The organism is Bifidobacterium santillanense (assembly GCF_018555385.1).
GTDB classification, from domain to species: Bacteria; Actinomycetota; Actinomycetes; order Actinomycetales; family Bifidobacteriaceae; genus Bifidobacterium; species Bifidobacterium santillanense.
In genome coordinates, this window is the sequence record NZ_JAFEJS010000008.1 from 1 (window position 1) to 57671 (window position 57671).

At 66.1% G+C, this 57671-nt stretch carries 45 protein-coding genes, 1 tRNA gene and 1 pseudogene (1 of these 47 running past the window's edge); 20 read left to right on the forward strand and 27 right to left on the reverse strand.

Annotation, left to right across the window (positions count from 1 at the left end):
- Positions 1-54: 54 nt before the first annotated feature.
- Both JS528_RS07775 and valS read left to right on the forward strand, forming a co-directional pair.
- Positions 55-1638 (forward strand): ABC transporter substrate-binding protein, encoded by a 1584-nt coding sequence (locus JS528_RS07775; RefSeq protein ID WP_214358520.1) that lies wholly within the window; start codon positions 55-57, stop codon positions 1636-1638.
- Between the two features lie 87 nt (positions 1639-1725).
- On the forward strand, positions 1726-4506 hold the full coding sequence (gene valS, locus JS528_RS07780; protein WP_214358521.1) for a valine--tRNA ligase: 2781 nt from the start codon (positions 1726-1728) through the stop codon (positions 4504-4506).
- Between the two features lie 395 nt (positions 4507-4901).
- Here valS and JS528_RS07785 read toward each other — a convergent pair whose 3' ends face one another.
- The 5 genes and pseudogenes from JS528_RS07785 to JS528_RS07805 all read right to left on the reverse strand — a co-directional run bounded on the left by JS528_RS07785 (position 4902) and on the right by JS528_RS07805 (position 12433).
- Positions 4902-6341 (reverse strand): sugar porter family MFS transporter, encoded by a 1440-nt coding sequence (locus JS528_RS07785; protein ID WP_214358600.1) that lies wholly within the window; start codon positions 6339-6341, stop codon positions 4902-4904.
- 2069 nt (positions 6342-8410) lie between these two features.
- Positions 8411-8881, reverse strand: a pseudogene (locus JS528_RS11920) (hypothetical protein); the annotation flags it as partial.
- A gap of 1068 nt (positions 8882-9949) precedes the next feature.
- Positions 9950-10399, reverse strand: coding sequence for a chorismate mutase (locus tag JS528_RS07795; RefSeq protein WP_214358523.1), 450 nt, complete (start codon positions 10397-10399; stop codon positions 9950-9952).
- A gap of 142 nt (positions 10400-10541) precedes the next feature.
- The gene (locus tag JS528_RS07800) at positions 10542-11744 is read right to left on the reverse strand and encodes a hypothetical protein (RefSeq protein WP_214358524.1); all 1203 of its coding nucleotides are present in this window, start codon (positions 11742-11744) and stop codon (positions 10542-10544) included.
- 35 nt (positions 11745-11779) lie between these two features.
- Positions 11780-12433, reverse strand: coding sequence for a LuxR C-terminal-related transcriptional regulator (locus JS528_RS07805; RefSeq protein WP_214358525.1), 654 nt, complete (start codon positions 12431-12433; stop codon positions 11780-11782).
- 127 nt (positions 12434-12560) lie between these two features.
- Here JS528_RS07805 and JS528_RS07810 point away from each other — a divergent pair, with 127 nt between their 5' ends.
- A complete protein-coding gene (locus JS528_RS07810) occupies positions 12561-13409 on the forward strand; it encodes a hypothetical protein (RefSeq protein ID WP_214358526.1) in 849 nt (282 codons plus the stop codon).
- 40 nt (positions 13410-13449) lie between these two features.
- On the opposite strand, the gene JS528_RS07815 is transcribed toward JS528_RS07810, so the two are convergent.
- The 9 genes from JS528_RS07815 to JS528_RS07855 all read right to left on the reverse strand — a co-directional run bounded on the left by JS528_RS07815 (position 13450) and on the right by JS528_RS07855 (position 25323).
- Positions 13450-14388 carry an aminodeoxychorismate lyase gene (locus JS528_RS07815; protein WP_214358527.1) on the reverse strand — a complete coding sequence of 313 codons (939 nt, stop codon included), beginning with the start codon at positions 14386-14388 and terminating at the stop codon, positions 13450-13452.
- A 472-nt stretch (positions 14389-14860) separates the two neighbouring features.
- Positions 14861-17068, reverse strand: a complete 2208-nt coding sequence (gene rho, locus JS528_RS07820; protein WP_214358528.1) for a transcription termination factor Rho — start codon at positions 17066-17068, stop codon at positions 14861-14863.
- A 509-nt stretch (positions 17069-17577) separates the two neighbouring features.
- Positions 17578-19182, reverse strand: coding sequence for an NAD(P)/FAD-dependent oxidoreductase (locus tag JS528_RS07825; protein WP_214358529.1), 1605 nt, complete (start codon positions 19180-19182; stop codon positions 17578-17580).
- Between the two features lie 87 nt (positions 19183-19269).
- Complete coding sequence (locus JS528_RS07830) at positions 19270-19584, reverse strand: DUF2469 domain-containing protein (RefSeq protein WP_043167202.1); 315 nt, start codon at positions 19582-19584, stop codon at positions 19270-19272.
- Positions 19585-19692: 108 nt separating this feature from the next.
- Complete coding sequence (locus JS528_RS07835) at positions 19693-20751, reverse strand: GNAT family N-acetyltransferase (RefSeq protein WP_214358530.1); 1059 nt, start codon at positions 20749-20751, stop codon at positions 19693-19695.
- Between the two features lie 289 nt (positions 20752-21040).
- Positions 21041-22540, reverse strand: coding sequence for an Asp-tRNA(Asn)/Glu-tRNA(Gln) amidotransferase subunit GatB (gene gatB / locus JS528_RS07840; protein WP_214358531.1), 1500 nt, complete (start codon positions 22538-22540; stop codon positions 21041-21043).
- Between the two features lie 36 nt (positions 22541-22576).
- On the reverse strand, positions 22577-24118 hold the full coding sequence (gatA, locus tag JS528_RS07845) for an Asp-tRNA(Asn)/Glu-tRNA(Gln) amidotransferase subunit GatA (RefSeq protein WP_214358532.1): 1542 nt from the start codon (positions 24116-24118) through the stop codon (positions 22577-22579).
- 7 nt (positions 24119-24125) lie between these two features.
- Positions 24126-24425, reverse strand: coding sequence for an Asp-tRNA(Asn)/Glu-tRNA(Gln) amidotransferase subunit GatC (gene gatC, locus JS528_RS07850; protein ID WP_214314532.1), 300 nt, complete (start codon positions 24423-24425; stop codon positions 24126-24128).
- A gap of 88 nt (positions 24426-24513) precedes the next feature.
- The gene (locus tag JS528_RS07855; protein ID WP_214358533.1) at positions 24514-25323 is read right to left on the reverse strand and encodes a hypothetical protein; all 810 of its coding nucleotides are present in this window, start codon (positions 25321-25323) and stop codon (positions 24514-24516) included.
- 582 nt (positions 25324-25905) lie between these two features.
- Here JS528_RS07855 and JS528_RS07860 point away from each other — a divergent pair.
- Positions 25906-26865 carry a hypothetical protein gene (locus JS528_RS07860; protein ID WP_214358534.1) on the forward strand — a complete coding sequence of 320 codons (960 nt, stop codon included), beginning with the start codon at positions 25906-25908 and terminating at the stop codon, positions 26863-26865.
- A gap of 444 nt (positions 26866-27309) precedes the next feature.
- On the opposite strand, the gene JS528_RS07865 is transcribed toward JS528_RS07860, so the two are convergent.
- From JS528_RS07865 to JS528_RS07880, 4 genes are all read right to left on the reverse strand, one after another.
- Positions 27310-28287, reverse strand: a complete 978-nt coding sequence (locus tag JS528_RS07865; RefSeq protein WP_214358535.1) for a TrmH family RNA methyltransferase — start codon at positions 28285-28287, stop codon at positions 27310-27312.
- Between the two features lie 144 nt (positions 28288-28431).
- Complete coding sequence (locus tag JS528_RS07870) at positions 28432-29085, reverse strand: type I phosphoribosyltransferase (protein WP_214358536.1); 654 nt, start codon at positions 29083-29085, stop codon at positions 28432-28434.
- Between the two features lie 26 nt (positions 29086-29111).
- The gene (locus tag JS528_RS07875; RefSeq protein WP_214358537.1) at positions 29112-30542 is read right to left on the reverse strand and encodes a DNA recombination protein RmuC; all 1431 of its coding nucleotides are present in this window, start codon (positions 30540-30542) and stop codon (positions 29112-29114) included.
- A 16-nt stretch (positions 30543-30558) separates the two neighbouring features.
- A complete protein-coding gene (locus JS528_RS07880) occupies positions 30559-30840 on the reverse strand; it encodes a metal-sensitive transcriptional regulator (protein WP_214358538.1) in 282 nt (93 codons plus the stop codon).
- A gap of 155 nt (positions 30841-30995) precedes the next feature.
- Here JS528_RS07880 and JS528_RS07885 point away from each other — a divergent pair, with 155 nt between their 5' ends.
- Complete coding sequence (locus JS528_RS07885) at positions 30996-33710, forward strand: HAD-IC family P-type ATPase (protein ID WP_214358539.1); 2715 nt, start codon at positions 30996-30998, stop codon at positions 33708-33710.
- A 252-nt stretch (positions 33711-33962) separates the two neighbouring features.
- Here JS528_RS07885 and JS528_RS07890 read toward each other — a convergent pair whose 3' ends face one another.
- From JS528_RS07890 to rpsF, 6 genes are all read right to left on the reverse strand, one after another.
- Positions 33963-34694, reverse strand: a complete 732-nt coding sequence (locus tag JS528_RS07890) for an MIP/aquaporin family protein (protein WP_214358540.1) — start codon at positions 34692-34694, stop codon at positions 33963-33965.
- Between the two features lie 203 nt (positions 34695-34897).
- Positions 34898-34971 (reverse strand) — tRNA-Lys (locus JS528_RS07895).
- 841 nt (positions 34972-35812) lie between these two features.
- Positions 35813-36259, reverse strand: a complete 447-nt coding sequence (gene rplI, locus JS528_RS07900; RefSeq protein ID WP_214358541.1) for a 50S ribosomal protein L9 — start codon at positions 36257-36259, stop codon at positions 35813-35815.
- 17 nt (positions 36260-36276) lie between these two features.
- A complete protein-coding gene (gene rpsR / locus JS528_RS07905; protein WP_093961239.1) occupies positions 36277-36525 on the reverse strand; it encodes a 30S ribosomal protein S18 in 249 nt (82 codons plus the stop codon).
- A 76-nt stretch (positions 36526-36601) separates the two neighbouring features.
- Positions 36602-37246 carry a single-stranded DNA-binding protein gene (locus JS528_RS07910; RefSeq protein WP_214358542.1) on the reverse strand — a complete coding sequence of 215 codons (645 nt, stop codon included), beginning with the start codon at positions 37244-37246 and terminating at the stop codon, positions 36602-36604.
- A gap of 57 nt (positions 37247-37303) precedes the next feature.
- The gene (gene rpsF, locus JS528_RS07915; RefSeq protein ID WP_214358543.1) at positions 37304-37600 is read right to left on the reverse strand and encodes a 30S ribosomal protein S6; all 297 of its coding nucleotides are present in this window, start codon (positions 37598-37600) and stop codon (positions 37304-37306) included.
- Between the two features lie 278 nt (positions 37601-37878).
- Here rpsF and JS528_RS07920 point away from each other — a divergent pair, with 278 nt between their 5' ends.
- Positions 37879-38892: a ribose-phosphate diphosphokinase gene (locus JS528_RS07920; protein ID WP_214358544.1), complete on the forward strand. Its 1014-nt coding sequence runs from the start codon at positions 37879-37881 to the stop codon at positions 38890-38892.
- 125 nt (positions 38893-39017) lie between these two features.
- On the forward strand, positions 39018-40229 hold the full coding sequence (locus JS528_RS07925; protein WP_214358545.1) for a MalY/PatB family protein: 1212 nt from the start codon (positions 39018-39020) through the stop codon (positions 40227-40229).
- 308 nt (positions 40230-40537) lie between these two features.
- Here JS528_RS07925 and JS528_RS07930 read toward each other — a convergent pair whose 3' ends face one another.
- On the reverse strand, positions 40538-40837 hold the full coding sequence (locus JS528_RS07930) for a hypothetical protein (RefSeq protein WP_214358546.1): 300 nt from the start codon (positions 40835-40837) through the stop codon (positions 40538-40540).
- 509 nt (positions 40838-41346) lie between these two features.
- Here JS528_RS07930 and JS528_RS07935 point away from each other — a divergent pair.
- From JS528_RS07935 to JS528_RS07960, 6 genes are all read left to right on the forward strand, one after another.
- Positions 41347-41970, forward strand: coding sequence for a hypothetical protein (locus tag JS528_RS07935; RefSeq protein WP_214358547.1), 624 nt, complete (start codon positions 41347-41349; stop codon positions 41968-41970).
- Positions 41971-42214: 244 nt separating this feature from the next.
- A complete protein-coding gene (locus JS528_RS07940) occupies positions 42215-42667 on the forward strand; it encodes a helix-turn-helix domain-containing protein (protein ID WP_140463235.1) in 453 nt (150 codons plus the stop codon).
- Positions 42668-43008: 341 nt separating this feature from the next.
- Entirely contained in the window at positions 43009-44361 is a 1353-nt protein-coding gene (locus tag JS528_RS07945; RefSeq protein ID WP_190972453.1) for a helix-turn-helix domain-containing protein, read from the forward strand.
- Positions 44358-44942 (forward strand): WhiB family transcriptional regulator, encoded by a 585-nt coding sequence (locus JS528_RS07950; protein ID WP_190972452.1) that lies wholly within the window; start codon positions 44358-44360, stop codon positions 44940-44942. The genes JS528_RS07945 and JS528_RS07950 overlap by 4 nt, the downstream gene beginning before the upstream one ends.
- Positions 44943-44986: 44 nt before the next feature.
- Positions 44987-45568: a ParA family protein gene (locus tag JS528_RS07955; RefSeq protein WP_140463231.1), complete on the forward strand. Its 582-nt coding sequence runs from the start codon at positions 44987-44989 to the stop codon at positions 45566-45568.
- Positions 45565-45783 carry a hypothetical protein gene (locus JS528_RS07960; protein WP_033494383.1) on the forward strand — a complete coding sequence of 73 codons (219 nt, stop codon included), beginning with the start codon at positions 45565-45567 and terminating at the stop codon, positions 45781-45783. The genes JS528_RS07955 and JS528_RS07960 overlap by 4 nt, the downstream gene beginning before the upstream one ends.
- Before the next feature lie 83 nt (positions 45784-45866).
- On the opposite strand, the gene JS528_RS07965 is transcribed toward JS528_RS07960, so the two are convergent.
- Positions 45867-46430: a DUF4411 family protein gene (locus JS528_RS07965; protein ID WP_214358548.1), complete on the reverse strand. Its 564-nt coding sequence runs from the start codon at positions 46428-46430 to the stop codon at positions 45867-45869.
- On the reverse strand, positions 46427-47596 hold the full coding sequence (locus JS528_RS07970) for an ImmA/IrrE family metallo-endopeptidase (protein ID WP_190972451.1): 1170 nt from the start codon (positions 47594-47596) through the stop codon (positions 46427-46429). The genes JS528_RS07965 and JS528_RS07970 overlap by 4 nt, the downstream gene beginning before the upstream one ends.
- Before the next feature lie 407 nt (positions 47597-48003).
- Between JS528_RS07970 and JS528_RS07975 the strand changes: the two genes are divergently transcribed.
- The 7 genes from JS528_RS07975 to JS528_RS08005 form a co-directional block, all read left to right on the forward strand.
- A complete protein-coding gene (locus JS528_RS07975) occupies positions 48004-49716 on the forward strand; it encodes a SpaH/EbpB family LPXTG-anchored major pilin (protein ID WP_214358549.1) in 1713 nt (570 codons plus the stop codon).
- A gap of 288 nt (positions 49717-50004) precedes the next feature.
- Complete coding sequence (locus JS528_RS07980; RefSeq protein WP_190972450.1) at positions 50005-52905, forward strand: LPXTG cell wall anchor domain-containing protein; 2901 nt, start codon at positions 50005-50007, stop codon at positions 52903-52905.
- Between the two features lie 163 nt (positions 52906-53068).
- Positions 53069-53272: a hypothetical protein gene (locus tag JS528_RS07985; protein ID WP_033494380.1), complete on the forward strand. Its 204-nt coding sequence runs from the start codon at positions 53069-53071 to the stop codon at positions 53270-53272.
- A gap of 64 nt (positions 53273-53336) precedes the next feature.
- Complete coding sequence (locus JS528_RS07990) at positions 53337-54188, forward strand: VirB6/TrbL-like conjugal transfer protein, CD1112 family (protein WP_190972449.1); 852 nt, start codon at positions 53337-53339, stop codon at positions 54186-54188.
- A gap of 26 nt (positions 54189-54214) precedes the next feature.
- On the forward strand, positions 54215-54580 hold the full coding sequence (locus JS528_RS07995; RefSeq protein WP_140463215.1) for a PrgI family protein: 366 nt from the start codon (positions 54215-54217) through the stop codon (positions 54578-54580).
- Positions 54581-54582: 2 nt separating this feature from the next.
- Positions 54583-56943 carry a VirB4-like conjugal transfer ATPase, CD1110 family gene (locus tag JS528_RS08000; RefSeq protein ID WP_214358550.1) on the forward strand — a complete coding sequence of 787 codons (2361 nt, stop codon included), beginning with the start codon at positions 54583-54585 and terminating at the stop codon, positions 56941-56943.
- A protein-coding gene (locus JS528_RS08005; RefSeq protein ID WP_150379088.1) for a CHAP domain-containing protein crosses the window boundary here: on the forward strand, positions 56943-57671 show its 5' portion. Its footprint extends 591 nt past the window's final position; only the first 729 of its 1320 coding nucleotides appear in the window; the start codon lies at positions 56943-56945; the stop codon falls past the right edge of the window. Before JS528_RS08000 ends, JS528_RS08005 begins: the two co-directional genes overlap by 1 nt.

A 57671-nucleotide genomic window follows, 5' to 3' on the forward strand; every position in this document is an offset into this window, starting at 1 on the left:
GCCCCCGCCGGCCCGCACCCCTCGCCGCCACACCCGACAGGTAGACTTGGCCCCATGACAGGGAGAAGAAGGGATCGCAGACGCACGCAAGGCCTGACCCAGTGGGGCATCTTCCTCGGGGTCGCCACCGCGCTGTTCCTGCTGATATGGGCCGGCTGGTCGATCGTGAACCAGCGCCATCCGTCGGCCGACGGCGGCGTCGTGCGTTCCGATTCGTCCGCGACCGTCGGCCTGACCGCCGCGAGCGACTCCCCCGCCCCCTCGACCCTCGACATCCGCACCGCCGACTCCGCCGAACTCGACCGCGCGCTCATCGGCAACGTATATCAGACGCTCATCGACCGCACCGAGAAGAACACGCTCAAGGCCGGCATCGCCTCGTCATGGAAGACGTCGGCCGACGGCAGGACGCTCACCCTCACGCTGCGCAAGGGACTCACCTTCTCCAACGGCGACGCGCTCGACTCGTCGGACGTCGTCAGCTCGCTGCAGCACGCCGTCGAAGGCAAGTGGCCGGGCGCGAGCGAACGATTCGCGGCGCTCACCTCGGTCACCAACCCCGACTCCTCGACCGTGACGATCGCGCTGAGCCGTCCCGACGCGACGCTGCCGTACACGCTCTCCGGCCGTCTCGGCATCGTCTACGACGCCGAGGCCGACGTCGACTACGCGACGCACGCGATCGGATCCGGACCGTTCACCGTCTCGAAGTTCGTCAGGGGCAGGTCGATCACGCTGTCGGCGCGCACGGACGGCACGTACGCACCGTCCGACTCGACGGCCGCCGCGAAGACCGGCACGGTGACGCTGCGCTACTACGCGGACGACGCGGCGCTCGGACAGGCCGCGAAGACCGGCGCGCTGGACATGACCGTGCCGTCCGACCCGGCGAGCGCGACGACGATCGGCGCGGCCGCTCCGTCGTTCACCACGGCCGCGGGCGACGGCACGCGCAAGGTCACGCTGCTGTACAACAACGACACCGATTCGATCCTGTCGGTCGTGCGCGTGCGGCAGGCGATCACCATGATCATCGACCGGCAGACGCTCACGAGCGGTCGCGCGGACGTGGCGCAGGTGCTCGGCGGGCCGATCGGACCGCTGGAGCCGGGCTACGAGGACCTGACCTCGATCCTCCCGCACGATACGGCGCAGGCGAGGTCGATGCTCTCCTACTTCTCGTCGAACTATCTCGGCACGCTCACGCTCGCGACGCCGGAACGCTACCGCACGCTCGCGGACGGCATCGCCGCGCAGCTGACGGCCGCGGGGCTCAGGGTCGACGTGCAGACGCTGGACGCGACGCAGCTGGCGCAGCGCGTCCAGGACCGTCAGTTCACGCTGATGATCGCGGAACTGGACGGCGAGGACGGCACCGCGGCGTTCGCCGACGCCTCATCGGCGGCGCACTACACGAACGCGACCGCGCAGGAGCAGTACCGTGCGGCGGTCGGCGCGACCGACACGAAGTCGTACGAGGCGGGCCTGAAGACATACGCGCGCACGGTCAGCGAGGACGCGGCCAGCGACTGGCTGTACACGAGGCGCACGGCGATCGCCGTCTCGACGAAGCTCACCGGATACCCGACGCGGATGACCGACGAACGACTGCCGCTGGCCGGGCTCGCGCGCAGGTGACGCGGGGCCGGGCGGCCCCGGGCGCGAGGCCGTCCGCCGCCCGGATTGCCACCGGTATTGTCACCGATTCTGCATAGACTCGCCTGTATGACTGAAGCCAAATCCATCACCGCGAATCTGACCCCGCTGCCCGACCGTGTGGGCGTCGACGGTCTCGAGGACAAGTGGCGTGCCGTCTGGGACGAGCAGGGCACGTACAAGTTCAACAACACCCGCGACCGCAAGGCCGTGTACTCCATCGACACCCCGCCGCCCACCGTCTCCGGCCACCTGCACGTCGGCCACGTGTTCTCCTACACGCACACCGACGTCATCGCGCGATTCAAGCGCATGCAGGGCTTCGACGTCTTCTACCCGATGGGCTGGGACGACAACGGCCTGCCGACCGAGCGCCGCGTGCAGAACTACTACGGCGTGCGCGTCGACACCTCCCTGAAGTACGACCCCGACTTCAAGCCGCCGTTCGAAGGCACCGACGGCAAGAAGATCGACGCCAAGGACCAGGTCCCCTGCTCCCGCCAGAACTTCATCGAGCTGTGCGAGAAGCTCACCGGCGAGGACGAGAAGCTCTTCGAGGCGCTGTGGCGCAAGCTGGGCCTGTCCATCGACTGGTCCCAGACCTACCACACCATCGGCGAGCACCCGCGCCGCGTGGCCCAGAAGGCGTTCCTGCGCAACCTCGCGCGCGGCGAGGCGTACCAGAAGGACGCCCCGGGCCTGTGGGACGTGACCTTCCAGACCGCCGTGGCCCAGGCCGAGCTCGAGTCCCGCGAGTACCCGGGCTTCTACCACAAGGTCGCCTTCCGCTTCGAGGACGGCACCCCGATCTACATCGAGACCACCCGCCCCGAGCTGCTGGCCGCCTGCGGCGCGCTGATCGCGCACCCGGACGACGAGCGCTACAAGCAGTACTTCGGCCAGTACGTCTACTCCCCGCTGTTCAAGGTCAAGGTGCCGATCCTGGCCCACCCGGCGGCCGAGATGGACAAGGGCGCCGGCATCGCGATGTGCTGCACCTTCGGCGACGTGACCGACGTCGAGTGGTGGCGCGACCTCAATCTGCCGACCCGCCCGATCATCCAGCGCAACGGCCGCATCATCATGGGCGTGCCGGACTGGATCACCGACGAGGGCGGCAAGGCCATCTTCGAGGAGACCGAGGGCAAGACCACGTTCTCCGCCCGCAAGATCATCGTCGACCACCTGCGCGAGTCCGGCGACCTGGACGGCGAGCCGACCCCGACCAAGCGTATGACGAACTTCTACGAGAAGGGCGACAAGCCGCTCGAGATCGTCACCTCCCGCCAGTGGTACCTCAAGAACGGCGGCACGGACCAGAAGCTCAACGCCGAACTCATCGAGCGCGGCAAGGAGCTCAAGTTCCACCCCGACTTCATGCGCGTGCGCTACGAGAACTGGGTCCACGGCCTCAACGGCGACTGGCTGATCTCCCGCCAGCGCTTCTTCGGCGTCCCGTTCCCGCTGTGGTACCCGGTGCTCGAGGACGGCTCGGTGGACTACGACCACCCGATCACCCCGTCCGAGGACATCCTGCCGATCGACCCGACCACCGATGTGCCGGCCGGCTACACCGAGGACCAGCGCGACGTGCCCGGCGGCTTCACGGCCGAGAAGGACATCATGGACACGTGGGCGACCTCCTCGCTCACCCCGCAGATCGTGACCCGCTGGGAGGAGCCCGGCGAGGAGAACCAGGCCCTGTTCAAGGCCACGTTCCCGATGGATCTGCGCCCGCAGGGCCAGGACATCATCCGCACCTGGCTGTTCAGCTCCGTGGACCGCGCGCACCTCGAGAACAAGTGCCTGCCGTGGGAGCACACCACGCTCTCCGGCTGGATCCTCGACCCGGACCACAAGAAGATGTCGAAGTCCAAGGGCAACGTCGTCGTGCCGAACAAGCCGATCGAGCAGTTCGGCGCCGACGCCGTGCGCTACTGGGCCGCCGCCGCGCGCCTCGGCCTCGACGCCACGTACGACGAGGGCCAGATGAAGATCGGCCGTCGCCTGGCGATCAAGCTGCTCAACGCGACGAAGTTCGCGCTGGCGATCGGCCGCGAGGACGAGAACCACCACGTGAGCGACTCCGCCGAGGTGACCTGGAACCCGGCCGACGTGACCGAGCCGCTCGACCGCGCCGCGATGGCGAAGATGGCGCTCGTCGTGCGCGAGGCCACCGCCGCCCTGGACAGCTACGAGCACTCCAAGGCGCTCGAGGCCATCGAGAACTACTTCTGGCAGTTCTGCGACGACTACATCGAGCTGGTCAAGAACCGCGCCTACGGCACCGCCGACGCGACCGGCCACGTGCCGAGCGAGGCCGCGGTCAAGTCCGCGCGCACCGCGCTGGGCCTCGGCCTCGACGCGTTCACCCGCCTGCTCGCGCCGTACCTGCCGTACGCCACCGAGGAGGTCTGGAGCTGGATGCACGCGGGCGCCGGTTCCGTGCACCGCGCCGCCTGGCCGACCCCGGACGTGTACGAGGCCGCCGCGTTCAAGGTGAACCCGGAGCTGCTGGCCCACGCCGGCGAGGCGCTGGCCGCGCTGCGTGGCATCAAGTCCAAGGCCAAGGTCTCGATGAAGACCCCGATCCTGTCCGTCACGCTGGGCGTGGCCGATGACGTGCGCGAGTCGCTGGCCGGCGCGCTGGACGACATCGCCGAGGCCGGCCGCGTGGTGGGCAAGATCCACTTCGCCGCCGCGGCCGCCGCGCTCAAGGCCGTCAAGGAGACCGCCGAGGCCGCGAAGAACGCCGCGGAGGCCGCCAAGGCCGAGACCGAGGCCGCCGCCGAGATCATCGTCCAGGAGAGCGAGCTGGGCGAACCGCCTGTCAAGAAGCCGCGCAAGTAGGCTTCGGCCTTCTTCGCAGGCGGCCTTCGCGGTAAGCCGATCACTTCGCCTACGGACGGTCCACCGGACCGTCCGCTTGACGGCTCGGCCTGTGAAGAAGTCGAAGAATCGACCTTCGACCGATGAGCCGATGAGGCGACAAGAAAGGCTCCGGATTCCAAATGCATCGGAATCCGGAGCCTTTCATCGTATATACAGTTCGCAGCGGTACTTTCTCTCGGAATCATCCCCATACCCGAGAATATGTACCGCTGAGAGCATCGGAGCGGCACATATTCTCGGGGTCATCCCGATGCTCGAGAATAGGTGCCGCTAAGTGCGTCGGAGCGGCACATATTCTCGGGGACTGGGGAAATCCCGAGAAAAGGTACCGCTCCGTCACTTCCACATCCCGCTCAGCGGCGGGTCATCTCCTCCTCGATCTCCTCGAGGGACTTGCCCTTGGTCTCGGGCACGAAGCGCAGCACGAACGGGATCGACAGCAGCGCGAAGACGCCGAAGATCGCGAACGGGCCGCCGACGTTGTTGCCGAACGCGTCGAGCAGCATCAGGAAGAACTGGGAGACGATGAAGTTGCCCAGCCAGTTCGCGGCCGAGCCGAACGAGGAGCCGATGCCGCGCACGGACAGCGGGAAGATCTCGCCGATGAGGACCCACGCGATCGGGCCCCACGAGACGGCGAAGCCGAGGATGTAGAACGCGATGAGAATCATCGTCGGCACGGCGAGCACGGAGACGTCGCCCACGAAGTTCATCACGGCGAGGATGGCCAGGGAGACGGTCATCACGACGGAACCGAAGATCAGCAGCTTCTTGCGCGGGAACTTGTCCATGATGAGCGTGGCGACGATCGTCGAGACGAAGTTGACCACGCCGATGCCGACGGACACCCAGATCGCGTCGCCCTCGGGGAAGCCGAAGCCCTTGATGAACACCTGCGGCAGGAAGTAGATCACGGAGTTGATGCCGACGAGCTGCTGGAAGAGCATGATGCCGACGGCCGCGAGCAGCGCCGGACGCGCGATGCGGAACAGCTCGCGCACACCACCCTTGGTGTCCTGCGCGGCAACCTCCTTGATCTCGTCGAGCTCAAGCTGGACCTGCGCCTGGTCGACGTCCTTGCGGATGAGGGTCAGAACCTTGAACGCGTTGCGGATGTCGCCCTTGTTGACGAGATAGCGCGGCGACTCCGGCAGCATGATGCCGCCGATCAGGAGCAGCGCGGCCGGCACGAGCGCCGAGCCGAGCATCCAGCGCCAATCGCGCACGCCCAGCAGGTTGTGGTTCAGGAAGCCGAGGTTGGAGGCGTAGGCGAGCAGGATGCCGAACGTGATCATCAGCTGGAAGAGCGTGGAGAGCGATCCGCGGCGCTCCTTCGGCGCGAGCTCGGCGAGGTAGGCCGGGGTGAGCGCGGACGCGGCGCCGACGGCGAGACCGAGGATGATGCGCGCGGCGACCATCATCAGGAAGCCGGTCGCGGTGGCGCACAGGCCGGAGCCGAGCAGGAAGAGGATCGCGGAGACGATGAGCAGCTTCTTGCGGCCGAAGCGGTCGGACAGCGCGCCGATCGACAGTGCGCCGACGCACGAGCCGATGAGCACGGACGAGGTGATGAAGCCGGTCTGCGAGACGCTCAGGCCGAAGTCGGACTCGATCAGCGGCGAGGCGCCGGAGATGATGCCGGTGTCGAAGCCGAAGAGCATGCCGCCGAGCGCGCCGAACGTGAAGATGAAGGCGCTGTTGAGTGGCCATCGCGTGGAGAATCCTCGCGAGGTCTCCTGCTCGACCGTCTCCTTGATGGTGTCGATGGTGTCCGTGACCGAGGTCTTATCCATGGTCGCGTCGGCCGTGCCGCTCGTGATGTCCGATGTCGTCATCGCCGTTTCCTTTCCTTGTTCCGTTCATCACCGTTGATGGGATTGCCGCCGCATACGAAAAAGACCCGGAGCAGGGCATGGCCGACCCCGATGCTACCTTTCCGGGATCGTGTGGTTCCATACCGCCCCAGGTCTTGCCTCGTATGAGTAACAACCCTGATTCACCCGTGCGTCCGTCCTCACTGTCCGCGGCCGCACGTTGTCGGTGCAGTCAAGAATACGACGCGATGGACGCGCGACACACCGTGAAACGCGATTTTCAGAAAACGATTACTCGTTTATTTTCAACGGTTTTACCGAACCGTTTCGATGTGAACGCTCCCATTCGCCGCGATGGGGAGACACGAGGGACGAACGCCGCCGGCACCACGCCGGGCGAGCATATCAAGCCACGTGGCCCGAGGGATTCGAACATCGTCGATGTGCGTTTCGGATCTTCCATTCGCCTGCGATCCCCTCCCGGATCATCGGACGTTGCGACGGCCGCCACATCCGGTCGGCCCCGTCCCTCGAGCTTCACGTTGGAGACGGTCTGGGGAGAACGCGGCGATCACAGTACTCGATTACAGCCCGGGTTCGACGATGAGGAAACGTGTGACGGACGAGGCGCCGGACGACGGACCGCCATCGGACGAGGCGCCGGACGATGAGTCATCGGACGACTTCGACGACGAGGCGGCACCGGACGCCGGCAGGAGCTTGTCGGCGCCCTGGTCCAGCGCGGCGGCGATGAGCTCGCCGGCATCGGAGAGGGTCGTGGTGTCGTTGATGAGCCCGTCGGTATCGACGGACAGCATCGGACCGGGATCCATGCCGATCATGCCGAAGTACGGCGAAAGCCGGTTGGCGAGCGCCTCGGCGGTCGCGGACGAGCCGGCGGACCTGCCGGTACCGGAGGACCCGGAGGGCCCGTTGCCGGCCCTGGACCCATCGGACGACGCGCCATCACCGGAACCGGATGACGAAGCACTTCCCGACGACGCCTCGGCCTGTGCGCCACCCATACCGGTTCCTGTCTTCGCGGCGGCGGAAGCTGCATCCCCATCCTGCGTACCCGCCCCCGATGCCCCGCCGGACACGGACTTGCCGGACGAACCGGAGGACGGGGTGGCGCCGGTTGTGCCGGACGAACCGGAATCCGACGAGCCGGCCGCACCGGACGATGACGCCCCACCGGATGCGGACTTGCCAGCGCCCGGTACGGCGCCGGCGAACTTCATCACGTCGGCGGAATCGGTCTTCGCGGCGCTTTCGTCGATGACCGTCGTCGTCACATCGCCGGACGACGCCTTGGCGGCCTTGCGTTCGGCCGCGGCCTGACGGCGCAGTCGCGCGATCTCGGCAAGAGTCGACAGAGATCCATAAGCGGAACGCTCCGACAGTCCGCCCGCCTCATTCGTCACGACCCGTGCGGAACGCGCCGCAACGGACGAATCGCGATCCGCATCGGACTCGCCGTGCCCCATACCGGATGAGACTCGCTCCATCTCAACGGCGAGCGCATTCAGCCCTCTACCGGCCACCATCAGCGAACGCAACACGTCCGATCCTACAGAATCGGACGTTTTTGCGGCCGAACCGGATCCGTTGACGTCCGATCCTATAGGATGTGACGTTTCCGAGGCCGAATCGGACCCATTAGCGTCCGATCCTGCAGTATCGGACGAATTCGGGGCTGTACCAGACCTAGAAACGTCCGATTCTGTAGTATCGGACGAGCTCGGGGACGTTGCAAGCCCGGAAACGTCCGATTCCGCAGTATCGGACGTGAGGGAGGCTGCGCCGGACAGGTCGTCGGCGAACCGCAGGACGATCTGGCGATAGGCGGAGGCGGTGCCGGTGCGTTCGCGGGCCGAGGCGAGCGCTGACAGCGCGGCGTCCACTTTTGCGGTGTCGCCGGCGTGGGAGCCGCCGGATGCGAACTCCTTGTCGGTCGCGGCGATCGCCTGGTCGCGGTACGCGGATGCGCCGGCAGACGTGCCGCCGGTGAGCGCGCTCAGATGCTTCGTGTACGCGTCGGTGTAGGCCATCGAATACGGGATCATCGCCTGCGAGAGCTGGGATTGGCCGGCCGAGTACTCCTTCGCACCCTCGGTCTGCTCCTCGCCCGCGCGACGCCGCAGCGTGTCGGAGAGTCCGGTGACGCCCTGCGCGCGGACCATGCGGATCACCTGTTCGATGGCGTCGGCGGCGCCCGTGTGCTGGTGCGCGGAGGCGAGCGCGTTGGTGGCGTTCGCCTCGCCGAGCACGGCGGCCGCGAGCGGGGTGTCGCCGCTCAGCTCGCCGGCGGTGCCCATCAGTGCGGTCAGCTGCGTGGACGAGCCGATCGAACCGGACAGATGGTTCGTGTAGGAGCCGACGTACGCGGCCATGTACGCGTGGAACGCCTTGTCGTAGTCGGCCTGTTTCTCGGCGATCTCGCTCTGCGCGAGGGAGCGTTCGAGGTCACGCAGCGCAGTGAGTTTCTCGATGAGTCGCTGGTATCGGCCGGAGGACGACACGGATGACGCGGATGACGCGGCAGCGGCCCCGCCGGTCGTCGCGGAGCCGGCAGCCGAGGAACCCGCAGCGCCGGAACCGTTGGAACCATTGAAGCCCGAGGAATCTGCGGAACCGGAACCGGCCGATTTCCCGTCCGTACCGTTCTTGCCCGCACCGTCCGTTCCCGGCTGAGTGAACGTGGCGGAACCGTCGCCCATCGCACGGGCTTCGCCGGCGAGCGCGGACGCGCCGGACGCGGAGACGACGGCGACCGGTCCCATCGTGAACTTCGTCGCGTTCATGTAGCAGTCGATCCGCTCCCCCACGCGCGCGACGGCCGCGATGAGCGTGTTCGAGCCCTGCGTGCCGACGATCGAGTCATCGACGGAGACGGTCACGTCGTCGGCGACGCGCGTCGGCACGGTGAAGACAACGAGGAAGCGTTGCGACGACAGCGGTGCGTCGGCGGAACCGTCGGACGACGAACCGGATACGTTCCCGGCGACGCCGTGGGACAGACCATCAAGCAGCTTCTTCCCCACGCGCACATGCACGCCGACGACGCCGGTCGCGCCGGCGATTTTCGTGCGGCCCACGTTCGGCCCGTCAAGGGAATACGCGACGTCGACGTCGAGCGGAATGTCGCGTTTGCCGGATTCGACCTGCGTGACGGCGAGGGGCTGTTCCACGGCCGTGTCGGCACCGGACGCGTCGGATGATGACGAACCGGATGCGCCGGATACGTCGGTAAGGAACAGGTCGCCCGGCTCGCCCTCGTCGTCGGTCACGGTGAAGACGTCACGCCCCTCGATCGACGGGATCGCGGCGCGGGCGGCGGCGACATCCGCGCCGATCGCACCACCCAATGCCAGCGACGACGCGACGACGAGCGCGCACGCCCCCGCGCACACCCGCGTCAGACCGGACGTCGTTCGTTTCATACCTCACCAATCCACCCGCGGATGCACCCGCATGGGCCGAATCATTCGTTAGTCAACCAACCCACGACGGACGACGTGTGGGACGGATTGTTCCTCCATACGGGCATCGCGGAAACGGATGGGACGAATCCCCGCGTACGCCGTTCAGGCGAAGACGTCGAGCACGCCCGGGTCACCGCCGGCGTCGGCGATGCGCTGATGGCGCTTCTTCGCCTCGGTGACGACGAACTCGCGGTACATCTCGGCGATGTCCGGGTCGAGTCCGGCGGCCACGGCGATGCGGTGCAGGCGTTCGATCTGGTAGTCCTCGCGCTTGTAGTCGGCGGGCGCGAAACCGGCGCGCGCCTTGAGCACGCCCACCTGTGACGTGTACTTGAACCGTTCGGCGAGCAGGGAGACGATGGCCGTGTCCACGTTGTCGATGGACTGGCGCAGGGCCTTGATCTTCTTGACGGTCAGGGCGGTCTCGGGATCGTCCGAGGTCTGCTCGGAATCGATGACAGTGGCGTGTTCGCCGGGATTGCGGGTGATGCTGGCGCTCAGCCAGTCGCCGTTGTCGGCGCTTGCACCCGTGGTTTCGCTCGTTTCGCTCATACATCTTACCTTACCCCACGCGCGCGGTTTCACCGAGGATCCCCGATCGGAGGAACCCCAACGATTGCGATCGGCCCCATCCACTGACGGGAGCGACATGCCGAATGTCCTCGTTTCTCCTCGCCCCGCATGCACGAATCGGCTACCGGCGCCGACGCGGCAGCGAGCCGATAGCTCCGGGGTCATCAGTCAGCGGCAGGTCGGCCTGCAGCGTCCAGCAGTCGGCGTCGCCGTGGACGCGGATGCCGCCGCCGAGTTCCGCGAACGCGGACCGGTAGTACGCCAGGCCGCGCCCGCCGATTGTCTCCTGTGCATGCCCACTCGCCCGCGATGGTTCGGCGAGCGGCGTATCGCTGCACGACAGGTGCAGCACCGACGCCCTGACGCCCACGGCGAACGTGTATCCACGATTCGGATCAGCATGCCTGCCGATGTTGCCGAACAGCTCGCGGATGAATCCGCAGAGGATCTCCGCCCGTTCGGGCGTGGTCTCGACGACGAGCCGGTCCTCCATGAGAATTATCCCGTCGATGCCGCCGCTCTCCAGTCGTTTCCGCCGCTCCTCGACGAGCGCCGACATATCGATCGATTCGACGGATCCGACACGACCGAATAGGACGAATCCGGCGAGACCTGGCGAGTGCGGACGCGAGGCGCCGCCAGACGACGCCGTGGCCGCGTCGTCGTGCAGCGTGCCGATTGCCCCGCGCGTATACAGCAGCGCCTCCTCGACTGCTTCGCGAATGTCCGCGAGTCCATCGACGTTGTCGCCGGCGGCGTCACCGGCATCGGCACCGACACCACCGCCGTCCCGGCGCATGTCGATCAGCCGCAGCGCATGACTCAGGTCGTTGCACACCGTGTCATGCAGTTCGGAGGCGACGCGCTCCCGGCGCCGCCGCTCCTCGAGTCCGCGCCGCAGGGACGCCTGCTCCACCTGAGACCGCGCCAGACCGCCACCGACCGCGAGCAGCAGCATCCACGCAGCCATCATCGGCAGCCCGTGCCACCGCAGGAGCACGCCCATCAATGCCGGCCCGCACACCGCGAACGCCACGGCCGCGGGAACATTGACGTATCCGAGCAGCGCCAGCATGATCGACCCGATGATGATGGTCGACGATGGCGCCTCGATGGCGGTGATGAAATACACCGCCATCCACAGCAGGACGACGAGCGACGAACCGACGAACGCGTTCCAGACCACCATGCCGAGCCCGGCATACATCGCGAGGACATACACCATGTCGGGAATCGAAGTTGGCACGGCATAGCCGGACAGCATCTCGACGCCGTACAGCACCGCACCGAGACACGCGACGGCGATGCGCACGCCGTACGGCACACGGACACGGACCGCGGCCCCAGCCGCGAACCGGCCTACAGCAGATCGTATGCTCGGCATAGCCCTATGGCCTCGTATCGATCGGCGACCCCCAGCTTGCCCACGATCCGATGCACGTACGTGAACACGGAGTTCGGGGAGATGCCCAGTTCGGACGAAATCGTCTGCGTGGATTTACCCGCCGCGTACATGCGCAGCACCTGCAGTTCGCGCTCGCTGAGGTTCGCCGGGACCGTGCCGGAGTCCCGATTGGACAACACGCGATGCGCCTGAGCCACCGTCATGAACCGTTGCGGGTCGGCCGACCGTCCCTGTGCGACAAGCGGAATGAGATCGGCGAGTTCCGCAGTGATGCGCTCCTTGGCCAGTACCGCCTGGGCGCCGGCCTTCGCCATGTCATCCACGTACCTGTCCGGGTCGTACGCGGTGATGCCGATGACGCCGATCGCGTCGGTACGCATACGGATCCGCGCGCAGACGGACGCCCCCGAGGCCTCATTCAGCGCAAGGTCGAGCAGCAGCACCTGCGGCACGACTTGCACGAACAGGCAGCGGTGCAGCGCCTCGGCCGCGGAAGTGCAACACCACATCACATGAAATGCCGGGGATCGCCCGTTCACCCACCGCGCGATCGACCGCGCACTCCAAGGATCATTGTCCAGGACAGCGATGTCGATGTTCTCACCCACATGCCCAGTGTACGACGGCGCGGCTTCGGATGCACAGATCCCTGACGTCAAGGAATCCTTGACACGCGGTCGCGGCCGGCGGTCCGGACGCTTCACAATGGAAGTATCCCAAAGAAGGGGTGACATCATGGACAGGGCAATGATCGCCTGCAACAAGCCGATCGGCGTCACCGACCGCACGGCCGTCACGATTCTCCTCGCCGTCGTCACCGCAATCGCGACGATGCTCATCGCCTTGGCTCAGGTCCCGGGTGCCGCGGCTGATGCGAGGGACACGACGACGGCCGCGACCGATGCGTTGGCGATACCGGGCGACGTCGCTGAGTTCTTCCGCACGCGGATTCCCGAATTCGTCATCGACAACGAGCGGAATTCTCAAGACAAGGACGCGCTGCACGCGATCCGCGAGGACCCCTCCCCCGAAATCGGCGATGCGCGGATGACGTATCTCGTCGGGCCGGACGACGACGGCACTCTGACGGTGACGGAATCCGAAGGATGGTCGGCCGTCGTGCGTCATGCGGGCAAGCCGACCGGAGTCGCCACGGTGTCCCGCAACGCGAGCAGCGGCGAGTTGGAGCCCGGATGGACCAATGACACGGCGCTCGCCCGGTATCTCATCCAAACCGAGCGCGACGGCGGGGATCTCGTCAACGTGTCGTGGCTCCATGCCTACTTCCTCCGGAAGGACGGCACGATGACCGCGTTGAACGACGCGGCCAAGTCGTACGCGCCGCAGCCCATCCCCCAGCAGACTCTGCTCGACAAACTCCAGCCCGGATTCGAGGACAGCAAGGCCGCCAACGAGCAGGCGTTGCGTGAGGGACGAGCGCTCGTGGGAGACGCGACGCGACAGGAGAACACGGCATCCGGGCCGCCGTGGCGGATCACTCTGCTCGTCGCGATCGGCACGCTGATCGTCGCCGGCGCGACGGCGGGATTCATCATCACCAGACGCAACGCCGGTTCGTCATGAGCGTCATGAGTACCGACAGCCGGCAAAGGCAGATGGCCGCTCAGCGCGGGCCGATGGTGAGGGCGTCGTCGTGGGTGCGGCCGGTGTGGATCGCGTCGTTGACGGCGTCGATCTCGGCCGGGTCGTACTCGAGCGCTCGCCCGTCGAGCTCGTTGACCGGGATGACCCAGCCGCCGTGCGTCATGTACAGGCGGTCGGCCTCGCGCAGCTCGGCGATCGGCAGCTTGCGGTACTCGACCGTGCGGCCCTCCTGCATCGCCCACGCGAACAGCTCGCGCTGCGAGGTGCCGTTGAGGATGCCGATCGACGGGTCCGGGGTCACGAACGTGTCGCCGTAGCGGGCCACGATCGACGAGTTCGGGCATTCGAGCGTGAAGCCGTCCTCGGTGAACAGGACCGCGTCGCCGACGCCGCGGCGGTCGCACTCGCGGTGCACGGCGCAATTGAACGCGTAGCTCAGGGTCTTCGCACCGTTGAGCAGCCACGGCGCACGGGTGGTGATGTCCGACGGGTAGCCGCGCGTCATCGACACCATCGTGATCGGGTCGGCCTCGTGCAGCGCGCCCTTGGCGTCGAGGAAGATGAAGACCGTGGGCACGCGATCGGCGGCGCGGCCCACGCCGGTCTCGGGATCAAGTCCGCGCGAGACGATGATGCGCAGCAGCGGACCGGGCTCGGGGTCGTCGTACGCGGCGATGACGAGGTCCACGGCGCGCGTGAACGCCGCGATGTTCGGCGCGGGCATGTCCATCAAGGCGGCGGAGTGCGCGAGGCGGCGCAGATGGTTCTCGAGCGAGACCGGATAGCCCTTCCACACGGTGGTCGCCTCGAAGATGCCGTCGCCGCGCAGTACGCTCAGATCGAAGGCGCTGATGTTGAGCCCCTCCGGGTCGACCAGCCTGATGAGTTCCTTGTCCGGAACCTGTTCGTCGCCGAACAGCGCCCTGCCGTTGCCCATGCCCAGCACGATCGATGCCATGTGGCCGATCCCCTTTCCTCTCGTCGTCAATGTGTCGTTATGACCATCCACTGTAGTCGCGTCGGGTTTCATACGGGGAGCGGGCCGGTCGTATTCCAGGCAATCCGACCGGCCCGTGCCGGACCGACCACCTCATGCTTGGACCACCTCATGCTTGGATATCGACGATCAAGTCCGGGAATTCCACGGTTCACCCCGCACCTGTCAACGCATCACTCCGGACATCGCACGTTACACTCCGGGCATCGCACACGTCACTCCGGGAGTTGTATCACTTTCCCGTAACAAAACCCGGACTTGACCGTGAGAATCGCGGAGCGAACCGTGACGACCGCGGGGCGAACCGTGAGCATGCCGGAGCGGACCCGGGGCGCCGGGAGCGGGTGAAATGTCGCGCTCCGAAAGGCATAACGACGAATCCCCGCCGACGGACAGTCGACGGGGATCTGCTCAGGGAACCACGAAGTGCGGATCAGTTGCCGTTGACGGCGTTGCCGTTGGCCTGCTGGACGATCGCGGAGAGGAAGTCGCGGTTGGTGGCGGTCTTCTTCAGGCGCGGGACCAGCGTCTGGTAGGCCTGCTCCGGCTCCATGCCGCCGAGCAGTCGACGCAGACGGTAGACGATCGGCAGCTCCTGCGGGTTGGTGATGAGCTCCTCGCGGCGGGTGCCGGAGGCGTTCACGTCGATGGCCGGGAACATGCGCTTGTCGGCGAGCTCGCGGCTCAGACGCAGCTCCATGTTGCCGGTGCCCTTGAACTCCTCGAAGATCACCTCGTCCATCTTCGAGCCGGTCTCCACCAGCGCGGACGAGATGATGGTCAGGGAGCCGCCGTTCTCGATGTTGCGGGCCGCGCCGAAGAACTTCTTCGGCGGGTACAGGGCCTGCGCGTCCACGCCGCCGGACAGGATGCGGCCGGAGGCCGGCGCGGCGATGTTGTAGGCGCGGGCGAGTCGGGTCATCGAGTCGAGCAGCACGACCACGTCCTGGCCGAGTTCCACGAGTCGCTTCGCGCGCTCGATGGCGAGCTCGGCGACGGTGGTGTGGTCGGAGGCCGGGCGGTCGAAGGTCGAGGAGATGACCTCGCCCTGGACCGTGCGCTCCATGTCGGTGACCTCCTCGGGGCGCTCGTCCACGAGCACGACCATCAGGTGGACCTCGGGGTTGTTCGTGGTGATCGAGTTGGCGATGTTCTGCAGCGTGATCGTCTTGCCGGCCTTCGGCGGGGAGACGATGAGGCCGCGCTGGCCCTTGCCGATCGGGGACACGATGTCCATGATGCGGCCGGTGAGCTTGTTCGGCGTGGTCTCCTGCTTGAGACGCTCCTGCGGGTAGAGCGGGGTGAGCTTGCTGAACTGCGGACGGTTGGCCGCCTCCTCGACGCTCATGCCGTTGATCGAGTCGATGGACTGCAGCGGCACGAACTTCTGACGCTGGTTGCGGCGGTCGCCGTCGCGCGGCGCGCGGATGGCGCCATGCACGGCATCGCCCTTCCTCAGGCCGTACTTCTTGACCTGACCCATCGAGACGTACACGTCGTTCGGGCCCGGCAGGTAGCCGGAGGTGCGCACGAACGCGTAGGAGTCAAGCACGTCGACGATGCCGGCGACCGGCACGAGGTCGTTCTGCTCCTCGTTGCCGCGGCGGTCATTGTTGGTGTTGCGGTCCGCGCGATCCGCGTTGCGATCGGCACGCGCGTTGCGATCGGCACGATCCTCGGACCAGTCACGACGGTCGTCGCGCTCCTCGAAGTCGCGACCGCGGTCACGCCCGCGCAGACGGCGTCCGCGGCGGTCGCCGTGATCGTCGCGGTCCGCGTTGCGATCGGCGCGCTCGGTGTGGTTGTTGCGGTTGTTGGCGCGGTCGTTGCGGCCGCGGCGGGACTCGCCCTCCTCGTCGCGCGGCGCGTTGTTCTGCGTCGGCAGGGTGGCGAGGATGTCGTCGAGGTCGCGCACGACCTCCTCGTTCGCCGTCTCGTGTTCCTCGGCCGGACGACGGCGACGACGCACGTTCGCGACGATGATCTCGTCGCCGTTCTCGTCGATGGTGTGACGGCGGCCGCGCTCCTTGCGCTCGGCGCCGGAGGGGGTCGGCTCGCTCAGATCGAGGGAGTCGAGCAGGCTGGCGGCATCCACCGCCTCCTGATCATCGGTGCGACGGTCGCGCTTGGCGAAGCGGGGCGCGCGCTCGGCACGGTCCTCGGACCTGCGGGCGCGGGCGCGCGGCGCACGCTCGGCACGCGGGGATTCGTCGGCGGCATCCTGCTGCTGCGCCGGCTCGGCGACCGGGGATTCGACGGGCGCGCCGGCCGTGACGGACTGGGATTCGGCCTCGGCGGCCGGAACGGATTCGAAGCCGGACAGCACGCCGTCGGCGGCGGGCGCGTCCTGCGGCTCGGCGGCCGGGGCGGCGTCCTGCTGCGGTTCGGCCGGAGCGGCGGCCGCGGCGACGGCGGCCTTGAGGTCGGAGGCCTTGCCGGCGGTCTTCGCCTTGGCGGCCTTGGCGCTCTTCGGGGCGCGCACAGTGACGCCCTCGGGCGCCTGGCCGCCGGAACGGGCGGCCTGCAACGTCGCAAGCAGCTCCGGCTTGCGCATGGTGGACGTGCCGCGCAGTCCCATCTGCTTGGCGAGCTCCTTGAGCTCCGGCAGCTTCATATCCTCGAGATTCTGGCTATTGGCCACGGTGTTCTTACCTTTCCACAGCATCCGCCAACGCGCATGACGCATCGGCACCTGCCTGAAATGTGATTGCGGCTCCAGCCGCTACGAATGCTCGCCGCAATGCTATGCCCGCGAACTGCACTCACTCTACAACGCCAATCGGACCAACGCAAACCGCCCGTGCGCCCGGCGAACCCCTACGAAAAAGGGCTCCTTCCCCACTGGGGAAGGAGCCCGATTCGATCCGTCATCTTATTTCCGCGTAGCAAAAGTCAATGACGTGTGAGGATATGGCCGTCCGAAGGTGAAGACGTACAAAGGGAAAGGCCGTATACGCTCCGTCATTTACTTTTACTTCAGAAATGAAGCAACGCGTGCGAACTCAAGGCGCACCGAGGGAAGACGCCGAACCGTATAAAGGGCAGTCCAGTGGACTGCCCTTAGGTGAGGGGAGCGGTTTACCGCGACGGTTGAGCGCAGCTCAACAAGGTACGTCGACCGAGGAGCAACGCCGAGGGCGCTCCGTTGCTTTATTTCTGCTCGTGGTAGGACTTGTCGGTGTTGACGGACCACACGTTCTTCTTGGAGGTCTTGCCGGACTTGATGTTGCCGACGGCCTCGATGGCGGTGGCCATGGAGTGGTCCATGTTGTTGTAGCGGTGCTGGCCGTTGCGGCCGACGCAGTAGAGGTTGCCGAAGCCGTCGAGGTACTCGACGAGCTCGTCCATGTGGTCGTAGGTGTCGAAGTAGGCCGGGTAGGCCTTCTTGACGCGCTCGCGGTGGGAGTCGAGCACGTCGGCCGGGCCGTTGATGACGCGCATGCGGGTGAGCTCGGAGATCGCGAACTTGGTGGCCTCCTCGTCGGACATGTTCCAGAAGGAGTCACCCTCCTCGCAGAAGTACTCGAGGCCGATCCACACGGTGTCGTCGACGTCCTTGACCAGGTACGGGCTCCAGTTGTTGAAGATCTGGAGGCGGCCGACCTTGTAGCCCGGGTCCTGCACGTAGATCCAGCAGTCCGGCACGATCGGCGGGTTGCCGAGGGTGGGGATGTCGGTCGTGTTCTTGAGGCGCAGGTGCTTGACCAGCAGACCGACGGTCACGAAGTCGCGGTACGGCAGGCCGTTGGCGACCTCGACCATGTCGGCCGGGGCGTGCGTGCCGTCCTGCTCGGCGGAGCCGGCGTCGATCGCGTTGACGAGGTCCTTGACCGGCATCGAGGAGATGAACTGATCGGCGTAGAGCTCCTTGCGGTTGCCCTCGGAGTCCTCGGTCACGACGGAGGTGACGCGGCCGCCGGCCTGACGAACCTCAATGACCTTCGCGTCGGTGACGACCTTGACGCCGGCCTCCTCGCAGTTGTGCTCGACGGTCTCCCACAGCTGGCCCGGACCGTACTTCGGGTACCAGAACTCCTCGATCAGCGAGGTCTCGACCTCGGCGTTGGAGCGCTTCTTCGGCAGAAGCTTCTGGAACGCGTTCTTGAGCACGCCCATGATGGACAGGCCCTTGACGCGCTGGGAACCCCAGTCGGCGGAGATCTGCGAGGGGTGACGGCCCCACAGCTTCTCGGTGTAGCCCTCGAAGAACATCGAGTACAGCTTGCGGCCGAAGCGGTTGATGTAGAAGTTCTCGAGGTTGTCCTCGGGCAGCTTGTGGACCATCGACTTCAGGTAGGAGAAACCGGCGACCATCGTGAGCTTGAAGCCCATCGCCTTGAGGGTGTTGGCGCTCAGCGAGATCGGGTAGTCGAAGAAGTGGCGGTTCCAGTAGATGCGGGACACGCGGTGACGCTTGAGCATCACCTTGTCCTCGACCTCCGGATCCGGACCGCCCGGCTCCATGTCGTGCTCGCGGCCGAGCTTCTTGTCGTCGTAGGACGGGGCGCCCTGCAGCGGCAGGACCTCCTTCCACCAGTCCATGATGCGGTCGTCCTTCGAGAAGAAGCGATGGCCGCCGATGTCCATGCGGTTGCCGTTGTGCTTGACGGTACGTGAGATACCGCCGAATTCGCGGGTCTCCTCGAGCACGGTCACGTCGTACTTGTCGGCGCCGCCGTCCTTGATGAGCTCCCATGCCGCGGTCAGACCCGCAGGGCCTCCACCGATGATCACCACGGATTGTTTGTCGGTCACGTTCATCTCCTTAGAACCAAAATCACGCATATCCTACCGGAGCCACCGGAACCGCACGCCGATTCTGTGCGTTTCCTTACAGAATCATCAGTGGATGTCGTCGGGGATGTCGATGTCGGTCTTCTGGACCTCCTCGACGTTGACGTCCTTGAACGTGACGATGCGCACGTTCTTGACGAATCGGCTCGGACGGTAGACGTCCCACACCCACGCGTCGGTCAGCTGGACGTCGAAGTAGACGTCCTGACCGGCGGAACGCACGTTGAAGTCGACCTTGTTCGCCAGATAGAACCGGCGTTCGGTCTCAACCACGTAGGTGAACAGCTTGATGACGTCGCGATATTCCTTGTACAGCGACAGCTCGGCGTCGGTTTCGTAGTTGTCGAGATCCTCGGCGCTCATACCTTCCTTGTTCCTCATTCCTTCGCTCGCCCCGCGACGGCATGCCGCGGGGCAGATTCACGATTCGATTGCGCAGACGGCACGGCCGCCGTCCGCCTCATGCGGCCCCTACTTGTCGCTTTCGCGCTTGCGGCCACGACCAAGAGTACGCCACCAGGCGTCCTTCGACGTCTTGCGCTCGCTCTGCCCGTACGGCCAGTTGCTCTCCTCGTCCGAATCATGCGACGAGTGCGATTCGCCCGTCTCCGCCACCGCGGCGGGCTTCGGCGGCAGACCGAGGCGTTCGCGCGCCTCCTCGGGCGTCATGTGGTGGGCGCTCTCGCGGGTGTGGGTCCTCTCCGACGACTCGTCGCCGCCGGATGTCTTCTGCCGGATGGCGATGGAGTGTTCGCGCGCGCTCAGCGCCTCCTGCACGCCCGGGTTGTCCTCGATCAGATGCATGCCGAACGCCTCGAGCGAACGGATCGGATCGTACTCGTCGAACAACGTGTCCATGACGATGAGGTCCTGGTACTTGCGCATGACCGGATCCCACAGCGCGTCGCGCGAGGTGCCGGACGGCACGAAGCCGAGCGACTGGTAGACCGAGACGGAGCGCGTGTTCTGCTCCGGCACGCTCACCCAGATGCGGTGCATGCCCAGGCCCGCCGGCTCCGGTGCGAAGCCGTAGGTCATGACGCGCGGCATCGCGTCGCGCGAGTAGCCGCGGCCGCGGTAGTCGCGACCGAGAATGATCTGGATGCGGGCGGAACGGGACCAGCCGTCGATGTCGATCAGGAAGATCATGCCGATGACGTTGCCGGTGGCGGACGCGTCGGTCTTGTGGTCCATGTCGTGGTCCGCATCGGTCAGGATCGCCCACGCGATCGTGCGGCGGGCCTCCGGATCGCCCACGCCGGACTCGGTCGGCGCCTGACCGTTCGACCACGCGACGGAGCGGGCCACCCACGCGTGCACGACGGCGCGCTCGGCGTACTCGTCCTTGCCGGTGATCTTGGTGGCGCCGTAGTAGGCGTCGAGCTGATCGAGCTTGGACAGATCCTCCATGGTAGCCGGGCGCAGATGCACCATCTCGCCGCGAATGGGCGGGATCACGATGCGTGCGGGCAGTTCGCGACGCTGCTCGTCCATCGACGCGGCCGTGTTCGCTTCCGTGTACTCAGTCATTTCCCTGTCCCTGTCGTCCCTTGCACAACCGATCGCACCGGACCTCCTTGATCCGGTTGCCGATCGCCGACCAATCATTGCCGAAGTTATCTTACTCGGCTGTATGAACGCTGGGAGGAAGCACAGGTTACCTGTAACCGAACTTCCACACGGGAGTATGAAAAAGCTCCCCTCAGTGAGGGGAGCTGGATGGGACGGACTTGCCTGAGGGCAGGATCCGTCATCACCTCGCCGCTGCCGCGGCTCGGCTGAGCCTACGGGAAGCCCACCGGGCTTCCCGCTTCACGGCTCAGCCCTTGATCTTGCCCATGACGATCTTGGTGACGGCCTTGGCGTCGGCCTGACCGCGGGTCGCCTTCATCACGGCACCGATGATCACGCCCATCGGCTTCATGTTGCCGCTCTTGAGCTTCTCGACGACGTCCGGGTTAGCCTCGAACGCCGCGTCGACCGCCGCCTCGATGGCGCCGGAGTCCTCGACGATCTTGTAGCCGTGCTTCTTGACGACCTCATCCGGGGTGCCCTCACCGGCGAGCACGCCGGCGACGGTCTGCTTGGCGAGCTTGTCGTTGAGCTTGCCGTCGGCGATGAGCTTCTCGACCTCGGCCACGTCGGCCGGGGTGACGGGCAGCTCCTCGAGGGAGACGCCCTTGGCGTTCGCCTCGCGGGACAGCTCGCCCAGCCACCACTTGCGGGCGCCGGCCGCGGAGGCGCCGGCCTTCACGGTCTCCTCGATCAGGTCGAGGGCGTCGGCGTTGAGGATGTCGCGCAGCTGCAGGTCGGTCAGGCCCCACTCGGCCTTGAGACGGTTGCGGCGCTCGCGCGGCATCTCCGGCATCTGGGCCTCGATCTCGGCGATGTGCTCCTTGGTGATGTGGAGCATGACCAGATCCGGGTCCGGGAAGTAGCGGTAGTCGTCGGCGTCGGACTTCAGGCGGCCGCCGGCGGTGGTCTGCGAGGCCTCGTCCCAGTGACGGGTCTCCTGCAGGATCTCCTTGCCCTCGTCGAGGCGCGCGGCCTGACGACGGATCTCGTACTGGATCGTCTTCTCGATGCCGCGGAACGAGTTCACGTTCTTGGTCTCGGAACGGGTGCCGTACGGGGCGTCCGCGGACGGGCGCAGCGAGACGTTGACGTCGGCGCGCATGTTGCCCTGCTCCATGCGGGCGTGGGAGATGCCCAGCGCGCGCACGATGTCGCGGATGGCGCGCATGTAGGCGCCCGCGATCTCCGGAGCGCGGTCGCCCGCGCCCTCGATCGGCTTGGTGACGATCTCGATCAGCGGCACGCCGGCGCGGTTGTAGTCGACCAGCGAGTGGTCGGCGCCCTCGATGCGGCCGTCGGCGCCACCCACGTGGGTGTTCTTGCCGGCGTCGTCCTCGATGTGCGCGCGCTCGATCGGCACGCGGAAGACGGTGCCGTCCTCGAGCTCGACGTCCAGGTAGCCGTTGCCGTTGGTCGGCTTGTCGTACTGGGAGATCTGGTAGTCGCGCGGCATGTCCGGGTAGAAGTAGTTCTTACGGGCGAACTGGCTCCACTCGGCGATCTCGCAGTGCAGGGCCAGACCCAGCTTGATCGCGTAGTCGACGGCCGTCTTGTTGACCACCGGCAGCGAGCCCGGCAGGCCGAGGCTCACCGGGGTCAGCTGCGTGTTCGGATCGCCGCCGAAGCTGACCTCGGCCGGGCAGAACAGCTTGGTCTTCGTGCACAGCTCGACGTGCGTCTCCAGACCGAACACCACGTCGTACTTCTTGGTGGCATCGGCGTACTTCATCAGTTTTTCAGCCATGATGTGTTCCTTGAAAATCCTTCCGATGTCACTTCGTCACTTGGCGAGCGAATCCAGCCACGGGGCCTTGAGGTCCTTCCAGACCGGGCCGTTCCAGTCCTCCTCGAGGGCGGCCTCGAGGGCGGCGGCGGGCTTGTACATGACCTCGTCGCGCTGCTGCGGGGCGATGAACTGGAAGCCGACCGGCAGGCCGTCGTCGCTCAGGCCGGCCGGGATGGACATGGCCGGGACGCCGGCGAGGTTCGCCGGGATCGTCGCGATGTCGTTCATGTACATGGCCAGCGGGTCGTCCATCTTCTCGCCGAACTTGAACGCGGTGGTCGGGCTGGTCGGGGAGACCAGAACGTCGGCCTGCTCGAACGCCTTCTTGAAGTCCTCGATGATGAGCGTGCGGACCTTCTGCGCGGAGCCGTACCAGGCGTCGTAGTAGCCGGCGGACAGGGCGTAGGTGCCGAGGATGATGCGGCGCTTGACCTCGTCGCCGAAGCCGGCCTCACGGGTGTAGGCCATCATGTTGGCGGCGGTCTGCGGCACGTCGGCCGGCGGCATGACGCGCAGACCGTAGCGCATGCCATCGTAGCGGGCCAGGTTGGAGCTGACCTCGGACGGCATGATGATGTAGTACGCGCCCAGGGCGTACTCGAAGTGCGGGCAGGAGACCTCGACGACCTCGGCGCCCATCTCCTCGAGCTTCCTGACGGCCTCGTTGAAGCGGGCCTCGACGCCGGGCTGGAAGCCGTCGCCGCCGAGCTCCTTGACCAGGCCGACCTTCAGGCCCTTCAGATCGCGCTTGGCGCCTTCGCGCGCGGCGGCGACCATCGGACGCGGGCCCTCCGGGATGGAGGTGGAGTCGCGACGGTCGTGGCCGCCGATGACCTCCTGCAGCAGGGCGGAGTCGAGCACGGTGCGGGAGACCGGGCCGATCTGGTCGAGCGAGGACGCCATGGCGATCGCGCCGAAGCGGGAGACGCCGCCGTAGGTCGGCTTGACGCCGACGGTGCCGGTCAGGGCGCCCGGCTGACGGATGGAGCCGCCGGTGTCGGTGCCGAGGGCCAGCGGGGCCTCGAACGCGGCGACCGCGGAGGCCGAACCGCCGCCGGAACCGCCGGGGACGCGCTCGGTGTCCCACGGGTTGTGGGTGGTCTGGTAGGCGGAGTGCTCGGTGGAGGAGCCCTGCGCGAACTCGTCGAGGTTGGTCTTGCCGAGGATCGGCATGCCGGCGGCCTTGAGCTTCTCGATGACGGTGGCGTCGTACGGCGGCACCCAGCCCTCGAGGATCTTGGACGCGGCGGTGGTCTCGATGCCCTTGGTGACGATCATGTCCTTGATCGCGATCGGGACGCCGGCCAGCTCCGGGAGCGCGGCCTTCTCCTCCGCGGTCTTCGCGTCGAAGGCGTCGGCCTGCTCGCGGGCGACGTCGCCGGAGACCTTGAGGAAGGCCTTGATGCTCGGCTCGGCGGCCTCGATCACCTCGAGGTGGGCGTCGACCAGCTCGCGGCTGGAGACCTCGCCGGACCTGACCTTCGCGGCCATCTCGGCCGCGGACAGCTTGACCAGTTCGTTGGTTGCTTGCGTCATCTTCGGTTCACTCCTCGCTTCCCAGGATTCGCGGCGCGACGAACATGCCGGCCTCGGTCTTCGGACCACCGGCGAGCGCCTCCGCCTGCGTGAGCGGGGTCTCCGGCACGTCGGGGCGCAGGTACGCCTCGAGCGGGACCGGGTTGGCGGTCGGCGGGACGTCGTCGGAGGCGACTTCCTGGACCTTGTTGATGGAATCCGCGATGACGTTCAGCTCGCCCTGCAGGCGGGTGATTTCCTCATCGGTGAGCGCGATTCGGGCGAGATCTCCCAAATGCACGATTTCTTCGCGTGTGAATGTAGGCATGCGCCTAACTATACGAGCGGTTTGTGACACGGGTGCGACGGTTCCTGAGGTCCGGGCGGCGCGGACGCGACCGCCCCCGCAGCGCCGGTCACTCCTCCTGTGCGGCGGGGTCGTACCAGGTGATGCGCAGACGGAACGTGCCGTCGGGCGCCTTCCAGCCTCTGAAGCCCAGATCGTTCCACGTCATCGGCATCGCGCCTTCGCCGGAATCAAAGGCCTCGGATTGCGCGACGAGGTCGCGTTGCGTCTTCCGCGGCATGCCGAGCGTCTTCGCCATGCATCGGAACGGCTGAGAGTCCAGCGGTTCAGCGGAGGCCGTGGCGGGGATGGTCAATGTGACGGTCGTCGGCGGATAGGTGTTGTCGTCCGCGGCCCCGGTTCCCACGGGCCCGACCGTTCCCGATGGGGTCGAGGCCTGCCGCATGTCCGACGCGCGGACGCGCTTCATCCCGGTTGTTTCCGACGAGGTCGAGGTCTCGTCGTCATTCGCGCCGGACGTTCCTGCGTCCTCCACCGCGAACGGGGCCGCATCCGTCGTCGAGGCATCGGTTCCGACGGTTCCGTTGGCGCCGGCGGCCCGTTCGTTGCAGTCGTCGACCATGGCGATGATGTCGTCGCGCGCATACCGCCGTCCGCTTTGCGCCGGCAGTTCGTACGCGCCCAGCTCGTCCGTGTAGCCGGCCCTCCCGGACCACAACCACACGCCGATTCCCACGCCCAGCGCAATCAGCACCGCCACCGCGACCGCCGGAATCACCCCAAACCGGATACGCCACCCCATCCGGCGACCGGATGACTTCCCTCCCCCGGAGCCATCCGGCCCGGGACGTCCATCAGGACCACCATGCGCATTCATCGCACCGCCCGATCCAGCCAATCCAGCGCCATCGCCATCCATAACCGCTCACCCGCCTCATCATTCATGCTCATCGCACGACCGATTCAACGCCGTCACCGGCCGTGCCGCTCACCCGCCTCATCGCCGGCATTGCCTCCAGTCTATCCGTTTCGCTCCGCCCGCAGGCACCCCTTACACACCCTTGCATGAGCCACCCCGCACCATCCACGCCCACCGCGGGAGATTCCCGACACCAACTGGCAGCAATCTCTCGCTACCATGCCTCCCGACGAGAGATATCCGCCACAACGTGGAACGAACCTCTCGCCCAGCGCTCCCGGAGAGAGCGATCTGCCACTTGGTGGCACGAATCTCTCGCCACCGCACCTCTCAGCGAGAGATATCCGCCGGTGAATGGCTGTGATATCCTGCTGGCACCTTCTCGAGAGAGTTTTCCACCAGCGGCCGGCTGCGACGTCTCTCCATCCACACCGTCAGCGAGATATCCCCACCACCGAGCGGCACGGGTATCTCGCCGCGAACCTCCGCAGGACAACGCCTGCGACGGAGGTCGGCGGGGGCTTCGTCCACAGGCCTCCGCCGCCGTTGCCCGGCGCCTCCGCCGGCGCCTACGGTCGGAGCATGAAGCAACACCGTGAGATCAACGAGCTCATCCGAACGGCGCAATCCGAACGACGATGCGCGTTCGGAGCCACGCATGCGCAACGGCAGGCCCTGTCGCGTCGTGCGCATGCGCTGGAGCTGCAACAGCCGATGCCCAATCTGTACGCCGATGCGACGTATTGGCGATCGATCACCCCGCCCGAACGTACGTTGCACATCGCCCGGACCCTGACGTTGAAGCATCCCGATTGGACGTTCGGCGGACTCACCGCCGCGGCCGCGCACGGATTCGAGCATCGGTGGGGGCTCCATGACGGGACGGTCACCGTGCTCACCGCGACGCGCGGTTCCGCCACCGGCACCGGCCGGCACGTCACACGACTACACGCCGCACCGGGGCAGACCGCCGTCGTCGTCCAGGGCATCCCGGTCACGACCCCGGCCCGCACCGTAGTGGATTGCGGACTGACGCTGGACTTCCGGGACGCGCTCGCCGTCGCCGACTCCGCATTGGCCGGCGGTCTGGCCGTCGCCGACATCCTGGCCGTGTGCTCGCGGCTGCGGCGGGACTGCGTGCCCGTGTTCCAGCTGCTGCGCTACGCGAATCCGGCGAGCGAGAACGGCGGCGAATCGTTGTCTCGCGGCACGATGATCGAACAGGGGTTCATGGTTCCGGAGGTTCAGGTGACGTTCGTCGACCCGTCCACCGGACGAACGTATCGCGCCGATTTCGTCTGGCGCCTGCCGGACGGCCGCATCATCGTCGGCGAGCTCGACGGGACCGAGAAGTACGTGAATCCGGAGATGACCGACCGCCGGAGCATCCAGGGCGTGGTGCTCGCGGAGCGGGAACGTGAGGCGGCATTGCGGCGCGCCCGCGTGACGACGATATTCCGCTTCACCTTCGACGACGTCATACGACGGAATCCGCTCGTCGGCAAGCTCCTCGCCGCCGGAGTCCCCCGGAACCTGCGGTAGGCTGCCGGTCTGACGACCGCATCATCCCCGACAACGAGAGCTACGCGCCACAATGTGGCGGATATCTCTCGCGTAGAGCACCGTCAGCGAGAGATTCCTGCCGCTCTGTGGCAGGGACCGCTCGCTTGGCGCCTCTGGAGAGAGTGACCTGCCACTTGGTGGCACGAATCTCTCACGGAACTCACCGCCAGAGAGAGGTTTCCGCCATATCGTGGCGCGGACCGCTCGCCCGGCTCTCCCGGAGAGAGCAGCTTGCCACTTGGTGGCATCAACCTCTCGCTACCGCACGGTCCAGCGAGAGATATCCGCCAGATGGTGGATGATGCCGCTCGGTTGGGGCATACGCCCGGGGATGCGCGGCAAGGCCTTGGAACCGATGGATCCGTTCCAAGCCGCTCCGATACGCCCCGGGGATGCGCGGAGGGGTCGGCTCGGCCGGAGCGGCTAGCCGATGGCGGCGTGCTGGGTGATCCAGGCGTGCATGGTGACGGCGGCTGCGGCGCCGGCGTTGATGGAGCGGACGGAGCCGAACTGGGAGATGTAGACCACGTCGTCGGCGAGGTCGAGGGCGGTCCGAGTCAGGCCCGGTCCCTCGGCGCCGAAAAGCAGCAGGCAGCGCTTGGGGAACGCGTAGGTCTCCATCGGCACGGCGCCGGGGATGATGTCCATCGCGATGACGCGCGCGGCCTCGAGCTCGCGGATGCGCGCGTCGGCCGCATCGAGCTCGGCGAGGAAGGCGGTCTGCGCACGGAGCGAATCACGCGATCCGCGGGCGGCGGCATCGACGGCGAGCCCGGAGACGGGCACCGCATCGGAGGCGGCTATATCCGGTCCAGATACGGCCGAACCGGCATGTGCGGAACCGGCCATGGCGGGAGCATCAGCGCCCCGCGCGGCCTCGTGCGCGTGGAACGCGGCGGCGGAGGCGCGGGCCCGCTCGGCGGCGATCTCGCCGGCGATGCGGTTGCGCCAGCACTCGACGAGCTCGGCAATCGAGGGGTGATGCTCCATGTGCTGGTAGAGCTCGGTCATCAGCGCGCCGTTGCGGTTCCACTTGTGCGGGCCGACGATGTGGACGCGACGGGCCTGGAACGCGTTGGCGGTGCGGACCATCGAGCCGATGTTGAAGTCGTGTGTCCAGTTCTCGATCGCGACCTCGAAGTCGTGGCGCCCGCGCGCGTCGAGATCGGCTTTGATGGCGGCGACGGTCCAGTAGCGGTAGCGGTCGAGCACGTTGCGCCGGTCGCCCTCATCAAGCAAGGCGGGATCGTAGCGGAAGCGGTCGGCGTACAGCGGCGAGGCGGGATCGTCGGGGCGCGGCTCGCCCGGACGGGCATCGGCCCACGGCCCCACACCGACCTCGCGGAAGACGGGTTCGCCGGAACGTTCGGCCTCGATGTCGATCGGATTGCGCGGGTGCATGGGACTCCTCGGCTTGATGCGGATGCGATTCGCCCGCGGCCCGGCGGGCATGACGAACACCCGACAGGCATGATCGGCAAGCCGGCGTGGCATGCGCGACCATGGCGGTCGGGTGCGGAAAATCGATGAGGCCGATACGGGCGGCTAGGCCTCGGACGGCTTCGTCAGTTCGGACTCGTGGAAGACCTGGATGAACGGCACCTCGTGGCGCGAGCCGTCGACCGGATTGATGACGGTGATCTCGTGCTCGTCCGCGCCCTCGCCGACCTCGCCGACGAGCGAGGCGACGGCCACGACGGACGCACCCTCGTGCTCGACGATCGAGAAGTCGAGGCTCAGTTCGTTGCCGTTACGCAGCGTGACCAGCGAGCTGGTCTGCACGTACGACTTCTCGGACAGCCACGCGTCGAGCAGGACGACGCGCTTGCCCTTGATGGACGGGCCCTTGATGGACGGGAAGACGAAGTCCATGACGAAGCCGTCGAGGTCCTCGCCGCGGGAGGCGGCGGCCTGGATGACGGCGCTGACCAGCGGCACGGAGGCGGCGGTCAGGGCGCCGACCGCGTCGAAGTCGTCCACGGAGTAGCCGGCGTCCTCGAGGGTGTCGAGCAGGACGTGGCCCATCACCGCGGCGCCGTGGTGGTCGAGCGTGACGCCGTAGAGCTCGGAGAACGGGCGGCCGACCACGCGTTCGCGCAGCAGCTCGCGCAGCTGGTCGCGCGGGTCGAGGGCGGCGAAGTCGACGGCGCCGCCGCGCAGATCGGCGGGGCCTGTGGAACGGAATCCGGAATCACTCATAATCTCAAGAGTACGGCCCGGTCTCGTCACGGGCGGTCGGGCTCCGACTCCGGCTCGGCGACCTCCGGCGCGGTCAGCTCGTTGACGTTGGTCTTGTCCGGGTCGAGCAGGGGGACCTCGTCGATGATCTTCGACGGATCGATCTTCTGCAGCTTGCGCGCGGTGGGCAGCACGCGGCGCTCGAGACTCGAGGCGAACGTGTTGTACGCGGCCACGGTGCGCGTGATCTGGTTGCCGAGCTTGGCGGCGCGGTCGCCGAGCACGGCGAATCGCGTGTACAGCTCACGCGAGAGGTCGAACAGCTCCTTCGCGTCGTCGGTCAGGCTCTGCTGCTGCCACGCATAGGCGACGGATTTGAGTACCGCCCACAACGTGACCGGCGAGGTGAGGGCGACCTTCTTCGAGAACGCGTCGTCCATGAGCGTGGGGTCGGTGACGAGCGCGGCCTGCAGCAGCGCCTCGTTCGGAATGAACGCGACGACGAAATCGGGGGCCGTGTCGAACGCCTGCCAGTAGGCCTTGTCGCCAAGCACGCGCACGTGCTCGCGCAGGGCTTTGGCGTGCGCCTTGAGCAGTTCGGCGCGGCGGGCGAGCTCCTCGGGGCCCGCAGAGTCGGGGATCTCGCAGGCGCGCTGGTAGTCGGAGTACGGCACCTTGGCGTCGATCGGGATGGACTTGCCGCCGGGCAGGTGCACGACCATGTCGGGCCTCTGGTCGCGGCCGTCCGCGCCCTTGACGACGACCTGCGTGTCAAAGTCGACGTGCTCGAGCAGGCCGGCCGACTCGACGATGTTCTTGAGCTGCGCCTCGCCCCACGCGCCGCGCACCTTGTTGTTGCTCAGCGCCGCGGACAGCGCGCTGGTCTCCTTGTCGAGGCGCGCCTGCTGCTCGTTCAGGCCCTTGAGCTGCTCGCCGAGCGCGCCCATCTCACGCTTGCGCCCCTCCTCGATCTGCGTGACCTTGGCCTGCAGGGCGTCGAGGTTCTTCTGCACCGGGGCGAGCGCCTCGATGACGCGGCTCTGCTCCTTGAGCCGCCGCTCCTGTTCGGCGCGCCGCTCCTCCGCGGCCTCGGCCTCCGCGCGGCGACGCTGTTCGGCCGCCTCGAGCGCGGCCTGCCTACGCTCCTCGGCCTCCGCGTCGGCGCGCTCGCGTTCGCGCTGGATGCGCACCTGTTCGGCCTGTTGGGCCTGCGCGAGCTGCGATTTGACGAACGCGAGCTGCTGGTTCGCGCCGTCGTGCTGCGCGCGCACCTCGGCGTACGCGGCGTTCAGGCGCGCGACCTCCTGATTGGCGGCCGCCTCGCGCGATCTCGCATCCTCGATCTCGGCCGTGCGCACGTCACGCGCGGTCTGCTGCCCCTTCGATTTGCCCAGCGCGAAGCCGACGGCTGCGCCCAGCGCGAGACCGATCAGCAGCACGAGCGCGGCCATGATCCATACAACGGCGTTTCCAATCATGACCCCAAGTAAAGCGTCACGATTTGACGAGTCGGGCGATGGCCGCGGACGCCTCGTCGATCCTCTCGTCGGCGACCTCGCCGCCCTCGCGCGTGGCCTGGGCCACGCAGTGCTTGAGATGGTCGTCGAGCAGGAGCAGGGCCACCGACTTCAGCGCCGAGTTCGAGGCGGAGATCTGCGTGAGCACGTCGATGCAGTATTTGTCGTCCTCGACCATCTGCTCGATGGCGCGAACCTGCCCCTCGATGCGCCGCAGTCTGGCGAGCACCTTCGCCTTGTCGTCGCCGTACCCGTGCATATGCGCTCCTTTCCTGCCCGCCGATCGCCCCGGCTTCGATTCATTCCACGGAAAACACCATTCATTATACCCCATAGGGGTATAGGGTATACACTGTCATCAGGAACTAGGATTGTCGCAGGAGCACGGCATCACCGGCACAGGGAGAGGACGGCATGGAACTCAACATATTCACCATCGCGGCGTCGCTGATCGGGGCGGCGCTGCTCACCTGGCTCATCGTGCGGTTCTTCTTCGGCACGCGGGCGAGCGCGCACGGCGAGATGGGCGACGGCGAGCAGCGCGCGACCATCACCGTCAAGGGCGGCTACTCGCCGGACGTCGTGACGATGCGGACCGGCGTGCCGATCGTATTGGACTTCGACCGACAGGAGACCGGCGAGTGCACGTCGCACGTCGTGTTCGGCGACCTCGGACTCGACGCGATGCTGCCCGGCAACGCCGCCACCGAGGTCAGGCTCCCCGCGCTCAAGGCGGGCGATTACCCGTTCGCGTGCGGCATGAACATGGTCCACGGCCTGCTGCGCGTCGAGGGCGAGGGCGACGGATCCCTCGGTCCGGTCGCATCGCCCGGCACCGGCGGCGACGACGACCGGACGGCCGACGCGGACGGGACGCACCGCTCCCCCGCCGCGACCGGCGCCGACTTCGCCGCGGCGCAGGAGCGCGAGGCCGAGGAGCGCCGCGCGGAGATCGCGCACCTGACCAAGCTCGTCGCGCTCGGCACGGTACTCACACTGCCCGTGTTCGTCGGCATGATGCTGCACATGATCGACCACATGCTCGTGCCCGCGTGGCTCATCAACCCGTGGCTGCAGGCCGTGCTCATCACGCCGGTCATGTTCTACTGCGGCGCCCCGATCCACCACGTCGGCTTCCCGGCTCTCAGGCACCGCGCGCCGGACATGAACTCGCTGGTCTCGCTCGGCACGAGCGCCGCGTACCTGTACAGCCTGCTCGTGTGCGTGGCGCCGTGGCTGCTGCCGGAGGGGTCGCGCGAGCCGTACTTCGAGTCGGTGGGCGTGGTGATCACGCTCGTGCTGGTCGGCCGCCTCCTCGAGACGAAGGCGCGCGAGGGCACCGGCAGGGCCGTGCAGGCGCTGATCGGACTGCGCCCGCGCACCGCGCACCGGCTGGTCGACCCGGAGACCGTCAGGCTCGCGCTGGACGCCGCTCGGGAGCGGTCCGGCGACACGGCCGACGGCGCGCAGTCCGCATGGCTCGACCCGCACGCGTACGCGGACGTCGACATCGACGACGTCAAGCCCGACGACCTCATCGTCGTCAAGGCCGGCGAGCGCATCCCGACCGACGGCGCGGTCGTCGCGGGCGAGGCCGAGGTCGACGAGTCGATGATCACCGGCGAATCGCAGCCGGTGCGCAAATCGGCGCAATCCGGCGCCGACGCGACGCTCACCGGCGCGACGATCGTGCTCAAGGGGAACCTGCTCATGCGCGCCACGCAGGTGGGCGGCGACACGGTCCTCTCGCAGATCGTCGCGATGGTGGCGCGCGCGCAGGCGACGAAGGCGCCGGTGCAGCGGCTCGCGGATTCGATCGCGCGCGTGTTCGTGCCGGCGGTGTTCATCGTCGCGGTGTGGACGTTCGCGGTCTGGTTCGCGATCGGCCCGCAGCCGGCGCTGGCGCACGCGCTCGTCACGGCGGTGAGCGTGCTCATCATCGCGTGCCCGTGCGCGCTGGGACTGGCCACGCCGCTGTCGGTGACGGCCGCGACGGGCGTGGGCGCGACGAACGGCGTGCTCGTCACGAGCGCGAAGGCGCTGGAGAACGCGCGCCGGATCGGCACGGTCGTCTTCGACAAGACCGGCACGATCACGCGCGGCGTGGCCGACGCGGATTCGACCGACTGGAGCCGTCCGAGCTATGAGCGCGACCCGATCAAGCCGGGCTCGAAGGAGGCGGTGGCCGCGCTGCGCGACGCCGGCATCCGCACGGTCATGCTCTCCGGCGACAAGGCCGACGTGGCCGAGCACATCGCGGCGCGCGTCGGCATCGACACGGTCATTGCGCAGGTCAAGCCCGACGGCAAGGCGTACTGGATCGAGCGGCTGCAGCGCGAGCCGCACGACGGGCTCGTCGCGATGGTCGGCGACGGCATCAACGACGCGCCGGCGCTCGCGCAGGCCGACCTGGGCCTCGCGATCGGCACCGGCACGGACGTGGCGATGCGGTCGGCCGACGTGACGCTGATGAGCGGCGACCTGCGCGGCGTGATCCGCACGATCAACCTGTCGCAGGCGACGATGCGCAACATCCGGCAGAACCTCGGCTGGGCGTTCGGCTACAACGTGATCGGCATCCCGATCGCGGCCGGCGTGCTCTACCCGTTCACCGGCTGGCTGCTGAGCCCGATGATCGCGGGACTCGCGATGGCGCTGAGCTCGGTGTGCCTCGTACTCAACGCGAACCGGCTGAACCTCGTGAAGGTCAACGGCGATACGGTCGCGCGGCGCGGGCGGATCGCGGCGCAGGGTTCCGGAAACGACGCGCCCGCCGCCTCCGGCTCTCCCCATCAGGGCGAACCGTCCGCCCGCGACGGACTGAGGGGATCCGACGGCCCGCGCGTCATCATCGACGAACGCACGTCACTCGCCACGGGAGCCGGCGACGGCCACAACACTTCCCCATCACACAACCACAAGGAGAACACCATGGAAATGAATCACATGCACATGCACCACGCGGCGCCGACCGACGGCGAGACCGCGACCGATCCGGTGTGCGGCATGACCGTCGCCGTGAACGCCGATGCGATCACGCGCGAGTACGAGGGCAAGACCTACTACTTCTGCGGCGAGCACTGCGCGAAGAACTTCGCCAAGGCCCCGCAGATCTTTCTCGAGCAGTAAGCGTTCCGACTCCGCCGGGTGAGTGGGCTCAGCCAGTATTGGGTGAGCCGGCCCGACTGTGTTCCGTCCTCGCCGGCGGGGGCCGGCTCGCGAAGCGAGACTGGGGGGTGGTCATTCCCGGTGAATCCGCACCACCCCGGTCGGCCCTCGCCGGCGGGGCGAGCATCGTGCCATATGACGAAGCGGCCCGTCGCCCTTCCCGCACATGGGAAAGGGCGACGGGCCGCTTCGTCATATCAGAGGACCATGCCCTTAGTTGAAGAACATGGTGAACAGCCAGCAGCCGATGATCGCGCCGACGATCGGGGCGACGACCGGGATCCAGGCCTCGTTCCAGCGGGAGTGGCCCTTGTTCGGGATCGGCAGCAGGGAGTGCAGCAGTCGCGGCATGAGATCGCGGGCCGGGTTCAGGCCCGGGCCGGTCGGACCGCCCATGGAGGTGACGAGGCCCCACACGATGAAGCCGACGACGATGGCGGCGGCGGCCGGATCCTTCTCGCCCCACGGGTCCATCAGGCAGCACAGCGCGCCGAAGACGAGCACGAGGGTGCCGAACATCTCGTTGAGGAAGTAGTTGGTCTTCTTGTTGTCGGCATCGGTGGTGCAGAACGTGGCCAGAATGGCCTCGGCGTCATCGGTGTCCTTGTAGTGCGGGTAGTAGGTCAGGTACACGATGAACTGACCGAGCGCGGCGCCGAGCAGCTGCGCGATGATGTACGGCAGCACCTCGTCCCACGGGAACAGGCCGTTGATGGCCTGGGCGAGGGTCATGGCCGGGTTGATGTGCGCACCGGAGATCGCGCCGAACATGAGGACCGGGAACATGACGCCGAAGCCGTAGCCCATGGCGATGTTCAGCCAGCCGGCGTGGTGGCCCTTGGTGTTCTTGAGCTCGACGTTGGCGACGGAGCCGTTGCCGAAGATCATCAGGATGGCGGTGCCGAAGAACTCGGCCGCCAGCTTCGTAAAGAGGGAGTATTCCACTGCTTCTTCTTTTCTTCTCTATCTGCTGTTGTTGCTGATTGATGAGTGATGCGACTACGGCGCACGCGCCGTGCAAACTAGGCAAGTGTACGCCGAGGGCTGAACCGTGTGGGACGAGCCACATGTCGCACGGCGTTCCGCGCAGGCTGCGACAATGTCGCAAAACGAAAAAGACCGAAGCCTTTCGGCCTCGGTCTTGTCTGTGCCCCCGCAGGGATTCGAACCCTGGACACGCTGATTAAGAGTCAGCTGCTCTAACCAACTGAGCTACAGGGGCGTTGGTCAGATGTTGAAGTGTTCCTTGCAACGAGTGATAAATATACACGCATCCGCGCCTGACGCAACCCTCGGCGTGTCGCACCTCCTCCGACATCGGAACCGCACCGTTCCGCCGCCGCGAACCAACCTCCGCCCCGGCCCGGTCGGGCCGCCCATCGGACCACCCACCTCAGCCATCGGACCACCCCAACCGGACCGCCCATATAAGCCGCCGGAGCGCCCATCGAACCATCCACCTCAGCCGCCGGAGCGCCCGACCGGACCTACCACCTGCCCGCATCGCCCCACCGTTCCGGCTTGCCGAGCCATTATCGCCACCAAGTGGCGGTTATCTCTCGCGCAGAGCCACCCAAGCGAGAGATAACCGCCACTCACCGGTCGGAATCTCCCGCCAAGGTCATCCAGCGAGAGTTCTTCGCCACTCACCGGCAGTCATCTCTCGCATAGATGTCGCGCAGCGAGAGATAGTTGCCATGGAATCGCACGAATCTCTCACTCAGACGCGCCATGGCATCCCGATGGCATCCCCGGCGCTCCGGCAACCCGGCGGCAACCCGGCGGCAACCCGGCAACCCGGCAGCCCGGCGGCAACCCGGGGACCCAGCAACCCGGCAGCCCGGCGGAACCCGGGGACCCAGCATCCCGGCAGCCCGGCGGAACCCGGGGACCCAGCGGAATTCCGGGGACCCGGAGGAACCCGGCAGCCCAGCAAGATCCCGGCAGCCCGAACGCGCGGGCATACGAAAAACCCCGCGGCCCGAATGCGGGCGGCGGGGTTTTCAGTGCTTAAGCTCAGACAATCAGTCTGATGGGGTTCCGGGCGTCACACCCGGAATCATTCACTCGGCGACGACCTTGACGAAGAACTTCGCGACGATCTCCGGGTGGAGCTGGACCTCGGCCGGGAACTCGCCGGTGGTCTTGATGGCCTCGACGGTGATGGCCTTCGGATCAACCGGGGCCTTGTCGAGGAGGGCCATCGCGATGGCCTCCTTGGAGATGGAGCCGAAGAGCTTGCCGGACTCGGACACCTTGGCGGCGATCTCGACGGCGGAGCCCTCGATGGCGGCCTTGGCGGCGACGGCGTCCTCGCGGGTGGCGACGGCCTTGGCCAGACGCGCGCGCTTCATGGCGACGATCTGAGCCTCGGCGCCCTTGTTCCACGCGAAGGCGAGGCCCTGCGGGATCAGGTAGTTACGAGCGTAGCCGGCCTTGACCTCAACGACGTCACCGGAGTGACCGAGGTTGGCGACGGTCTTGGTGAGAATAACCTTGGTATCAGCCATGTTCATAGCCTCCTAAATCAGCGACCGGACGTGGCGTACGGCAGCAGGGCCATCTCGCGGGCGTTCTTGATCGCCTTCGCGAGCTCGCGCTGCTCCTGCACGGTGACGCCGGTGATACGACGGGAACGGATCTTGCCGCGATCGGAGATGAACTTGCGCAGCAGCGCGACGTCCTTGTAATCGATCTCGGTGACCTTGGCGGCCTTCAGCGGGTTCGGCTTCTTCTTGAACGGCTTGACCGGCGGTTGCGGCCTCTTGCGTGACATGATGTTCTCCTTGTTTACGATGTGATGCTTTATGCGGCGCTTGGCGCCTTATGCGTTGGGATTCAGGTGCGTGCGATCAGAACTCGGGATCGTCGTCGGATCCGCCGCCGAAATCGGAGGAACCGCCGAACGTCGAGAAGCTGGAGCCGGAACCGGCGTCGCTGCTCCACGGATCGGCCGCGGGGGCCTGGTTCTGGGACGGAGCGGCCTGCTGGGCCGGAGCGGAGGGCTGGCCGAAGCCGGAGCCGCCACCCTGGTAGCCGTTGCCACCGGAGTAGCTGGCGCCACCGGAGTAGCCGCCGTTGTTGCCGCCGCCGAAGCCGCCCTGGCCACGGCCCGCGAAGCCGCCCTGACCGGACGACTGGCGGGTCACCTGGGCGGTGGCGTACCGCAGGGAGGGGCCGATCTCGTCGACCTGCATCTCCACGACGGTGCGGTTGGAACCGTCCTGCGCCTGATAGGAGCGCTGCTGCAGACGACCCTGCGCGATCACGCGCATGCCCTTGGACAGGGACTGCGCGCAGTGATCGGCGAGATCACGCCATGCGGAGCAGCGCATGAACAGCGCCTGACCGTCCTCGAACTGGCCGGACTGGCGGTTGTACGTGCGCGGCGTCGACGCGATGGTGAAGCTCGCCACGGTCGCGCCGGAACCGATGGTTCGCAGCTCGGGATCCGCGGTGAGATTGCCGATGATGGTGATCGTGGTTTCGCCTGCCATGACGCTACCTTCTTATCCACGCCCGACGCTGCACGCGCCGGACTCACGCTTTACGCTTTACTTGGCGTCCTTACGAAGGATCTTCGTACGGATCACGGACTCGTTGAGGTTGAGGACACGGTCGAGCTCATCGCTGGTAGCGGGCTCGGCGGTGTAGGTCACCACGACGTAGTTGCCTTCGGTCTTGCCGGCGATCTCGTAGGCCATCTTGCGACGGCCCCAGTAATCGGGCGTATCGACAACGCCGCCTTCCTTGGTGACGAGCTCCAGATACTGCTCGGTCAGCTTCTTCAGACCGCGCTCATCCAGCTCAGGATCGGCGATGAACATCAGTTCGTACTTGTGCGCAGACATCACCCACCTCCTTCGGACTATTCGGCCACGGACCTTCCGTGGCAGGAGTGTGTTTACGCGTTACTGCCCCGCGGTCGATCGGACAAACCCGAACCGCCGCGAAACACAACTTCACCAAGATAACGCGCACGCGCGACAGCGGCAGGTCCGCACGACGCCCGACGCCCGTCCACGCGGTGCCTAGTACCCCTAGTACACTGTGTAGAGGCTGTTTAGGGCCCGGCCACAGCGCCGGGCCCGCACTAGGTTCGCGAACACGCAAAGGACGGATACGTAACATGTCGACGCTGCTCGAAGGCACCCCGGATAAGCGTATGGCGCTGGTCACCGGCCGCGCATACCCCGAGTTGGCCGATCAGGTCGCTTCGTGCCTGGGCACGGAAGTGCTCGAAACCACTGCCTACGACTTCGCGAACGGCGAGATGTACGTGCGCTACACCGAGCCGGTGCGCGGCGCGGACGTGTTCGTGCTGCAGTGCCACTCCGGTCTGATCAACAAGTGGATCATGGAGCAGCTCATCATGGTCGACGCCCTCAAGCGCGCCTCCGCCCGCACGATCACCGTGGTCGCGCCGTTCATGGGCTACTCCCGTCAGGACAAGAAGCATCAGGGCCGCGAGCCCATCACCGCCCGCCTCGTCTACGATCTGTTCCGCACCGCCGGCGCCGACCGCATCATGACGGTCGATCTGCACGCCTCGCAGGAGCAGGGCTTCTTCAACGCGCCGGTCGACCACCTCACCGCCACGCCGGTGCTGCTCGACTACGTGCGCAACCACATGCCGCTGGAGAACACCACCGTCGTCTCCCCCGACGCCGGTCGCATAAAGGTGTCCGAGCGCTGGGCCGCCAAGCTCGGCGGCGTCCCGCTCGCGTTCATCCACAAGACGCGCGACATCACCCGTCCGAACCACGCCGTCGCGCACGGCATCATCGGCGAGGTCGCGGACCGCGACTGCGTGGTCGTCGACGACATGATCGACACCGCCGGCACGATCTGCGAGGCCGTGCGCGCCCTGCGCGGCGCCGGCGCCCGCTCCGTGACGCTGGTCGCGACGCACGGCCTGCTCTCCGGCCCGGCCGTCGAGCGTCTGCGCGACTGCGGCGCGAAGGAGATCGTCCTGATGGACACCGTGCCGATCCCGCAGGAGAAGCGTCTGCCGAACATGACCGTGCTGTCCGTCGCGCCGCTGCTGGCCGCGGGCATCCGCTCCGTGTTCGAGGAGGGATCCGTCGCCACGCTGCTGGAGGGTCTGCCCGAGGACATGCGTCCGCGCAACATCTACGCGTGACGCGTCGTCCCGATCATCGCTTTGCTTATGCTGTGCGCACTCCGCGCACAGCATTCTTTTTGCCGTTCGTCGATCGACGACGAGTACGACGATAGGAACAGCCGATAGGAACAGGAGGAGCGGGAATGTTCGATTTCACGACGATGCCGGAGCGGCACGGCCACGACGCGCTGGCGGTCGACGGCATCGGGGCGCCGAACAACGCGATGGCGCCGGGCGCGCCGAAGGACGACTTCGACGCGATCCCGATGTGGGTCGCGGACATGAACTTCGCGACGGCACCGGCCGTCACGCGCGAGATCGCGCGACGACTCGAGCATCCGCTGTTCGGCTACTTCAACCCGACGGACGCGTACTACGACGCGATCATCGACTGGCAGAGCCGACGCAACGACGTCACCGGACTCAAGCCCGAACACATCGGCTACGAGAACGGCGTGCTGGGCGGACTCGTCTCCGCGCTGCGCGCGTTCGCGGCGCCGGGCGAGTCGATCCTCGTGCACTCCCCCACATACAACGGCTTCACGATGGCGGTCGAGTCCGCCGGATACCGGCTCGAGCACAGCCCGCTGTACCGCGACGCCGAGGGCGTGTGGCGCATGGACTACGAGGACATGGACCGCCGTCTCAAGGCGGGGCGCATCCACTTCGCGCTGTTCTGCTCGCCGCAGAACCCGACCGGCCGCGTGTGGGAGCGCGAGGAGATCGAACGGGCGATGGAGGTGTTCCGCGCGAACGACTGCGTGGTCGTCTCCGACGAGATCTGGTCGGACCTGATCCTCGATACGCATCGGCACATCCCCACGCAGTCGGTGAGCGAGGATGCGCACAACCGCACGATCGCGTTCTACGCGCCGAGCAAGACGTTCAATCTGGCGGGACTGATCGGCAGCTATCACGTCGTGTACAACCCGTACCTGCGCGATCGGTTGGAATCGTCCGGCGCACGCACGGAGTACAACAACATGAACGTGCTGTCGATGCACGCGCTCATCGGCGCGTACTCGCAGGACGGCGAGGCGTGGCTCGACGAGCTGCTCAAGGTGCTCTCGCGCAACCTGCGCGTCGGATTCGAGTACTTCGACGCGATCGAGGGCGTCGAGCTGGCGCGGCCGCAGGGCACGTACATGCTGTTCCTCGACTGCGAGGGCTGGTGCCGCGCGCACGGGCTGACGATGGACGAACTGATCCGTCAGGGCTGGGACGTCGGCGTCGCCTGGGAGGACGGGCGGTTGTTCGGCGGCGACTGGACGATCCGTCTGAACCTCGCGCTGCCGCTGTCGCGCGTCGAGGAGGCGCTGCGGCGTCTGGACGAGCACGTGTTCGTCGTCCGCTGAGTTCCGAGTGTGTCTTCCCCCGGCCATTTGACTGATTGGCACGGTTGCCCCGATTCCCCGATACCGGGCGTGATGCCTATGGCAATCGCCCGGTCCGGAAGCCACCGGACGCCACCGGACCGGGCGGACCGACAGTTCCCATGCAATTCCCAGCAAACGCGCATGGCGCATTGAAGAAGGTGCGGTTATATAGGAACTGCGATCGAAGAGATCGCGATAACTGAACTTCCTTCTTCTTCTCCTTTCTTCTCCTCTCCTTGAGCCCGGCCCAACCCGCCGGGCTTTTGGTTTGTGCGCGAGTATCGCGGCTACCGGTTGAGGCTGGTGGTGATCTGCTGCTCGACGCGGTCGTAGGCGTTGGACAGGATCATGTTGCCCGGGACCGTCGTGATGAGGAACGCGAGGATCGCGGCGATGACGGCCTTGAGGACGCCCTTGATGATCTTCGCGACGATGCGGAAGACCACGTAGCCGATCATCGCGCCGACCGCGATGCTCACGCCGGTGCGCACGGAATCGGGCAGCGTGCCGTACCAGATGACGAACCGGTCGATGGCGGACAGGTCGAGGTTGTCGAGGTTGATGTTGTTCAGATCGATGGCTGGCATAGCGGTTCTCCTTCATATCGGGCCGGGGCCGGCGCCGGGCTCGCCCCATCATGCCGCACGGACATGGGAAACCCTTCGCCCGCTCCCCCATCGTCGCATTTCCCGCACACCCGTCATCCGGTTCGCAACCGAGCGTCGACGAACCTTATCGAATTGTTACGAAAGTGACACGCCGTCAGTGAACTTTCAGAGGAATTGCCGTGTTTTTGATGGAAAGCCGACTACCGTTCGCAGGTGATTGTCGAGCACGGTCGCTTGTCGGCGCATTGCGGGATTCCACGGTTCGGAAGACGCCGACCGACAGGCGCCGAACTTGACACCCCCCCCCCCGCACGGGGTTATGTATACACAACAGAATGTAGTTTCCTTGACGCCGGGGCACGGCGTCGCACATCCCCATTCGGCACCGGCGGGGATCGCGGCCGACGGGGAATGATAACGATAACTGGATAGCCGCCGAAGGGGACGCGCGGAACGGCGCATCACGGAAGGATGAGAAGGAGGTCGTCATGGCACGCACGCAAGCGTTTACCGAACAGCAGGTCGCATACCTCGAGTCACTGCCCGCGGTCGATCACGTCACCTCCACACGCATCACCTACGCGAAGGACTTCCGCCGCCGCAGCCTCGTACGGTACCTGCACGGGGCGAGTCCGACCGCTTTGTTCCGCGAGGCGGGACTCGACCCGAAACTGGTGGGATACAAGCGCATCGAACGATGCTTCGCCCGCTGGAAGGAGCAGGCCGAGGCCGACGGCACCATCGACGACGATGCGCCGGAGGAGCCGATCGACGCGAACGAACGGAGGGACGGCACACCATACGGAAACGTCCACGGCCGGGGCGGAATCGCATCGCATGACGCAAGCGCTTCCACAACCAAGGACGACGATATGGGCATCGCGGCTCCGCGCGATCGACGGACGCACGGTTCGAGCTCGATCGCGGTCGCGGGTTCCGGTTCCGGTGCGCCGTCGCCGGATACGGATGTGCCGATCTCGATCGGGGCGGCCGGCGAATCCCCGTCCGCCGACGGCGCACCGGAGGATCCGCGCGACCTGCTCATCGCGCAGCAGGCACGACGCATCGCCGAACTCGAGCAGGAGGTGCGGGAGCTGCGCGACCGGCGGTGAACTTCCGACGCACGACCGACGCGCGCCCCGTCCCGGAGGACGCGGCCGGCGCCTTCGCAACGCCGTCCGGCACCGGGGTTGAATTGTCCCGCGGCGCCGTGTATCTTGGCAATGTTGCCCCTCTAGCTCAACGGTTAGAGCAGCGTCCTTTTAAGTCGTGGGTTTTTCGGGGATTAAACGTACTGCCCCGACCCGCTTCACGGATTAAATTTGAACGGCTCCCGGTCATGGAAAGCGTGTTTCCATGTCTCGGACCAGTGCCTCCGCCGCGTGCGCGTTGCCGCCGGTGTTTGCCGTTGACGGCCTCGCCGATGCCTCGCGCGTCCTGTTCGGGCGTGGTGTCGTTCCTCAATCCCATGATACCCGTTTTCTGCTGGTTCCCGCCTCGAACCGTGGCATAAGCGTACCGGACGGGCAGGGTGCGGCGAGCGAACGCGAGTTGCGTCGTGACGGCGTGACCACGCGCCGCGTGCGCATGCTGATGGGCGAGCCGAATTATGTGAGCTACGCGGCGCTGGCTCGTATCATGCGGCTGTCGAAGTCGTCGGTGACGGGCAAGCTCAACGGCGACATCAACTGGACGTTGCCCGACATTCGGCGCATCGCGTCGCATTTCCGCGTTTCCAGCGACTGGCTGCTCGGCCTGTCCGACGATCCTGTTCCTTCGATGGCGAAGGAGGTGGTCGCCTTCACATAGAAGAAGCCCTCTCCTTGCGGGAGAGGGCCAGGTCCGTTCGGGATCCGTGGAGGCGGCCGGTCAAAACCGTTTCCCGGATTCCAATCACAAGAATCGCGAAAGCCAGCATTTGTAAGAGAAAGGTTCGGCTTTCGCGGTGCAGACAGAGATTGGATTCTTATGTCTTACAAGCAGGATTGTATACCCGCACGTGTGACCGTCATCGTGTGCGGAAGCCCGGAAAACCAAGGTTTTGAGAGAAAGCCTTATATCACGGTTTCACCGTATCTCGACGAATCGGTCAGCCACGCTGACCGGTTGCGGCGTGCCGTGGCCGCGCATCCGGCGGGAGGTGGACGCCGATGAGCATCCAGGCATTGAGCCGCGTGTTCACGCTCAAGCGGCTGATCGAGGACCCGTACGCCCAGCTCGTGCTCATCAACCTTGCCGACAACGCCGACGAGCACGGGCGCAACTCCTTCCCCGGCATCAAGAAGATGGCCAGGAACTCGTGCATGTGCGAACGGTCGGTGCAGCGCAAGCTGCGCTGGCTGGAGGAGAACGGCTTCATCCGCAAGTCGGAAGCCACTGAAGTGATCCAGTACCTGCCCGAGTACAAGCGACCGACCGTATGGGAGATCTGCATGGACCGCGACGAGACGCTGCCCGCGCCGACGGACCGCAAGCCGCGCACGCCACGCAAGGACGAGAACCAAGCGGAGGAAACGGACGACACCACACAGGATACCGACGCCGGCGCATGCGAGACACCCGGTGCATCACAGTCACCGGGTGCAGGAAAAGCACCGGACGGCAGCAGGACGCCCGACGCACTACGAGTCACCAGCCCGGTGACCGTGCAGTCACCCAAACCATCCCATGAACCTATTACCCCTCTGTCCCCTAAAGGGGACATCTCCCCACGGGGAGACTCAGCCGAGAACAACCCGCCCACCATCAGCCAATCGTCCAACGCGCCGGACCTCGACGTCGAACCGAACCAAGGTTTCGGCTTTACCGGCGAAAACCGTCGGTCGGACGACGCAGTCGTCGGGGACAACGTCTCCGCGTCCGATTGCGACGCGCTGCTGAAACGATTCGCCGAACTGCTTGCCGGCGAACAGGTGACGGCCAAACCGCCACGGGCGCGCGACCAGCGCGCCGCAGCGGGACTGCTCGCGGAACACAGCCAGATGGAGATTCTGGAGCTGGTGCTGTGGGCCGCCAAGAATCCGTTCTGGCGTCCGAAAATGCTGAGCATGTCCGAGTTCGCCCGACGCTGGGAACGCCTATGGCAGGAACGGCGCGGCGAGATCGAGCAGCGACGACTCAGAGCCAAACACGTCAAATCAGGGATCATGTCCGCGAAAGACGAGGAAGAGAAAGACCCGCATGCGGCGGTGCTGGTCTCATGCGAAACCGTCACACAGTGCCCGGTGTTCGGCTACTCGTCGTTCCAGCACGGCAGATCGAACAGCCGCATCGCATTCGCGCAGAACCACCTCAACGGCTCCATCCGCCGGGACAAATGCCCGGTATGCGCGTACGACGAACGCAACCTGGCGCTGCACGGCAACGCGCGCACCACGGAAGCCGTCAAGCGGGCGCGAATCGAAGCCAACGAGCAGACGAAACGCTGGAAGGAACACCTGCGGCGGAAGGAAGAGCAGCCGGCCTCGTTCGACAGGATGCCAAGCATGGAACGGAGTGCATGATGGATGGGTTCCGTCCCACTGGCAAGCCGGACGGCAGACCGGCACGCGATCCGGGCGGCGACGAGTGGATACACACGTCGATGCTGCCGCCCGGCGGCCTGTGCGCACAGGCGCAGCTCGACTTGTACGACATGATCTGGATGGAACTCGACGCCGCCGGCGACTCGCGCCCCGACCAGATGCTGCGCGGCGCAGCCAAACGCCTGTGCGCGCAATGCCCGATGCTCATGCCGTGCCTGGCCCGCAGCCTGCTGCGCCCGGTCACGCACGGCATCCTCGGCGGCATGACCTACAAGGAACGACAGTACGCGATGCGCGTCGTCATCGTCCACGACGTTCTACCCGAACGCAAGGCCACGGACATCGCCAAACCGTACCGGCTGCTACTCGACTGGCTCGACGCCCACCCCGAAATCCACAGCATCGTCCGCAACCGGCGACGCAACGAGCGCGCCCGCAAAACCGGCAACGGCGAACCACTCGGCCGACCACGCAGGCTCACCCGGCTCGAACCCGGCGAACGCGATCCCCCGGATACGCCCGACGATCATGCACTATCGGACACATCCGCAAAGAAATAAAGAAACAAAGAAAAACACAAAAACATACACAAAGGGAGACCACCATGAGAATCGCCATCGCCAACGCCAAAGGCGGGGTCGGCAAGACCACCATCGCGCAATACCTATGCCACGCGCTCGTCCGCGACGGGCAGCATGTCACGCTCTTGGACGCCGACCCGCAGTACTCCGCGACCCTGTGGGACAGAATCGCCAACCTCAGCAACGAAACGCTGCCGTTCAACGTGCGGGCCGCTTCCGTTGACGAACTCGCCGCAATCCGCGCCACGCCGGGGGAATGGCTCGTCATCGACGCGCCGCCCACGCACGCGGGCCTCAAAACCGCGCTCGACATGGCCGACTTCGTGATCGTGCCCACCACCGAATCGCCCGTCGACCTGCAGCAGGCATGGGCGACCGTCAACGCGGCCGGACGCACGCCCGCCGCCGTACTGCTCAACAGGGTCGAAACGAATACGGTCGCGTTCCGGCAGGCCATGCACGCGCTCGAAACACAGGACACGCCACGATTCGACACGATCGTGCCCAAACGGCAGGAGATCAAGACCAGCTTCGGCCACCGCCCAGCCAAACTCTGGGAATACGGTCTCGTCCTGCACGAGCTGAGACGGGCGGTCGGACGATGAAAGGGAACCTGAGCTATCTGCCCGCCGAACGCGAGATCACGTCGGTCGACGATATCTACCGCGAGGAACCGGCCAACGACCCCTACATGGTCACCAGCATCAAGATCCGCACCTCGCTGCGCAACCGCATCAAAGCGGCCGCCGGCATCAAGGGCATCCGCATGCAGGACCTCGTCGCCCAAGCCCTCGCCGAATACCTCGACCGGCACGAGTGATCTAAGGTGCCGGATGCGCAATCACACGACGGAAGGTATCCGGCACCGCACTGCATCGCGATGTCTTCATGGCCGATGCAGGATCAGAGTGTTGGCTGGATGGGGTATGGCGATGAAACGAGTTCTCCGCTGGCGTCGTAGAACTCGTGTAGGTTCATGGTGCGCACGCCCATCGCGTCGGCCACGTCGGGAATCTTGGGTTCTTTTCTCAACGGGCTGCTGGGCATGGGATGCACGGCCTGCTCGTTGGTGACGACGATCGCGTCCTCGACCATTGCAGCGGCGATCAGCCACGGGTCGGCTTTGGTTTCCGGCTCCCATTGACGGTACGAGGCTGGCCGGTAGAGTCCGCAGGTGGCCAGGTAATCCTGAACCTGCGCATAGGCCACACCGATTTCATCGGTCTTATGCGAAAGCTGTTTGTCTGAGAACAGGTTGAACGCCCATTCGGCCAGCTCGTCACGGTTGCCGTCGCTGTCCTTCTGGGTGATCTCCTTGAACACGGTGTCAAGCAGCTGTATCTTGCCGTTGTGCGCCATACGTTCCAGCCACCGCCAGAATGGATGAAACTCCTTGTAAGCGAACGGGTGATGGGTACGGTAGGACTCGATGAAAATGTTCGAGTCCAGCAAAAACAGATCGCTCACTGATCCAAGCCTTTCGCCTTGAGCAGGCCATCATAGGCGTGCATGGACCTGACGCCCAGCAGGGACAGGCCATCGGAATAGGGCAGGCTTCCCCGGTCGACACCGTCCCGGATCATGCGCACGAACCTCGTGTCCAGATGGGAAGCGTTCGTCAGGTTCTGATTGCCTCCGGAACCGGCGGCCTCCGTATCCGTCACACGCCGTTCGCTCAGGGCGCGGACCAGACGCACGTCCTCGTCACTGGCCAAGCCAAGCTTATGGGCATGAATCGTCAATGCCAAAGCGCTCAGACCATACCTTTTCGCGCAACCATCCGCAATGTCCTGCACACGAGCACAATCCGCAACCATCTTCTTCCAATACGCGCGGAATTCCTGCTCGTCATCCACGACCGTCAGAACGACGGCCTGGTTGATCTTGCGTTCGACACCATTGCCGCCATCCACGGAGGAGTCGTTGTACACCTCATTGGAACCGAGCAGCACGTGACCGATCTCATGCAGGAGAGAGAACAGCATCGCCGCATAGGAATCATTGCGATTGACGAAAATCAGAGGCGCCACGTCATCCAACAGCACGAACGCACGAAACTCGCGCACATTCAAACGGCGCGCACTGGACGTTCCCACCCGGGAGTCGACCATCACCATCAGACCCGCGTCGGAAGCCTTGCCACGCAGGAAACGGAACCGATCGGCACTGCTCTTATGCCGGCACCAGCCAACGTCCAAGGACAATCCCTCGCGAATATGCGCGGCAAGTTCACCCGCGGTCACATGGGACGGCACACTGCCGACCAGCAGATTCTCCCCGAAACCCTGCGCGATCATCTCATCACGCGCCCAATCCTGACGGTTGCGCATGACCGCGATCGTATCCTGAAGATTCCGGCTCGCTTCGACCCCGCGATTGTCGATCGTGCGATACCGGATCAACTCATCCTCATGGGACTCGGGAACCACGGAACGTACCAGCGCGCCGAACGGCACCTGCAACGCGGAACCGATCGCGGACAACTTGGTAAAAGACAGGCTCAACGGACCCGTCTCGTTCAACCACTGCGGAAACTCAGCCAGACCATCCTTATGCGCCACAGCCGCGGGATCAGCACCACTCTGCCTAACGGCCCACCGGAGCGTGGCCGGATGCACGGTAATAGACGCCATCGCCACACTCCCTTCCGATACCGCAGACAAAAAGACCCACCACATGTCAGAGCGGCGATCCGCAGCCTCGGGTGGGTATTGGTAAATCTCATCATATCCGACTGAGTGGATTTCAACATGGGAGCGATGCAACTATAAACAAAGAAATACAAACATAAAGAAATGCTACGAAACTACCGGCCGATAGACGGCGTCGGACGGTGACGATTATCAGCGTGGGACCACGATGCCGTGGCGGGCGGCGGCAGGATGAGGGGCGTGCGGTCGGGCCAAGGGTGGTTCGGGTAAACGTTCCGCACCTTCCCTCTCATGGTATGGCCGCGCCGTCGGGTTCTCTTCCTTTCTCTTCCCCGTCGGCGCGGTTCGTGCCTTGGTTCAGGGGATGCGGATAGTGAAGGACTTCGATCATGTTCTCTTTCCACAGGATCGGCCGGCTGCTGCGCGCGACGATGACGGCCGTGCTGTTGCTGGCCACAGTGTCGGCCGGCGGCATCGCTCATGCCGATGAGGCCGGTGAGACGACGCCCGTATTGGGTGATTCGATCACGCTGAATGCCGGTCCGGGTTCGTCGTTGAATGGCGCGGACTTCAAGGTGGTCAAGCTCGCCGGGTTCACGGTCCAGGGTTCCGCGGTGACCGTGCGCACCGAGGACGCGGTGCGCGGCGATGTGATCGCCTCGCTGCCGAAGGTCGGCGACAGCGAGTACCCGGCCGATGCGGGCGCTGTCGACGGCGGAACGGTTGGCGAGACTACACGGGGCGACGACGGGGCGGCGGACACGGGTTCCGGTGGCGAGGATCCGATCGTGTGGCTGGCACGGCAGGGCGATGTGAAGGATTCCCCGGTTTGGCGGCTGTTCGCCGATCGCATGGCGGCCACCGTTTCCGTCACGGATGCGCCGGTCATGTCCGGCACGACGACGCCGGCCGACGACGGCACGATTTCCTCGGTCGTGTTCGCCGGATTGCAGCCCGGCCTGTACCTATTGGAGGATACGAACACGGCGTTGACCGGTACCACGCGTTCGGCGCCGATACTGGTCGGTACGGCGATCACCGCCGCGAAACCACCGATCGGCAACGCCGACGGCACGGCCGAGATCAAGAACCAGCGCGTCACGATCGGCAAGAGCATCATCGACGGCGATGATGCGACGCTGACGGACGACCGCAATGTGGGCGACATCGTGGACTATCGTATTGAAACCCTCATCCCCGATACCGCGAAATACGCGAATGATGCGGCCAACCCGTACGTGTTCCGCCTGGCGGACGTCCTGTCGAAAGGCCAGCGGTTCAACGATGATCTGTCCGTCACGGCCAGCGAGGACGGACAGGCATGGCGTCCACTCGACGGTGACGATTACACGTTGCAGGCAAGTGAGTCCGACGGCGGCACGGCAACCACGATCGATCTCGATCTGAGTGCATGGGTTTACGCGAATGGCCGTGACGGCATGGCGGGCGGTTTGCTGCGCGTCGACTATTCGGCCACGCTCACCGAGCATGCGACGATCGACGGCGACGGCAACACGAACACGGTCGCGCTCACGTACTCGAACGATCCGAAAACCAATCAGACCGGCGAGCTCACGCCTCCGGACACCACCGTGTACACGCACGGCTTCCAGTTCGGCAAGATCGGCGAGGATGGCAAGACGCCGCTTGCCGGCGCGACGTTCACGCTCTATACGGCGGACACGTTCGCGGACGACGCCAAATACCGTCGCGCCGACCGTCCCGACGAGGACGTGACCGCCACGTCCGACCGCAACGGCCTCGTGAGGTTCGACGGTCTGGCCGCCGGCACGTACTGGGTGCGCGAAACCGGAGTGCCGGACGGCTACCGTGACCTCGACGTGCGGTTCAAGGTCACGATCACCGCAGATCCCGGCAAAACGGCGCTGGTCGTGTTCGAGCGCGTGCCCTCACTGGCCGATTCGCTCGTGCAGATCGAGAAGAACGGCCTGCTGTTCGTGCGCAACGTCACCACGATCACGAACCTGCCACTGACCGGCAGCGGCGGCATCGTCCTGTTCCTCGTCATCGGCGGCCTGCTCGCCGCCGGCGGCGCGATCATCGCCATCATGACTCATCGCAAGGGACGCCTGCTCAAATAAACGCTCTACGTCCGCCCCCGTTGCGCAACCCCACGGAATCGTGCGACGGGGGCTTTCGTGTTTTTCTCAAGGCATACGGCACTCCAATATCCGTTCGGGACCACGGGCGGCGAGCATGGGAACGGATACTGTCTGGCGTGCGGTGGGGCGCCAATGGTGGGCTCCGGTCAAATGATCCGCACGGGCTTTGCGGTTCGTCGTTCGCCGTCGCGGGTTTCTCTCTCCCTTTTCCTCGCGGCGGCGGCCGTCGGCCGGGGTCTGGCTCCTCGTGAAAGGGAGTGTTTCGTTATGGGCGTGTTGGGAAGGAAATGCAGTATCGCGGCGGCCATCGCCGCGGCGGTGTGCCTGCTGGTGTCGCCGATGCTGGCGTTGGGGTCGCCGGACGGCGCAGCCGGCACCGGGAGCGGCGGCGTAGTCGGCGGGCGTGGCAATACGGCGGATACGGCGTCGCTGGGCTGGTATCTGCCGAACAAGGCGTGGGTGCGCATGGACGACGACGGCGTCTGGCGGATGGTTTCCGATCCCGAGAGGGATAATCACGTCGGCGCGGACGGCATGTCGTTCCTTGACGGCGACGTGGTCGCGGCGGCGGTGAATTTCACGGTGCCGTGGTGGGATGAGCCCACCCGGTTGGAGCTGGTGGACGATTGGACGCTGGTGGACCGGTATCTCGACGTGCGGGACGTGTCCGAGGTGCGCGTGTACGTGGCCGAAATGGACGAATACGACGCTCCCTCGCTGGACGGCATCAACGTGACCGGCGAGGACGTGACCGACCGTTTCGACATCGTCTCGGAAGGCATGACGGTCACGGCGAAGGCGACGGCCGAGTATCTGGCGTCGCTGGACCTGAGGGAACGTCGCAAGTCGTTGCAGTTCTCGATGCTGGTGCCGTTCGATGTGAGGTTCGACGTGCGCGAGGATCTGCAGCGGGACATCGATGCGATGCGCACGCGCAGCGGGTCGCTCGACAATACGTGCAGCGACGGCAAACACGAGCTGGTCAACCGCGGCGGCGTGTTCTGGGCCGATCACGAGTATTGGGAGACGAACGAGCCTCGCCTGTGCATCGTGCGCCCGGAGTTCGACAAGGACGTGACCGCGAGCGAAACGGAAGGCGGCGACGGGTCGAGCATCGACGGCCGCAGCGTACTGCCCGGCCAGACGGTCACCTATGAGCTGGAATTGCAGGTGGGGGCCGCATCCGACTACACGTTGCACACGCTGGAGTTCGTGGACGAGTACGACGTGCGCACGACGCCGGTCAAGGAGAGTCTGACGGTCATCGATGCGCGTGATGGTGTGACGGTGCCGGCCGAAGCGTACGACGTGGAGTGGGACGACGCCGGGCACAAACTGTCGGTCTCGTTCCGGCGCGACTGGCTGGACGAGCATTGGGAACCGTACAGGGCCCACTGGTATCGGCTGGAGTTCGACGCGACCGTGTCCGAGGATGCGGCCACGGACACGGTGATCGCGAACCGCGGCTGGATCACGTTGAACAATTCCGGATTGGAGTCGAACGAGGTTACGAACCGGCCGGTCGACCCGCAGCCGGTCAAGCAGGACACGCAGGCGGACGCGTCGGTGGACATCGACGGCAAGACCGTACTGGTCGGCGACCGCCTGTACTACCGGATCACGATCGACGCGGCAGGTTTGGCCGACCCGGCGTATCCGGTGCGCCGGCTGGGCGTGATCGACGACTACGACGAAACCGTGCTGGACGTGGACGAGGCCGGCATCCACGTGCTTGACGAGCAGGGCGCGGACGTGACCGACCGGGTGAACGTGCAGGTCGCCGATGGCGTCGTCTACGCGTTCTTCAAGACCGTGGACACCACGCTTGCCGACGGGACGGTGCTGCCGGGCGACCCGCAGCCCGCCGATCTGACGGAATACGCGCGGCGTGAACTGTCCGCGGAACGTGACGCGGGCATCGACCAGTCGCTGCTCGGCAAGACGTACCAGCTGGTGCTGCCGATGACGGTCATCGCGGCGGCGGACGGCGGTTCGGTCGAGAACACGGCCGTGCAGGTCACGAACAAGCGCCGCGCGGTGTCGAACACGGTCACGAACGTGCTCGCTCGGCTCGACCCGTTCAAGGACGTGACGGTCGACGTCGGCGCGGACAGCGCGGACGGCATGAGCATCTACAAGGACCAGCTGTTCCTCTACCGGTTGGACTCCTCCCTGCTGCCCGCGAACCGCGCCTACCCGCAGGTGACGCAGTGGCACATCGACGACGATTACGACGAGTCGGGCGACGAATACGCCGGCCAGTGGGCTGTGTACGCGGCCGAGGACCTGCATGACGCGGCCGGCAGTGTGATCGCGGCGAAGGGCTCGCGCATCGCGGGCAGCGGCTTCGACTCCGCGCGATTCGGCGGCGACCTGTTCTCGTTGGACATGCGCGACGGCACGTTCACGGTCGCGGCCACGCAGCGCTATCTCGACTTGGTGTCGGCCGACGGCGCGCATGCGCAGGCATGGCGCGCGTACGTGCAGTTCCGGCGGGTGAAGGCCGGTGAGTTCTCCAACACGTTCACGGAGACGCTGAACGGCGTGGAACGCCCGTCGAACACGGTGACCACGCGCACGCCCGAACGCTCCCCGTCCGTGGGCGTGGAGAAGTTCGACGAGGCATCCGGATTGGAGGAGGGCGACCGCGACGACACGAAGGACGCGTTGGAGATCACGGGAGACGGCACGACGATCGTGTTCCGCATCACGAACACCGGCGACGTGCCCCTGACCGGTCTTGAACTGTCCGACGAAACGATCGCCGGCGACGGCACGGTCACCGATCTGAGATACCCGGATGGTTGGGCGGCGCTCGTATTGCAGCCGGGCGAATCCGTGGACGTGACCGGCACGTTGACCGGCGTCACCGACCTGCACACCGATCGCGCGACCGTACAGGCCGCGCCGGTCATCGAATGCGTGCCGAAGGACGACGACCCGTTCGACGACAAGCCCGCGCAGCCGGTCGAACCCGGCACGGTGTGCACGGACACGCCGATCACGAGCGAACCGGATGACTGGAGCGCCTACATGAAACGCATGCTGCCACACACCGGCGTCGATCTGACCGGCATCATCGCGATCGGCATGCTCGTCCTGCTGACCGGTTTCGCCATGCTCCGCATCGCCCACTCGCATCGCCGGAACCCGGTTTCCGACTTCTGACTTCCGTTGCGGCCGCGCATTATTCGCATGGCCGCAACGGTTCCTACGGGGATGCCGCCGACCGTCAGACCGGCGGCATCCCATCGCCAAGGCCGTCCGGCTTTCGACAACACCGGGCGGCCGTCCACTCACCGTTGAGTCCCATCACCGCAAAGGAGCCGTCATGGACACGATCACCACGATTCTCGAACTGCTGCAGAAGGCCGCGCTGCTGGGCGGCGGCATCTGGAGCGTATGGGGTGCGATCACCCTGGCCGGAGGGTTGAAGGACCATTCCGGCCCGCAAACCCAATCCGGCATATGGCAGCTGGTCGGAGGCGCGGTCATCATCGCCGCAGCCGCACTGTTCGCCAACCTCAGCTTCTGAACGCCCGTCGGCAAGCGGGCGTTCGATTCGTATCGGACAGTCAAACGAAGAAGGTGAACCGGTCATGGCGGACTTGGTGGAACCGTGCGTGAACATGCTCAACGCGATCGGCGGCGGCATCGACGGCAGCATACTCGACCGGCTCGCATTGGGGCCGGCCGAGTTCAACGCGGGCCTGTACAACATGGCGGGATCGGTGCATACGAGCGCGGTCAAACCGGTGTCCGCCACCATCGCCAGCATCGTGTTCACGCTGGAACTGGCCCGCGCGTCGACCCGCGCGGACGGCGACCGCGAACTGGGCGTGAAGATCATCGGCGGCGTGCTGCTCAAATGCGCGCTCGTGCTCCTGTTTGCGTCCAATGCGGCGCTGATCCTGCAGGGCATCGACGCGGTCGTCTCGCAGATCGTGTCCGCCGCGTCGGGCGTGCTCGCGGCCGCGCCGGGCAGCGAGACGCAACTGTTGGGCGATCAGATGCGATCCGCGATCGAGGATGCGGGTCTGATCGGTCAGAGCGGGCTCATGGTGTTGGTATTGATCCCGTTCATCGTCTCGCAGATCGCCGGCGTGGTGCTGCTGGCGGTCGTGTACATGCGGTTCATGCAGATCTACATGCTGACCTGTTTCGCGTCGCTGCCGATCGTGTTCATGGCCTCGGAGCATACGCGCATGATGGGCGTCGGCTATCTGAAACGCTACGGACAGGTCTCGTTCCAGGCGATCACCCTGACGGTCGGCGTGATCCTGTACCGCACGTTCGTCGGCGAGGCGCTGCGGCTCGACGGGTATGTGGACGGCGGCGACCTGTGGCAGTACATCATCGCGAACTTCGGCACGCTGCTGTTGGGGGCGATCATGCTCGGCTGTCTGGTCATGGTGTCCTCGGCCACCGCCAAGGCCGTGTTCGGCGAATAGACGCGAGATCAGGGAAGGCGGCGGCGATGGCGTTGGAGATCAGGATCTACAAGGAGATCACGGCCACCGAGGCGCGGGTCATGTGGGGCATGAGCTGGCGGCAGCTCGCCGCGGCCGCGATGATGGGCTGCCTGTCGGCGGTCGTGTGGCTCGTGTTCTGGCGCCTGTTCGGGCTCCCCGACGTCGGCCAGTACGTGGTGTTCCTCGTGAACCTGCCGTTGGCCGCATGGGGCTGGCTGCGGCCGAAGGGGCTGAAACCGGAGGTCTGGTTCGGATACGTGATCGCATGCCGGTTCGGGCAGCAACGGTATTTCATCGACGGGCCCGCCCGGTCTCGTCGACGAGAACGGAAACGGGGCAGGAAGGCCATCAGCGAACGGAAGGACGGATGATCATGGCACGACGCAAACCGGCAGGCAGGCAAGGGCGCAGGATGCGCCGGCGGCGGGAGCGAGGGTATCGCACGGCGAAGGAGCTGATCGGCTACGAGGCGATGCTCTCCAACGGGATCGCGTATCTGGGCGACAACCGGTGGAGCGTGACCGTGCGCATGTCCGACATCAACTATGAGACGGCCACGCGCGAACGGCAGGCGCAGCTCATCAACGCGTGGGCGGAGTTCCTGAACACGTTCGACGGCTCCACCCGGCTGCAGGTCACCTGCGTGACGCGCACGCTCGACGCCCATGACGTGATGTCGATGGTCGGCATGCGGTTGGACGGTGGCCAGTTCGATGCGCTGCGCGCGGAATCGAACCGGATCATGCTCGCCAAGCTCGGCGAACGCTCCCGCAACGCGGTCACCGACAAATACCTGACGATCACGATCACGGAAGAGGACCCGGAACGCGCGCAGGCCACGCTGAACCGGCTTGTCAAAACGTCCGAAAGCCAGCTTTCCACGTTGGACGGCTGCAAGATCACGCCGCTCAACCGAGGCGAACGACTGCGCCTGCTGGCCCTGCTGCTGCGTCCGGGCGAACCGTTCCGCTACGACGACAAGCTGGTCGAATCCGGCCGCGCCACGTCGAAGGACTTCGTCGCACCGTGGTGCGTGGACGCGACGGACGCGCGCGTATTGCGACTGTCGAACGCCGCGGGCGATACGCTGCGTTCGACGTTGTGGATACGCGACTTTCCGCCGATCATGTCCGACCGGCTGATCGCCGAATTGACCGGTTTGAAGACCGAGGGCACGGTGTCGATTCATCTTGCGCCGTACGATCGCAGCGTCGGCGCGGAACTGGTGGACCGCAAGATCGCCGAAATGGACATGCAACGCCTGGAGGAGCGTCGCAGGAACATGCGCCGGCACATTCCCGCCGACGAACTGCCCGCCGACCTGCGCGACTCATTGGAGGAGGCGCATAATCTTCGCGACGAGATGCGCCGGTCGAACGAACGGCTCGTGGAGGCGCTGGCGACGGTCACGGTCACGGCCCCCACACGCCCGCTGCTCGACCAGCAGGTCAAGGACGTGCTCGCCGCCTGCCGCAAGCTCTCCTGCACGGCCGAAACCCTCGCCTGCATGCAGCTCGACGGGTTGAACGCAAGCCTGCCGTTGGGCGTGAACCCGCTGCCGATGCGACGCACGCTGACCACGAGCGGCGCCGCGATCATGATGCCGTTCACGAATCAGGAGATCATGGACGAGCACGGCGTGTTCTACGGGGTCAACGCGCGCAGCGGCAATGCGCTCATGGTCGACCGCACCCGCACCACGATCAACGCGAATGGGTTCATGCTCGGCACCACCGGAAGCGGCAAATCGCAGGCCGCGAAGGCCGAAATGACCGCCTTGTTCCTATCCTGCCCCGACGACGATCTGATTATCGTCGACCCCGAACACGAATACGCGCCCCTGTGCGACGCGCTGCACGGCGCGAGGGTGATCGTCAGCGCCGGTTCAGCCGATCGCATCAACCCGATGGACATCACGCTCGACGCCACGCTGGACGGTGACCCGATCCGCACGAAGGCGAACGCGGTCATCTCCATGATCGGCGCGCTCATCGGCGGCTCCGACGGCTTGGACGCCGCGGAACGCTCCATCGTGGACCGGTGCACGCTGGGACTGTACCGCGAATACCGCAACAATCCCGCCCTGCCGCAGCCCACGCTGGCCGATCTGCACGCCCGGCTCGCCGCCAGCAACGAGCCGGAGGCGCGGGGGCTGGCGTTGAGCCTCGAATCGTATACGCTCGGCAGTCTGTCGGGTTTCGCCGGGCAGACCACCGTGGACATGTCCAACCGGTTCACCGTGTTCGACGTGGCCGCGCTGGAGGGCGAATTGAAGACGTTCGGGATGATGGTCGTGCTCGACCATCTGTGGAACCGGGTCGCCCGCAACCGGAAGACGAACCGGCGCACCTGGATCTACGTGGACGAGTTTCACCGCATGTTCTCCAACAGGTACGCGTCCGAACAGTTCCTGGACATGTTCAAACGCGCCCGCAAATGGGGGCTCGGCATGACCGGCATCACGCAGAACATCGAGGAACTGCTCGCCAGCAAGGAGGCGCGGTTCATGCTTGCCAACTCCGCGTTCCTGCTGCTCATGAACCAGACGCCCACCGACGCGGCGCGACTGGCCGACATGTGGCACTTGTCTCCCGAACTGAAGGAACGGTTGGGCGGTGCGCGTCCCGGCGAGGGCCTGCTCAAGGCCGGCGAGGCGTTCATCCCGTTCGACGGGCGCATCCCGACCGATTCCACGCTCTACCGGCTATTCACCACGAAATTCGGGGAGACCTGATGGTCGAGCTCATGGATCCACGGCGGACCGGCACCGCCGACAAGCTCACCTCATACACCGGCCGTATCCGCGAAGGCGAAGGACTGACGGGCCGACTGCGCTCGACCACGGTCAGGTTCGCCGGCGACGCCGCCGCGCTCGGCCGCAGCACCATGCAAACCGCGACGGGGACAACGGACGAACATGAGGAAAACGGTATCGACCCGGCTGACGCGATCCTTGACGTCGGGCAAGGGCTGCGTTCCGCCGGCCAACTGGTGCCAAACACCGGCAGGCGCGGCGGGCGACGCAACCGGCGGCCGATGACCGTGGAGGAACCATTGGACGATATCGCCGATGCCAAGCCGACCGTGGACGTCTTCGCGGAACCGGCAAACGGCGGACAGACCGTGAACGGTCCAGCTCGTCATACGCCCGTCACGTCGTCATCCGGCACGGCTCCGAATCCCGTTGCCACGTTGAGCAAGTCGGACGGCAGCACCCGCGGCGTCGCACGCCGGCTCGCGCAATCCGGAACAGGCGGGATACGCCGTGCAGGGAACACGGCGAACGGAACGGCCGGAGGCATACGTTTCGCGTCGCCATTGTCCAGATTCACGCCCGGCTCCACGGGCTCCGCGACGCGTGGCACCAGAAATACCGCCAAGGGGGTGGCGAAGGCGGCGGACGGCTTGTCCAACCTCATGCGGGCGGCCGTCGAAGGCTCGCGCAGAATCATGGCATCCGTC

Excerpts from the sequence above, each read along its gene's own strand:
- JS528_RS07830 (WP_043167202.1), bottom strand. The coding sequence starts at position 19,584 with ATGAGCGCCGAGGATCTCGACAACTACGAAACCGACGCCGAGCTGTCG.
- JS528_RS07990 (WP_190972449.1), top strand. The coding sequence starts at position 53,337 with ATGGCGGACTTGGTGGAACCGTGCGTGAACATGCTCAACGCGATCGGC.
- rpsF (WP_214358543.1), bottom strand. The coding sequence starts at position 37,600 with ATGTCTGCGCACAAGTACGAACTGATGTTCATCGCCGATCCTGAGCTG.
- JS528_RS07960 (WP_033494383.1), top strand. The coding sequence starts at position 45,565 with ATGAAAGGGAACCTGAGCTATCTGCCCGCCGAACGCGAGATCACGTCG.
- JS528_RS07795 (WP_214358523.1), bottom strand. The coding sequence starts at position 10,399 with ATGAGCGAAACGAGCGAAACCACGGGTGCAAGCGCCGACAACGGCGAC.
- rplI (WP_214358541.1), bottom strand. The coding sequence starts at position 36,259 with ATGGCTGATACCAAGGTTATTCTCACCAAGACCGTCGCCAACCTCGGT.
- JS528_RS07980 (WP_190972450.1), top strand. The coding sequence starts at position 50,005 with ATGGGCGTGTTGGGAAGGAAATGCAGTATCGCGGCGGCCATCGCCGCG.
- JS528_RS07875 (WP_214358537.1), bottom strand. The coding sequence starts at position 30,542 with ATGATTGGAAACGCCGTTGTATGGATCATGGCCGCGCTCGTGCTGCTG.
- JS528_RS07935 (WP_214358547.1), top strand. The coding sequence starts at position 41,347 with ATGGCACGCACGCAAGCGTTTACCGAACAGCAGGTCGCATACCTCGAG.
- JS528_RS07985 (WP_033494380.1), top strand. The coding sequence starts at position 53,069 with ATGGACACGATCACCACGATTCTCGAACTGCTGCAGAAGGCCGCGCTG.
- JS528_RS07930 (WP_214358546.1), bottom strand. The coding sequence starts at position 40,837 with ATGCCAGCCATCGATCTGAACAACATCAACCTCGACAACCTCGACCTG.
- JS528_RS07835 (WP_214358530.1), bottom strand. The coding sequence starts at position 20,751 with ATGACTGAGTACACGGAAGCGAACACGGCCGCGTCGATGGACGAGCAG.
- JS528_RS07920 (WP_214358544.1), top strand. The coding sequence starts at position 37,879 with ATGTCGACGCTGCTCGAAGGCACCCCGGATAAGCGTATGGCGCTGGTC.
- JS528_RS07785 (WP_214358600.1), bottom strand. The coding sequence starts at position 6,341 with ATGGATAAGACCTCGGTCACGGACACCATCGACACCATCAAGGAGACG.
- JS528_RS07855 (WP_214358533.1), bottom strand. The coding sequence starts at position 25,323 with ATGGATGGCGATGGCGCTGGATTGGCTGGATCGGGCGGTGCGATGAAT.
- JS528_RS07860 (WP_214358534.1), top strand. The coding sequence starts at position 25,906 with ATGAAGCAACACCGTGAGATCAACGAGCTCATCCGAACGGCGCAATCC.
- JS528_RS07970 (WP_190972451.1), bottom strand. The coding sequence starts at position 47,596 with ATGGCGTCTATTACCGTGCATCCGGCCACGCTCCGGTGGGCCGTTAGG.
- JS528_RS07870 (WP_214358536.1), bottom strand. The coding sequence starts at position 29,085 with ATGAGTGATTCCGGATTCCGTTCCACAGGCCCCGCCGATCTGCGCGGC.
- JS528_RS07810 (WP_214358526.1), top strand. The coding sequence starts at position 12,561 with ATGGACAGGGCAATGATCGCCTGCAACAAGCCGATCGGCGTCACCGAC.
- JS528_RS07880 (WP_214358538.1), bottom strand. The coding sequence starts at position 30,840 with ATGCACGGGTACGGCGACGACAAGGCGAAGGTGCTCGCCAGACTGCGG.
- JS528_RS07775 (WP_214358520.1), top strand. The coding sequence starts at position 55 with ATGACAGGGAGAAGAAGGGATCGCAGACGCACGCAAGGCCTGACCCAG.
- gatA (WP_214358532.1), bottom strand. The coding sequence starts at position 24,118 with ATGACGCAAGCAACCAACGAACTGGTCAAGCTGTCCGCGGCCGAGATG.
- JS528_RS07995 (WP_140463215.1), top strand. The coding sequence starts at position 54,215 with ATGGCGTTGGAGATCAGGATCTACAAGGAGATCACGGCCACCGAGGCG.
- JS528_RS07865 (WP_214358535.1), bottom strand. The coding sequence starts at position 28,287 with ATGCACCCGCGCAATCCGATCGACATCGAGGCCGAACGTTCCGGCGAA.
- JS528_RS07910 (WP_214358542.1), bottom strand. The coding sequence starts at position 37,246 with ATGGCAGGCGAAACCACGATCACCATCATCGGCAATCTCACCGCGGAT.
- JS528_RS07940 (WP_140463235.1), top strand. The coding sequence starts at position 42,215 with ATGTCTCGGACCAGTGCCTCCGCCGCGTGCGCGTTGCCGCCGGTGTTT.
- JS528_RS07955 (WP_140463231.1), top strand. The coding sequence starts at position 44,987 with ATGAGAATCGCCATCGCCAACGCCAAAGGCGGGGTCGGCAAGACCACC.
- JS528_RS07815 (WP_214358527.1), bottom strand. The coding sequence starts at position 14,388 with ATGGCATCGATCGTGCTGGGCATGGGCAACGGCAGGGCGCTGTTCGGC.
- gatC (WP_214314532.1), bottom strand. The coding sequence starts at position 24,425 with ATGCCTACATTCACACGCGAAGAAATCGTGCATTTGGGAGATCTCGCC.
- JS528_RS07975 (WP_214358549.1), top strand. The coding sequence starts at position 48,004 with ATGTTCTCTTTCCACAGGATCGGCCGGCTGCTGCGCGCGACGATGACG.
- JS528_RS08000 (WP_214358550.1), top strand. The coding sequence starts at position 54,583 with ATGGCACGACGCAAACCGGCAGGCAGGCAAGGGCGCAGGATGCGCCGG.
- JS528_RS07945 (WP_190972453.1), top strand. The coding sequence starts at position 43,009 with ATGAGCATCCAGGCATTGAGCCGCGTGTTCACGCTCAAGCGGCTGATC.
- valS (WP_214358521.1), top strand. The coding sequence starts at position 1,726 with ATGACTGAAGCCAAATCCATCACCGCGAATCTGACCCCGCTGCCCGAC.
- gatB (WP_214358531.1), bottom strand. The coding sequence starts at position 22,540 with ATGGCTGAAAAACTGATGAAGTACGCCGATGCCACCAAGAAGTACGAC.
- JS528_RS07925 (WP_214358545.1), top strand. The coding sequence starts at position 39,018 with ATGTTCGATTTCACGACGATGCCGGAGCGGCACGGCCACGACGCGCTG.
- rpsR (WP_093961239.1), bottom strand. The coding sequence starts at position 36,525 with ATGTCACGCAAGAGGCCGCAACCGCCGGTCAAGCCGTTCAAGAAGAAG.
- JS528_RS07950 (WP_190972452.1), top strand. The coding sequence starts at position 44,358 with ATGATGGATGGGTTCCGTCCCACTGGCAAGCCGGACGGCAGACCGGCA.
- JS528_RS07885 (WP_214358539.1), top strand. The coding sequence starts at position 30,996 with ATGGAACTCAACATATTCACCATCGCGGCGTCGCTGATCGGGGCGGCG.